The organism is uncultured Algibacter sp., from assembly GCF_947495925.1.
Lineage (GTDB): Bacteria > Bacteroidota > Bacteroidia > Flavobacteriales > Flavobacteriaceae > Algibacter_E.
On sequence record NZ_CANMAU010000001.1, the window covers coordinates 692,058 to 749,728 of the forward strand.

Below are 57,671 nucleotides of genomic sequence, written 5' to 3' on the forward strand. Positions count from 1 at the left end.
CAAAAGTTACTGAAGAGATTGATATTACACCATGGAAATATGCTAAAGTAGTAGGTATAGCTATTACTATTTTAGTTTTAAGCACCTATTTCATTTTCTAATTTGAAGATCATAAAATATGAGCAAAAAATATGTCATCGCATTCGATCAAGGTACTACAAGCACAAGAACTATTGTTTTTAATGAAAGAGGTACTATTATTTCTATTTCTCAAAAAGAATTAAATCAATACTATCCGCAATCAGGCTGGGTAGAACACGATGCGTTAGAAATATACAAAGATCAGTTAGAAACTTTTAACGACGCCATAACTAGCTCTGGAATTAAACCGGAAGATATAGCGGCAGTTGGCATAACTAATCAAAGAGAAACCACTGTTGTTTGGGATAAAGATACAGGAGAACCTATCTATAAAGCTATTGTTTGGCTAGATAAAAGAACCACTGGAATATGTAAAAACTTAGAAGAAAAAGGGCTTTCAAATTACATTAAAAAGAATACAGGATTAGTTATTGATTCCTATTTCTCGGGAACGAAACTAAAATGGCTTTTAGATAACGTTGAAGGTGCTCAGGAGAAAGCGAAAGCAGGTAAGCTCATGTTCGGCACCATTGATACCTGGTTGATTTATAAGTTCACAAACGGTAAAAAACACGTAACAGATCATACCAATGCCTCAAGAACGCTAATTTATAATATTAAAAGTCTTGAATGGGATAAGAGACTCCTCGAAGAATTAAACATTCCATCTTCCATATTACCATCTGTGCAAACATCTTCTTCAGATTTTGGTAGCATTGATTATAAGGGCATACAAATTCCTATTTACGGCGTAGCTGGAGATCAACAAGCATCTTTATTCGGCCAGGGTGGATTTACACCCGGCATTGCTAAAAGTACTTTTGGTACAGGCTGTTTCATTCTTTTAAATACAGGCAAGAAACAAGTAAAATCTAAAAAAGGGCTTCTTACTACTTTAACATGTAGTTTAGATTCAGAACCTATTAACTACGCATTAGAAGGTAGCATATTTGCAGGAGGCGCTTCTATTCAATGGTTAAGAGACCGTATGAAAATTATAAATAGTGCCAGTGAAACAGAAGCTATTTGCAACAATACTCCTCCTCTAAAAAATGTATACGTTGTACCTGCTTTTGCGGGACTTGGTGCACCTCACTGGGACGAAAAAGCTAAAGGTAGTGTGTATGGGATGACACTAGATACAGGAAGGGAAGAATTAATTAAAGCCACGGTTAACGCCCTAGCATACCAAACCAAAGATGTTATTGCTGCTATGGAAAAAGATAGTAATAAAGAAATTGTAACTTTAAAAGCAGATGGTGGTGCAAGTGCAAACAACTACCTCATGCAATTTCAATCGGACTTGCTAAACGTAGAAGTAGACAGACCAAAAATGATAGAAGTTACGGCTTTTGGCGCAGCACTCTTAGCTGGAATAAAAGCAGGAGTTTGGACAAAAAACGATATTGCTAAAATACGTAAAGTTGATACTATTTTTAGCCCTAAAATGGATAAAAGTACTAGAAAAAAGAACTATAAAGGCTGGAAAAAAGCTATTAAAAGAACAAAAAGAAAGTAAGATGTTGCTGATGGAAAATAGAGTAGAATTTTCAGTTTTAAATAGAACTGCACATATTGAAAAATTACAAACACAAAAGTTTGATTTGGCCATAATAGGAGGTGGTGTCACTGGAGCAGGAATTGCTTTAGATGCCGCTTCACGTGGTCTAAAAGTATGCCTCTTAGAAAAAAATGACTTTGCCTCTGGCACAAGTAATAAATCTACTAAACTAATTCATGGCGGACTGCGTTACCTTAAACAGTTTGAAATTGGTTTAGTAAGGGAATCAGGCTCTGAGCGCGCCATTGTTCATAAATTAGCCCCGCACTTAGTTATTCCAGAAAAAATGTTATTACCCTTAGTAGAAGGTGGTACTTATGGAAAAATGATGACTTCCATCGGGCTAAAAGTTTATGATTTTCTTGCTGATGTAAAAGGAGATGATAGACGCCTTATGCTAAACAAGGAAGAAACTCTTGAAAAAGAATCTTTACTTGATAAGAAAGTTATTTTAGGAAGCGGACTTTATGCTGAATACCGAACGGATGATGCAAGATTAACTATTGAAATTCTGAAAAAGGCCGTATCGTATGGAGCTACTGTTATAAATTATTGTGAAATGGAATCGTTTGATTATAATAAAGATTCTAAAATCAAAAATCTTAACTGTAAAGACAACAATACAGGAAATACCTTCAAAATTAAAGCCAGAAACTACGTTTCAGCAGCTGGTCCTTGGGTAGATAAACTGCGCATCAAAGACCACTCTATGAACAACAAGTATTTACATTTAACAAAAGGGGTTCATATTGTATTTCCATTTGAAAAACTACCGGTAAAGCAGCCACTTTATTTTGATGTACCAGATGGTAGAATGATTTTTGCAATCCCCAGAGGTCGAGCTACCTATGTTGGAACCACAGACACCAATTATTCAGGAAACTTAGAACGTGTCGTAGCTACTAAAGATGATGCAGAATACCTTTTGAATGCCATTAATAGTACATTTCCTGATGTTCATCTTAATATTAATGATATCGAATCCAATTGGGCAGGCTTACGACCTTTAATCCATGAGGAAGATAAAGACCCATCAGAATTATCTAGAAAAGACGAGCTTTTTGTATCTGAAAGCGGATTAATTTCAATAGCTGGCGGAAAATTAACGGGTTACCGCAGAATGGCACATCGTGTTATTGAAGCGGTTTTAAAAACCATGAAAACAAAACACACCAAAAATCTAAAAAAATCTAAAACCGAAAAAATTCATTTGGTGACACCTGCCCTTGAGAACTCTCACGACGTCACCTTATATCAAAAAGAATTAGAATTGAAACTATTAGAATGGGCTATTGATGATGGTTATTATGCTTGGTATTTATGCACAACCTATGGAAAACAAGCCGACATTATTATTGAAAAATCTAAATCTTTCGAAAACAAAAAGCACCCAGAACGACTTATTAGAGCCGAACTTTGGTTTTGCATCCATCATGAAATGACTAATAGTCTAACAGATTTCTTCGTGAGAAGAACAGGTCGGCTTTATTTCGATATTCCTAGTGTAAAAAAGTATATGCAAATCATTTCCATTGATTGTGCAAATTATTTAAATTGGGATACCAAACGTATGGATTCTGAAAAAGAAAAAATGGAATTACTTTTAGAAGACGCAAGTACTTATTACGAAAAAGAATTTGAGTAAAACATTGACTTAATCACATGAAAAATAGCCTATTAAAATTAGTCTCATATTTATGTTTAATGTTGCTCTTTTTCAGTTGTGACAAAAAAGAGGAAAAAGCTTCTACTTCAAAGACCCTATTTAAAACACTTAATTCAACTACTTCTGGTATTGACTTTTCGAATACACTTACAGAAAATGACAGCTTAAACTATTTTACCTATTCCTATTTGTATATGGGCGGCGGTATTTCAGTGGGTGATATTAATAATGATGGTTTGAAAGATGTATTTTTTACTGGAAATCAGGTTTCAAACAAACTATACCTTAATAAAGGCAACCTTCAATTTGAAGATATTACTAAAAAATCAGGTGTTTCGGGTGATGATCGCTGGTACACTGGTGTAACCATGGCAGATGTAAATGCCGATGGGTATTTAGATATTTACTGTTCTGTAGCAGGCAAATTTCAACCTAAAGAAAATCAATTATTCATAAATAATCAAGATGGCACTTTTACTGAAAAAGCCCAGGAATATGGTTTGGCCGATATTGGAAATAGTGTTCAAGCTACCTTTTTCGATTATGATAAAGATGGGGATTTAGATGTTTATGTAGCCAACTACCCTATTACTAAATTTAATGCTTCGGTTTATGTTTACGAACAAAAAATGAAAACGGTAACTGACGTTGAAAGCGATCATTTATACAAAAACGAAAACGGACAATTTGTAGATGTAACACGTGAAGCTGGGGTAACAAGTTTTGGATTAACACTAAGTGCCACTGTTGGGGATTTGAATAATGACACTTGGCCAGATATTTACATTTCAAACGACTTTGCTTCTCCAGATTATTTATACATGAATAATCAAGACGGCACCTTTCGAGAAGTAGTTAAACAAGCAACCTCGCATACCGCATTTTATGGTATGGGTGCAGATATTTCAGATTTCAATAACGATGGCAACCTAGATGTTTTTCAAGTCGATATGGATGCCAAAACTAATAAGCGCAAAAAGGCGAATATGGCAGGTATGAATCCTGATTTGTTTTGGGGTGTTGTAGATGCTGGTTTTCATTATCAATACATGCAAAACTGTTTACAAATGAATACAGGTGTTTTTAAAGATGGGAATCCATTTTTCTCAAATGTATCTCGTATTTCAGGTGTATCTTCTACAGATTGGAGTTGGGGCCCTCTTTTTGCAGATTTCGATAACGATGGTTTAAAGGATTTATTCGTTACCAACGGAACAAGACGGGAAGTAAACAACCGCGATTTTTTCAATCAAATTGATGATGCCTTTACTATTGAAAGTGATAAAACTCTTGAAATGAGCTTGAAGATTCCATCTGAAAGAATTGATAACTTCATCTATAAAAACAACGGAAACCTGAGCTTTAATCAAGCCAATAAAGACTGGGGCATTGAGTTTAAAGGCTTTTCAAATGGTGTGGCTTATGCCGATTTAGATAATGATGGCGACTTAGAAATTATTACTAATAATATTGACGATAAAGCATCCGTTTTTCAAAACAATAGTTCGGAAACCAACAATTATATTACTATTAATTTTCAAGGTACTGTAAACAACAAGTTTGGGTTAGGTAATCGTGTTTTTATAACGCTCGATGATGAAACTCAAATGCAAGAACTAACTCTTACACGGGGCTTTCAATCATCTGTCGCACCCGAATTGCATTTCGGATTGGGAAAAGCAGACAACATTGATGAGTTAAAAGTGATTTGGACCGATGGTACAACTGAAATTAAAAATAACGTATCTGTAAATCAAACACTTCGTTTTAAACATGAAAATGCATCGGTTATAACTGAAAACATTGAACAGAATACATCTCTTTTTAATTCAGATATCGCCGGAGTTTTTCCAGAACATAGGCATGACGAAAATAAATTTGACGATTTTAAATATCAAGTTTTGTTACCTCATAAAATGTCGAATTTTGGTCCCGCCTTAGCCGTAGGCGATTTAAATAATGATGGACTTGACGATTATTTTATTGGTGGGGCTTTTAATAGATTAGGAAGTTTATTTTTTCAAACCAAAAACGGATTTGAAAAGCAGAACGATTCCATTTTTGAAAAAGATAAACTAAGTGAAGATATAGGTGCATTGATTTTTGATGCAGATAATGATGGTGACAAGGATTTATACGTAGTAAGCGGCGGATATGAATTTTCATCAAAATCTAAAATGCTTCAAGATAGGCTTTATGTAAATAATGGCACTGGGGGTTTCTCCAAATCAGATGGACTACCTGAAATGATTACTAGCGGATCAAAAGCCTATAACCTTGATTTTAATAACGATGGAAAACAAGATTTACTAGTATTAGGGAGACAAATTCCCGGAAGCTATCCTGCCCCAGCCAATAGCTATTTATTAGAAAACAAAACCGAGAACGGTTTAATACAATTTAAAGATGTTACTCATACTAAAGCGAAAGCGTTTAAAAGTTTAGGAATGGCAACTTCAGCGGTTATAACAGATTTTAACAATGATAATTACGATGACATTATTATTGTTGGTGAATGGATGCCTATTCGTGTTTTTGAAAACACGAAAGGAACTTTCAAAGACGTTTCTGAAAGTTTAGGGTTAAATCGAGATACAACAGGATGGTGGTGGAGCATCAACCAAGGAGATTTTGATGGCGATGGCGATATGGATTATATCCTTGGAAACAATGGGCAAAACTATAAATACAAAGCAACTGAAAATGAAACCTTTGATATTTACGTTAACGATTTTGATCAGGATAGTAAGAACGATATTGTTTTAAGCTACTATAATGGTGGAAAACAATACCCAGTTAGGGGGCGTGAATGTTCGTCACAACAAATTCCAAAAATAAAAGACAAATTCAAAGATTACGAAACATTCTCTAATGCTACTCTGGTAGATGTTTATGAAGAAGACGCTTTAGAGTCTGCAACACATTACCAAGTTAAATCGTTCGCAAGTATTTATTTAGAAAACAAAAACGGAGAATTTATTATTCATAAACTTCCTGCGGAGGCGCAAACTTCAGGCATTAATAAAATATTGGTGAATGATTTTGATAGCGATGGAAACCTTGATGCTTTAATTTCGGGAAACTTATTTTCATCTGAAGTAGAAACTCCCAGAAATGACGCTGGTTATGGACTATTTCTAAAAGGAAGTAATGACGGTTCTTTTCAGCCAATACCGCCCTCGGAAAGTGGTTTTTTCACTGTTGGTGATGTAAAAGATATGAGTCCTATTACCGTTGGAAGAGAAGACTATTTAATAGCTGTAAAAAACAATGATTACTTACAATTTATAAAAATTAACAAATAATCTAAAAAAAGAAAGCAGCGTATAAACGCTGCCATCAATCAAAAATCAAACTTAATCATCGCTATTAACCTAGTTCCATTTTTATAAACAAACTTAACCATCAAACTTTAAAAACCTAATTATTAGCTTAGTCACTCTTAGGTTTTTACACCACAAATATACTCCCGTAATTCTTTTGTCTATGCGACATCTTGTGTCCTAAGTAAATTTTTTATCTATGAGCTTATGCAGTAATTTCGCTTCTTTATGTGTTAGCCTTTCTCCATTAATATCATTCAAAAGAAGAAGTGCTTTCTCATAGGAATGCTCGGGCATTTCTTCATCTTCAAGACTAACTTTAAGCAGCAATTTTTCAAGTTTTATTATAGTCTCTAACTGCTCTTCGTCCTTATGTGTACCTTTTCGTAACGTACTTTCCATAAGTTTTAATTTGAACAAAAGCATGGACACAATAAACTTTTTAAAGTGTCCAAATCTACTGACTATGAATCAATTTAAATATGACACGGCATGTCTGAAATAACTCATTTTAGTTATATTTACTTACTAAAAAGGTACTTTAATGAATCCATATAGTTCCATAGGAGCTCTTTTTATTGACTATCGAAACTTCAATAAACTTTCGCAATCTGATTTTGCCTATGCCATAGATGTGGATCTTAGAACGGTACAACGATGGGAGAAAAATTTGACTCTAATAAAATCTGAGAAAGAAGAAAGCATTGTACTAGCAACCCTCATGCCTTATCAACTTATACATAACTTAAATGCAGTAGTTCCGATACCAACTTTCTACAATTTTAAAACTCGTAAATATTCATTATCAAAACAAACTACTGATCTTCCTAAATTAAACTGGTTTAAGGATCAAATAGAAATTACCTCACCCAACTTAAGAACCATTGATTTTGATTTGGATTTTAAATATATAGCACAATTTATTGATTCTCAAAAGAGGGATAACAACTATGTAAATGCCGATCTCATAATAGAAGCCATACGATTACTTCCAGAATTAAATTTTGTACACACAGGAAAATCTGGGTATTATAATGGCCATTGTATTGTTTTACCAATTAATAAAAACACTTATCAAAAATTAAGAAATAAAGACATCACAAACAAAGATTTAAGAGCTTCAGATTTAGTTAACTACCATACCTTAGAGGAACCCATTTTTTATAGATATGATATTACTGGCGATTGCAACGACACTATTTTTTATGTCATGGCACATTTTTTTAGGTTTTTTAGAGACCTAAATAAGAGTAATTATATAATGTGTGGTTACACGGAGAGGGATGATAACTATCAAATAAACCTACAAATCGGGCTTAAGTTTGTATGGGAAGATAAGGTATTGCAGAAGACATTGGGCTTAGAGGCTCCTCCTAGGTTTTTTGAAGGTAATTTTAATCTGTTTTTGTCCGATTAAAAAGACATACATTCCTTGTTCTAAACTATATACTGTAACTTATTTTATAAAAGGGTTGGATGTTTGTACTCCAAGAGTTAAATAATCTTGAATATGCCTAAAAGAAGGTTTAACACCTATTTCATAAAGCATAGCATGCAAGGCAATAGCAAACCACCTTTTTTGATCAATAGACAGGTTATTAATCTCGGTATAGGTGTCATCTAAATTATTCAAACTATAGTTTTTCATATACTTAGATTTAACACCAAAACCTATACTTTCAAATTGCTCATAAATATAATTGTACATTTCAAGATTCAATGGAGGTCCGTCTGCTCTCATAATCTTTAAAAATGTATGAGCCATTGCTGCCTTTTGCTCTAGAGTCAAGCTCCTGCTAAAAGCCATAAGCCTCGGGTGTCTTGCAAAACCATATCTTCTTTTCTTTTTTTTGAATAAAGCGCTCACGATATCTTGATTTTAGTGTCAAACAAAATTACATTGAAGGAACAATATTACATGCGACATAAAATGTCCGAAACTTCATTAGCCGAAATTTATGTAAAATATACATCATTATTTCTTCGAGGTTTTTGAAACCAAAAATACCTGATAATTAAACCTTTGACGACATTAAATGTCGTACCCCGGACCATTTTAGATGTCTATTTTTGACCATAAATATGTAATATGAAACAGCTAATTTCCCTTTTTATAATCTCTTTAATAATATTTGGATGTAGTACTGACGATGATAACAACGACCATGCATACCACTTAGAGTATGTAAATGTTATAAGTGCTGAACTTCCAGATGAATTTGTTCATGGAAACACTTATAGAATTAACATAACTATAGAATTACCTAATAGTTGTTATTATTATTATAACCAATATGACTATTTCTATGAAGGAACATCGAGGATTATTTATCCTATAGGACATGTAGATGATAACGTTCCATGTACTTTAAACATTAGGGAAACAACTTTTTCGATCCCTGTACAAGCACTACAATCCGAACCTTATATTTTTAAGTTTTATCAAGGAGAAGATGCCGACGGACAAGATGTCTTCTTAACTATTGAAGTTCCTGTAATTTAAAAATCACAGTAGATATAAAATTAATAAAAAAGGTGTTCAAGACATTGAACACCTTTTACTGGTGGAGAAGATCGGATTCGAACCGACGACCTCTTGACTGCCAGTCAAGCGCTCTAGCCAACTGAGCTACATCCCCTTTCTCCTTATTTACAGTATTTACAAGCGTTTACAATACATATTATAGTATTTCAACTATGCTGCATTTACCTGCATTTGGATACAAATGTATGCATTTAAGCCTAAAAATTCGCAACTTGTATTCACCTCCAAAATGATTTTTAAATTAAAAACCTTTAACTCATCTATTCTAAAGAAGAAAAACAATTAATGCAGAAATATATGAATATTTGAATTAACAAATAAATCTTACCGAAATCTTAACATGAAAATACCTAACTTTATACTCAACAAAAGTCCAAAACTAAGGTAAGTAGTACCTAAAGATCCATTAAATATAATATTAAAGGCAGTAATAACTAAAACAGCATGAATAATGAGTACTAAAAATTATATAACAAAAGGTGAAGGACTTCCTAATTGGTCAAATCCTATTAGTCATGCAGTTGTTGTAAATAACATGTGTTTTGTGAGTGGTCAGTTATCTGTAAATACTGATGGAAAATATGTTTCTGGGACAATACTTGAAGAAGGAAATTTAGCATTTTCGAATTTTTTTTCAGCTATTAAAAATGCTGATTTTGAGAAAGAAGACATTGTTTTTATTGACATTGCATTTGACAATCTAAATGATTTACCCGAAATAAATAGACTGTTTATGGAATTATTCCCAGCTAATAAACGACCTGCCAGAACCATATATCAGGCTGAAGCTTTACCTTTTGGTGGAAAAATTAAAATTACTGGAACTGCAGTAAAAGAATTAATATGACAGGGAAACATTCCAAATCAAAAAATACGCAAATTTTGAAAGTGATGAACGAATTAAAACTAAACTAAGCAATAAACTATTTACCAAAATACTCTGTCGGCGTTTTTCCGGTTATATCACGAAAAGCTTTATAAAAAGTAGACTTAGAACCAAATCCTGATTCTTGAGCAACACCAAAAAGCGTTAAGTTTGAATTTAGTTTACTTTCAACACGCTCCATAAAATCTTTGACACGATAGTAATTTACCCATTCAAAAAAATTATAGCCAAAACCTTCATTAACTATTCGGGATACATCTGGCTCTGAAATTTGGGTCATATTAGCTATATCTTTTCGGGTTAGTTTACTATTTAAATATGGCCTTTGCTCTAACATGAGAAGTTCTAGTTGTTGCTTTAGCCTAGAGACATCTGATTTTTCGAGTTTTGAGGAGCTATATTTTTCCAATGTTTCCTCTAAATAAAACTGATTAGGGTTTTGTAATAGGCTATAGGCAATAAAACAAATAGTTAAAGATAGTACGCCCCAAAACATACCATAATCAAACAAAGATGGTGCGTTAAAAACAGTACTTTTTATAAAATAGAATATCCAAAAGGCATATCCTAAACCTAAAATTGCCAAAAACCTTATATAATATTTGCTCTCTACTTGAAAACTTAATCGATTGTTAATTTTACTAAAAAACTTTTTTGTAATAACTATTGAAGACACATAGTAAACTAAATGATACAGGATAATAATACCCATAAATATGTTGAAAAACCGTATGGTCTCTTCAGATTGAAAAGTCTCCTTAATATTCGGGTTAGGATTTAAAAGACCTAAAATAATGAATCCACTTTGAATCAGTGAAGGGATAAAATGTAACCACCCATATCTGCTAGGTTTTAATTTAAACTGATCTTTTAAATATAAAAAATAGCTAACTGGTAATGTATAAAGTACAATATCGGCTATTCCCATCCAAGTAGGATTTCCGCCATTTAAAAACTCAACATAGCTAAACCTTCCCGTTTGACCAATGGTAAGAAACACAATTAACAATACAAGAAAACGATTTTTTTTATTGCGAAGTTTTGGTGTACTTAATATTATGAGCAGTAAAAATATACCCTGCAGAATTCCAAAAATTATCAACCATTCAAAAGCCTTAGTCATGATTTAAGTTAATTTATTTCAAATTAAAGAATAATAATTGAGGCTAGCATACTTTTGCCCACCTCAATTAATTAAATCATTATTTATTAGCTGCTATAGCAACTTTACCAATAAAATCTTTAAACCCATATTCGGTAGCTCCACGAAACTGATCTTCAGTATACCTTGGGTTTTCAATAAAAGAGATGTAATTTGTGGACCAAACCACCTTAGATTTATTGGCCCCTAAATCAACAACTTTAAATGTGTTAACCATACCTTTTGCAGGAGCACCTTCAATAACGGCATAACTGTATGAACGCTCAGCATCGTTAAACTTTACAATTTTTTCTTTCACATAAAAACTGTTTTCATTGCCATAACATACCCGTTCACCTCCTACGCCATGTTTACCAGTCCAAACTACTTTATCAATTGCAGGAGAGTATTTATCAACATCATCCATTTGCTTCAGCACCTTCCATATTTTATCGGCTGAGACGTCTACCACCTCATTTACCGTTATTTTTGCGCCAGAATCCTGCGCATTAATTACGTTTGCTGAAAAAGTTAGGATTGAGGTTAATACCATTAAAATTACATTTTTTGTTTTCATTTTTAAAAGTTTAATATTTATAAAATTCTTACTGAAGAATTAACTTCGCCGCAAACCTATAACTGAAGAATAAAGCAACCAAAAAATCGAGTATGAGAGAGGTTCGACTTCTGAAATCGAACTATTTTAAACTAAAAATGGGATGTTTTAGAACATAAAACTATGGTTATGTAAAAATTAAAAGCATCCTTATAACTCAATAAACATATTGCTATTTACACTTCTTCAAGCAAAACTTGGAACATTTTCCATGGCTAATCTTTACTTACCAAAAGGATTCAAGATGTATAAAATTCTTCATATAAACCAAAAAACGTTCTACTTAGTTGATGAGTACTCTTATCAAAAGAAGATGGGGAAAAACGTAAATATTATGCGTCTTGGTCTAAAAAAATATATTGAAAAAGGAGAGACTAATAAACTTAATTCCAGAATTCAATTAGTATTTTAAATTGTTAAGTCTACTTTTGTTATTCCAATTTCATGCCCATGAAACTCATAGCAGATTTTATAATTATTACGGGAATCGTTTTAAATGTATTTGTTTTGTTAGGTCTTTTTAAAATAAAAACTAAGCAAACACCTCATAAGATTCTTATTATTCTTTGGGCTTTTGTGTTAGTTTCATTGGTGCATTTTTATGGAAGACTACATAGTATTGATTTACTTTATATTCTCACGTTTATTTTTGCTAATGGCGTTAGATTGTTTTTAGCTCCTTTAATTTATGTGTATATTAAATCTATTTTTCGCCCCTACAAATCGTTATTCAGAAAGAATCTGATTCATTTTGTACCATTTACACTCTATTTCATTGTTTATATTATTCCTTCGGTTGTAAATCACATTGGGGAAAGAAAATTTTTTACGCATTTATCCTTTATTGATAACGATTATACACAAGGGCTTTTTCAAGACACCATAAGTCTTTTTTACTTAGTATTATCACTACGCCTTTTTTATAGTGCCAAAAACAATATCAAACAACAGTATTCCAATATTAGCAATAAGGATTTTTTATGGATCAGAAATTTTGTGCTTTGCTTTTTAATCGTAATTCTGTTTGATGTATTACTCATTTTTTCTGCAATGCTTTTTAATTTAAATGCGGCTGAACTGGCATATGTTACCGTAGTTGTTTTGGTCATTTCAATGCTATATTTAGGATATTATGGCTTAACGCAATCCACCATTTTTCTGCCCAATTTTTTAACCGCTAATTTGAATAAACCTAAAAAGGGCGACACTCATGAGTTAAAAGCTCTCAAAGAAAAATTAGAACGCGCTTTACATACAGACAAGCATTTTTTAATTCCAGAACTAACCCTTAGTGAATTAGCCATACAAGTAAACATTCCTGAACGCAAATTATCTAATGTCATAAACGATACAATGCATACTACTTTTTACGATTTAATTAATTCACTTAGAGTTGAAGAAGCTAAATCAAAGCTAAAATCTGAAGCCGTTGATAAATACTCCATAACGGGTATTGCTAAAATTTGTGGCTTTAATTCAAAAAGTAGTTTCTATAGAATTTTTAAAAAAGAAACAGGATTAACACCAACTCAATTCAAAAATAATGTCAATAAAATGTCCTAATGCGTGTATTGGGACTTATTTTTCTGTTTTGATAATCTTAATTTTGTAATAAAGTTAAATTTTTGCTATAACTAATCATATAATGACAAACCAAAACTAAATGAGAGCCTTTTTTCAAATTCCTGTAATTATAATATTCCTTCTGTGTTTTTCTGTTTCAGAAGCCAAAAACCACCCACCAAAAGAATCTCCTCTAATCTCTGGTACTATTGACCTAAGTCAAGTTGTTGACGATATGGTACCTGTTACCATAAATGTTATTGGCTTGGAAAGCAAATCTATTATATACAGACTCCCAAAAGTGGTTCAAGGTACTTACGCCATCAGCGATTTTGGAAGATTCGTTCATCATTTTAAAGCATTTGATAAAAAAGGAAAAGAACTCAAGGTTTCTCGATCAGACACTAACTCTTGGGTAATAGATAAAGCAAAAAAATTATCTAAAATCACTTATTTCATTCAAGATACCTACGACCTAAAAGAAGGTGAGTTTGATAATATTCCTCAGTTTCCTGCTGGTACAAATATAGATCCAGATAATTATGTTTTAAATCTACATGGTTTCATTGGCTATTTCAATGGTTTAGAAAACAGCAACTACAATCTAAAAATTAGTGCTCCTGAAACCTATAAATATGCCACGGCATTACCATTAGAATCTAGCTCAAAAGATACTGAAAAACAAGTAGTTACAAATAATTTCTTTGCATTACGATATTTTGATTTAATAGATAACCCTATCATGTATGGTCATATTGATATTGAAACATTCAAAATTGATAATATTGAAATTGTAATAAGCACATACTCCCCAAACAATATTTATACATCCAAAGAGATAAAAGAAGTGGTCGAAAACACCATGAAATCTCAAATAAATTATTTAAAAAGTTTTGGGACTACCACATCAAGGTACGACATTCAAATTTATTTTTTTGATGGTGTAAAAATTTCACCTAAAGATTATGGCGCATTGGAGCATCATACATCTACGGTTATGGTAATGCCTGAAAACACAAATAAAGAAGAACTCTATGGTGACTTAAAATATTTTATATCTCATGAATTCTTTCACACAATAACGCCATTGAGCATACATTCTGAAGATATACATGATTTTAATTACCACAATCCCAGTTTTTCTAAACATTTGTGGATGTATGAAGGCGTAACAGAATACTTTTCTAAACTATTCCAAATAGATCAAGGACTTATAACAGAAGAACAATTCTACAACATTATTTCAAGTAAAATAAAGCGTTCAGAACGGTATAATGACGCCATGAGTTCAACTGAAATGAGCGAAAATATATTGCTCGAACCATACAGTAAAAATTACCCTAATGTGTATCAAAAAGGAGCTTTAATAGGCATGTGTTTAGATATTTTAATTCGAAAAGAAAGTGATGGCGAAAAAAGCTTGCTAACTTTAATGAAAACACTTTCAGAAAAATATGGAAAAAACACGCCTTTTGAAGATGACAATTTGTTAGATGAAATCACAAAACTAAGTTATCCATCAGTTGGCGTTTTCTTTAAAAACCATGTAGAAGGAAGCTCTCCGATAAACTATCGAACCTATTTTGATATGGTAGGTCTAAATTTGGTGGATAATAAAATATCAGTTAATAAAAACAGTACTGATACTCAATTAAAGATAAAGAAACACTGGTTAAACAGGCATACAAACACGGTTGTATTTGAACACGTAAATGTCATCCCAATGACAAAAAACGTGGTATTAAAAGACCAATGTGTTATAATAGTTGATGGAAAAATTACAAGTATAACTTCATCTAAAACAGCTCCAAAATACAATCCTGATACTGCAATAAATGCTACAGACAAATATCTAATTCCGGGCTTATCTGAAATGCATTATCATTGGAGAGACACTAAAAGTCCAATTGAAAACGAATTTAAATTACTAATTGCCAATGGAATTACTACTGCCAGAAACATGGCCGAATACGGAGGGCAAGATCATATAGCAATAAGAAAAAAAACGAAGAACGGAGATATTTTAGGGCCTAACTATTTTACAACAGGTCCGTATCTAGGTTATGAGCAATTAAAAACATTTGAGGATATAGAGCGTGTTGTTAAAACGCATAAGGAAAAAAAATATGACTTTTTAAAAATTGGTGATGGTGTGGATATTCCAAAAGATAATTACTTGAAATTACTTGATGAAGCTTATAAACATGGAATAACTGTAATTGGTCATGGTCAACATAATTTACCCTTGGAATATTCACTTAGAATGAAATCGATTGAGCATGTTGAAGAGTTCATTTATATATTTCAAGAAGAAAATGTATATGAAAAAGTAGATAATTTCGAAAACTCCAAAATCTTAGTCAACGATATAGAGTTCCTAAACAATGCAGCACGAGAAATAAAAGAAAGTGGTTTGTACGTTGTACCAACCTTAGTCATTTTTGAAATGATTTTACAATATTTTGATGAGCAGAAATTTGAAGCATTACAAAAGCATCCTGAATCCAATTATTTAACACGAGGTGAATACGAAAATTATTTAACTGAAAAAAACCATTATAGAGCAGAGCTTTTAGGTAAAAAAATAGTTGGAATTGATTCGGATGAGTTTTTTAAAAAGTTCTTTGTATGGATGAAAAAATTCACCAAAGTTTTAAACGATCACCAAGTACCTTTACTTACTGGCAGTGATACTTTTGGCATGGTAGTTCCAGGCTTTTCCATTCATAAAGAATTTGAGTTTTTACAAGAATCGGGTTTAAGACCTTATGAAATATTGAAGGCCAGTACGGTAAATGCCTCTAGATATTTAGGTAGTATTTCTATGGAAGGTACGATTACTGAAGGCAAAAATGCTAATCTAGTTTTATTAAACAAAAACCCACTAAAAGATATCAAGAATACAAAAAGTATAGAAGGTGTTATTTTAAAAGGGCAATGGTTAAATAGAGCCCAATTAGATTTGTTTTTAGAAGAAGTAGCTCATTATAATAGCGTAAAACACTAGTATTCAAAACAAACAAAACTATACCTATAGTTACATTATTTTAAACCACTCAACACCAAAACAGGTGTTTTAATAAAAAAGTCTTTTTTCAAAATGGTATTTTTTTCCCATTTCTTGGCGAAAAACCCGCGTTTGCGTCTAACAACACAGAGCATATCTGGATTATGTGATTGAAAATGTTCTAGCACACCTTGAAAAGTTGTGGCATTAACAGATTCAGTAGTATTTCTTAATATCGCATTTAGCTCTTCATTTACATCAAAATCGCCTTCTCTATGATATGGCGTTTTTACTAATAATAAGTCAACAGTAGTGTTAAAATTGTTCTGAATATCTTTAAGAGGCTGCAGCACGTTTTCTTTTTTAATAATAGCAGATTTAATAGCCATTAAAATATTTGTTGGTTTAGTAAACTTATAACCCTCAGGAACTATTAAAGCAGGCACGTCCATCTGTTTTACTATTTTTCCCGATGTTTTACCTAAATAAACTTCATCTTTAATAGAATTAGTTCGAGGTTCTACCAAAACCAAGTCAATATCTGCCGCTTTACATGCTAATTCTAAAGTATCAATAAGCTCCCCTTTTAATACTTTTACAGTAATGTCCACACCTCTAGTATCAATTTGCGAAACCAAATTATTTAAAAATTCAACACTTTCACGCTCTATAATCTTATCAACTTTCACCAAGGTCCCCGCTTTAGTATACACGTTGTAAACCTGAACTATAAAAAGCTTTGCGTCAAACGCATCTGCAAAATCAACAGCATACTGTAAATGGCTTAATGCATTTTTTGATGATCCTACTGGAACTAAAATATTCTTCATAATGGTAAAGTTTAAAGCTAAATTTACAATAAATTTGATGCAAAAGTAAATTATTTAAATGATTCGCAAGGCTGTACCAAGTGATATTCAAAATATTCTAGAAATTACAAAGGCTTGCGCTGCTGATATGATTACTAAAAACATCTTCCAATGGAATGCGTTTTACCCTAATAAAACACCTTTTATTAAGGATTTAGAAAGAGATGAATTATACGTTATACAAATTGCAAACAAAATTTTAGGATGCATTACCATTTCTACTGTGATGGATGAAGAATATATTCCTGTTTCGTGGCTTACAAGCAATGAAAACAATATTTACATTCACCGTTTAGCTGTACACCCAAAAAGTCAAAGTAAGGGTTATGCACAAAAGCTTATGGCTTTTGATGAAAATCAAGCCATAGAAAAAAACTGCAAATCCATAAGACTTGATACTTTTTCTCAAAACCAGAGAAACCAGAAGTTTTACACACAACGGGGCTATAAAAAATTAGGCTGTATTTATTTCCCAAAACAAAGTGAGCATCCTTTTTACTGTTATGAACTCGTCCTGTGAGCACCAATATAAGTTTAAAACATATAAACAAATTAGCCATTCCCGCATTAATCTCTGGGGTATCTGAACCTATATTATCTTTAACCGATGCCGCTATTGTTGGGAATATTTCAATCAACGCCACAGAATCTTTAGCAGCAATTGGCATTGTAACCACTTTTATATCCATGCTTATATGGGTATTGGGGCAAACCAGAAGTGCTATATCATCCATAGTTTCGCAATATGTAGGAGCAAACAAATTGGATAAAATAAAAAACCTACCTGCTCAAGCTATTTTTATTATTACTGCACTAAGTGTAGTGATCATTTTTAGTACCTACCCCTTCGCAAAACAAATTTTTAAACTCTATAATGCATCCAATATCATACTAGATTATAGTATTATTTACTATAAAATAAGAGTATTAGGCTTTCCGTTTACCCTATTCACAATTGCTATTTTTGGTGCTTTCAGAGGGCTACAAAACACCTATTACCCCATGATAATTGCCATGATTGGTGCTGCTTCAAATATTATTTTAGATGTTATTTTGGTTTATGGAATAAAAGATTTTATTACGCCTATGAATATTGAAGGGGCCGCCTATGCCAGTGTTATTGCACAAATACTAATGGCAGGGTTTTCGATTTATTTCCTATTAAAAAAGACTTCAATACCATTAAAGCCTAGTTTCCCTTTCAATCCAGAAATAAAGCGGTTTATTTTAATGATTCTAAATCTTTTTATTAGAACCATAGCCCTAAACGTCACCTTATATTTTGCAAGTGCCTTTGCTACAAGCTATGGGGCAGAATATATTGCAGCTTACACCATTGCCATAAATTTATGGTTTTTAGGTGCTTTTATAGTAGATGGTTACGCCAGTGCAGGTAATATTTTATCAGGGAAATTATTTGGAGCAAAAACATATGCAGACCTCATAACATTGAGCAATAAACTTATAAAATATGGTGTTATTATTGGTGTTATTTTGGGTTTATTAGGAGCTTTATTCTATTATCCTATTGGTCGAATATTTACCAAAGAGCCAGAAGTATTAAACGCTTTCTACAATATATTCTGGATTGTTTTGGTTATGCAACCCCTATGTACTTTGGCTTTTATTTTCGATGGGATTTTTAAGGGCTTGGGTAAAATGAAGTACTTAAGAAACGTCCTTTTATTTTCAACCTTCATCATATTCATACCCATCCTTTTTTTGTTAGATCATCTAGGTTATAAGCTACACGCCATATTTATTGCCATAACTTTTTGGATTATAGCAAGAGGTGTTCCTTTAATTATAAAATTTAGGCAACAATTTTTACCACTAGCCCAAAACACTTAACTTTGCTTCGTAGCATAAAACCAAAATGAATCTACTTATAACCTATCTTCAAGATATAAATATTGAAGAAAAAATTAAAAATGCACCGGATCAGAATTACGAAATTGGTGTGTTTATTGGGTCTATGATTCCTTTTGTTATCCTTGTTGCTCTTGCTTATTTAATGTACAGATATAATAAAAAAAGAAACCAATAAACAACCATTATGGACCTCATGTCTTTTGTTAGCGGAAACGGATTGTTTCTCCTTTTAGCCCTAGTTTTAATCATTGTATATTTTGTAAATAAAAGAAAAAGAAGATAATGGGAAACAACATTCGCATCACGAAACAATTCTCTTTCGAAACAGGTCACGCACTATATGGTTACGATGGAAAATGTAAAAATGTTCACGGTCATAGCTACAAGCTATCGGTAACCGTTATTGGTAAACCTATTACAGACAACACCCATGTAAAGTTTGGTATGGTTATAGATTTTGGCGATCTCAAAAAAATTGTAAAAGAAGAAATTGTAAATGTTTTTGATCACGCCACCGTATTCAATAAAAACACCCCGCATGTAGAGTTGGCAAAAGAATTATCAGACCGCGGACATAATGTGCTGCTCGTAGATTACCAACCTACAAGCGAAATGATGGTTTTAGATTTTGCCAAAAAAATTAACAAAAGGCTACCAATTCACATAAAACTACACTCCTTAAAACTTCAGGAAACCGACACTTCATTTGCAGAGTGGTTTGAGTATGACAATATTTAGGGCGTTACCCCAAGGGTCGGGCTTTCCGCTGTGTCTTTCTTGCCGAAAAGGCAAAAAAGGCTGCCGCTGCAATCCCTAACCTTGTTAGGTATCATAGCTTTTTTTACAGACAGAAGATATTTTGTTGCTTTTTAGAATGGTTCGTTTAACGTGTTTGTATACGGTTTGTTGCGTGGTTAAGTAACTTAGTTAACAAATAAAAACCGAATAAAAAATCCGTGAGGACTTTTGTAAATAGGCTAGAACTAGCAATAAATTATATACGGAGTTGGTAGTTTTTTTATTATAAAATACTTAGATAGCAGATTATGTTTTTGTCCATTAAATTCAACTTCGGGTTCAGTTTTCTCAATTTTTTCAATTATTTTAAAGGCTGTTTGTTGAATTAAAGATTCAAAATCTTCGGTTCGATATTCTTTAAATCCATATTTAGTAAAGTTGAGTGTTTGTCCTTCAATAAAAGGTCTAAACGAAACAATTAATATTCCATTTTTGTTTAATACTCTATAAACCTCTTCTAATGCCTTTACTGGATTTTTCCAAAAGTAAATGGTGTTAATTGTGCATATTTTATCAAACGTTTCATCCCAAACAGGTATTTTCTCAACATCTGCATCAAATAAATCTACATGTCCTGTTTCTATTAGAGAGCTATTATTTTTTTTAGCTTCAGTTATCATAGTCTCAGAAATATCAATCCCAGTAAAGGATATTCTTGAACCATAGTTAAGAATATCCTTTATAAAGTTGCCATTTCCCAACCCAATTTCTAAAACAGATTCATTGTCTTTTATTTTTAGCAATTCATATGTAGTTCTACTTATGAATTCATTCATGGTATTCATGCCTAAAGCAACATTAATTCCAAGTTTCCCAGAGGGATTGGCTAACTGTTTTGCAATTTTTTCAAAATTCATTTAGCAATTTATTCTGGAGTTTCAGAAAATGTTAAAACAAACCCATTTATATCCATTATAGCAAATTCATTGGTGCCGTAGAAAGTTTTGTTTATTGGCTTTATTACCGTAACCTTATCAGATATTTTACTATAATAATCATGTATGTTTTTTATCCGAATGTAAAAGGTTAACGCACCTCCAACTTGCATTGGTTCTATTTCTTTGTATTCATTTTTTAATGATTTTTCTTCCTGAAACATAAGGCCTACATTATCTAGCATTACATAACCCCATTCAAATTGACCTGATTCAGGATTTGTATCTATTAATTTAAAACCTAGACTGTCTATGTAATAATCTAAGGTTGCGCTTACGTCTTTTACCATTATGTTTGGTATAAGAGATTCTAATTTTGCCATATTGTTGTTTTTAGTTTGAGAATAAGATTTAATAGAGGAGCTAATAAGAACTGCCATCAAAAAATATTGCATAATTATTTTTATGACAAATGTAAAAGTTAAGAATGGGTTAAGTTTTGTAAAAAAACGACAACGTTATAATTCAGAAGGATTTAGGCCAGATAGCCTATTTGATTCTTTGGTAAGGTGAGAATGGTCAAAATAACCATTATCAAAAGCTATGCTTAATAAACTCAAGTTTGGATTTTCTATGATGCTATCTTTGGCTTTGTTAAAACGAATTATAGAATGATATTCTTTCATGGTAATTCCAACGATTGTTTTAAAACGTCTTTCCAATTGTCTCAAACTTATACAATGATCTTTAGCGATTAAACCCAAATCTAGTTCTCTATAATTAGCACGTATAGATTCACAAACCGAGCGCTCTAATTTGTTTACATTTTTAGCTGTCCAATTTATTTCGGCTGTTAAAAAACTATTAATTAATTGCATTTTTTCAAAATGACATTTTTTTTCAATAAGCTCTTCTAAAAATGAATTGTTAAGTTTAGGAAATAGGTTTGATGCATTTATAGCTGTGTCTTTTATTTCTGAAAGTGGAATACTCGAGATGGAATTAAACTGACCAGTTTTAAATCTAACCCCAAGAGTTTCTGAATTTTTCTTTGAAACTACTTTTTTGAATTTAGTCATCATTCCTGAAATCCGAATTTCATTTCCAGAGTTCAACTGCATTTGTTTACCGAGTTCAAAAATAATATCAACATATCCATCTGGTAAAATTCTAGACTCTCTTTCCTGTCCATTGTTTGTTGCTATCCAAATGGTATCAACAATTGAATTCAAATTTTTAGATGGTATGTATTCTTTATAGCTCAACACTTCAAAGTTATAACGAAAATATAAAAGCAACTTTAGTAACTTGTAAAAGTCACTTTTTTTTAAATGATTTATTTTCGAATAGGTATCATATTAGAAGTGTCTACAGGGAAACTATCATATTTATTATACAATTTTAAATATTTTTCAGGGTTAATAGGTACTTCATTTAAGGTTTCATGTAAGCCTTTAAAAAAACCTTCTCGTTTTTGAGATGGGTTAAAAATTAAGGTCAGTTTTACAGTTTTATCCGTGTCATTTTTAAATCCGTGAGGTGTAAATCTTGGAACGTAAGCAACAGTTCCAGGTTTGGCTTTGTACTCTTCTTTGCCAACTTGCATGGTTAACTCCCCTTCATTTACAATGAAAGTTTCATCCATAAATCTGTGGTAATGTAGTTTTGCACCAATTGCCATTGGCGGAAGCGTAATTTCATATACACCTAATTGGTCATTGGACATTTCACTAGTAACCTTAAATGTAATAGAGATACTACTTAATTCTAATTTCTCGCCTTCATTCGGTTGAATTATAGATGCATTACTCTCTAATTCATCTTCAAAATAATTTTCTTTAGTAAGATTCATAGTTTATTTTTTTAATGATTGATTTATGTCGTTTTGTAATACAAGTATATTTTGATTCATCATGTTATGTTCACTTGTTCCTTCTAGTGAAAATATGTTTTGCGTTTTTACACCCATATGCGCTAAAATTGCTTTTAGATAAGGTTCTTGAAAATCATATTGTTCCATTAACGTGCCTTTATAACTACCACCTTTTGCTGTTATGATAAATGCAATCTTATTTTCTAGTAATCCGTAATAACCATTCTCGTTAATATTAAAAGTGTGTCCAATTCTCACAATTTGGTCTAAATACGCTTTAAGGTTTGAAGGAATATTTAAATTGTATAATGGACTACTAATTAGGATTTCATTAGCTGATTTTAATTCTGTTATAAGCTCATCAGACAATGCAGTAGCTTTTTTACTTTCATTGGTCATAAATTCTTCAGAAGTATAAAAGCCTTCAATAGTATCATTTTTTATATGTGGAATGTTTTGTTTCGCTAAATCTCTGCGAATAACTATACCATCCGGATTTTCTATTATCCATTTTTTTTCAAAAAAATCTGCCAATTTTCTTGAGTGTGAGCCAACAATTCTAGAACTACAATCTATTCTTAATAATTTTTTCATCTATTGATATTTTATGTTCAATAGATTGACAAATTGGAAAGGAAAAATGTGACAGATTTTATATAGAAAGTGATTTTAGCTTATCTGGATCGACTATGGAATAAATGCCATTAATCTTTGTTTTATCAAATTCAAAAACTTGACAATTGTATAATACTCCATTTTTGTAAAATAAAATTGCAGGCTGATGATTTATGTAGCTATATTTAGTTTTTAATCCAGTTAAAAAAGCTCTATAAACATAAAGTAGTAGTTTAGAGGTACTTGTTATACCACTTGTTAATTCTCTAACTACTTTAATGTTTTTTCCTCCATCTGCAGCCAATAATATATCTTTAGATAATAATTTTTCTAAAGCAGACATGTTTCCATTTTGCATTGCTTCAATGTATAGCTTCAAATTATGGGTTTCATTTTTCTGAATAATATGGTTTTTTGTTTTGCTATTATTCAATTTAATTTTGGCTCTACTTAATAATTTTCTTGAATTTTCAATTGTAAAACCAATGGTTTCAGCAATTTCTTTATGAGAATAGTCAAAAGCCACTTTTAAAATAAAAACGGCTCGTTCTTTTGCCGTTAATTTTTCTAGAAGTGTTAACATTGAATAAGATAAAATCTCATTGTAATTGATGTTGTCATCTGCATTTTCGGTTGAAAGTGGTTCCGGAAGCCAAACATTAGTAGCTGTTGTTTTACTCTTTCTTTTTTTTACATTAATAGATTGATTGATGACAGACTTGATTAAATAACCAATTTCATTTTCAATATGCTTTTTGTCAATTATCAAATACTTTACAAGAATATCTTGAATAGTATCTTTCGCATCTTCAGAAGAACCAAGGATGTTATATGCAAATGGAAACAGTATGTCGTGATAATTTTTCAATTCTAAATTTTGTGTGTTAGAAACTAAGACAATTCAACTTATAAAAACGTGACAGATTAATTGTTAAAATAATATAGAAGATGTTTATTTTAGATAGAACAGTAATGAATCTATTCATCAAAAATATCGCTATATTCAGTTTCTATTTTTAATTTGTTCCATTTCTCTTTCCATCTCTTGTTTTTTATTCTAGCATTGTAAATAGCCAAATCAAATTTTGGTGTGGGTCTGACCAAAAGGTTAAATAAGTCTTCCAAACCATAAGGTGCTATATATTCAATTTGGTTTTCAAGATTCAGTCTTACAGCTATTGAAGTTGCAGTTTCAGGCCAAAAAGAAATAGCATGATTACAATTAGTATATTGTTGGTGTCCGTTTCTAATATGCATTATTGCCTGATTTTTAACAGACCATTTTAGATCCGAATTCAGTTTTCGTAACTTGTTTTCTATTTGCAAGTCATATTCTTTACTCAAGTTTGATGTATCAAAGTATATAATATCAATATCATTAAGTTCAGTTCTGTCTTTTTTATGTTTTTCATCCCAAACTTTGTTTCTTACAAAACCAGCTCCAATCCAACAATCATTCAAGTTTAAATCTCTAACAATTTTCAAAATGTTAGTCATCCAAATATCATTTTCAATGATTTCTATTAGTTTGTTTTCTAATTTTTGCATTTTTCTAATTACTGCCAATGCAAAAATAAAGTTCTGTTTCAATGAACTTTATCGATGGCTAAACGAATCTATCGTTTTTTTCTGACAAAGTCAAGCAGTAAAAGTCGTTTACGAATAATTATTCCAAAGGTACCTGCCTTCTCAAGAATTATTATATTTACACATGCAAATTCCTAAAGGAAAAAAAATATACTTCGCTTCAGATAACCATTTAGGAGCTCCAACAAAAGAAGCCTCTTTTCCTCGAGAAAAGAAATTTGTCGCCTGGTTAGATGAAGTCAAAGAAGATGCCGCAGCGATATTCCTTTTAGGGGATTTATTCGATTTCTGGATGGAGTTTAAAACCGTAGTCCCAAAAGGATTTACCAGAACCTTGGGTAAACTAGCAGAAATTAGTGATTCTGGAATCCCTATTTACTATTTTGTCGGTAATCATGACTTATGGATGAATGGTTATTTTGAAGAAGAACTCAATATTCCTGTTTACCATAAACCCAAAGAATTCACTTTTAATGATAAAACCTTTTTTATAGGTCACGGCGATGGTTTAGGCCCTGGCGACAAGGGCTATAAACGCATGAAAAAAGTATTTACAAACCCATTTTGTAAATGGTTATTTAGGTGGCTACATCCAGATTTAGGTGTACGAATGGCACAGCATTTATCTATTAAAAACAAACTCATATCAGGTGATGAGGATGCTAAATTTTTGGGGGAAGATAATGAGTGGCTCGTTCAATATTGCAAACGCAAATTAAAAGACAAACACCGCGATTACTTTGTATTTGGGCACAGACACCTACCTTTAAATATTGACCTTAATGAGACTTCTAAATATGTCAATTTAGGCGACTGGATTCAGTATTATACTTATGGTGTTTTTGACGGTAAGACCATGGAATTAAAAAAATATTAAACGACATCTAATGAAAACTACGATTCTCTTTTTTCTTTTATGCTTCGCAATAAATTTAACGTCAGCACAAGAAACTATAAGCGGCACAATGCAACATGACAATATAGAGCGTATTCATCAAATATATATTCCCAGTTCCTATTCTAAGCAAAATTCAGCACCATTATTATTACTTATTCATGGTTATAGTGAGCCTTCCAAATGGATTTTAAAATACACGCAATTTCAACCTCTAGCTGAAAAGTATGGTTTCATAATAGCATGTCCTGAAGGAAACATAAATGGAGCCAACGTACCTGCCTGGAATTTTTTTAATATTAATGAGAACGGACAAATAAAGGATGTAGATTATATAAATTCTTTTTTAGATAAACTAATAGACGATTATGCTATAGACGAAAAAAGAGTTTACATAACAGGGTTTTCTCAAGGTGGTCATATGAGTTTTATAGCAGGTTGTCTTTTAAATAGTAGGATTGCAGCAATTGCACCTGTTTCTGGCACATTGCCGGCTTCAAATTTATTTAAGTGCTCGCTGGCACATAATACGCCTGCCATAATAATTAATGGAGATAACGATAATGCCGTTCCATATTCGGGAAATCAGTATGGAATGTCTGTTAGTGAATCCATAAAAGTTTGGGTAGATTATAATAAATGTAATGAAACACCAGTAATTTCATCTGTGCCAGACGCTAATCTTAATGATGAACAAACCATTGAAAAACATGAATACCTCGATAATAAAGGTAATCCTAATGTTGTACATTATAAAGTTGTTGGAGGTACACATTTATGGCCAGGACGCGAAGGAAATACAAGTTTTGAAGCTACACCGGTAATTTGGAAATTCTTATCTCAATTTAGTCTAGAGTAAACCTATTGGTTTTGTATTTATTATTGTTACATAATTTAGGAACACAGGTTAGCAAACTAAATAAGTCACAGATATAAAGTCCTCGCCAATTTTTGCATGTAGGTGATTATTAAGACTAAAACATATGGTGTTGTGTCAAATGTTTTTTGGAGTTTTAATTAGACTTTCTTTCTAATTGAATAATTAAAACTCCAAAAATAATTTCAACAATTCCACCTATAATTGCACCCACATGAAAAGCTTGATACGAAATCAAGCAAAACATTCCAGATACCGTCAATAAAAGCCCTAAAATCCAATATATTTTCATGCCATAAATTGATTGGAATATTAAATACCTTGCTCCAATTATCATAAGCATAACCGGAAAAAACCACTTTTTTTCTATATGGAATATCGAATACGCCATAAAAAGTCCAATAAACAGAATTGCAGTACTTTCAAAAGCCAAAAAAGCGAGTGGATTATTTTTTTGGTGTTTCCCTATTCTATGAAATAGCTTTGCGGAAAATATTCCTAATGGGTAGATTAACATTCCTCCTATAAAAAAAGTTAAAACACTTATTTCCTCTGTTGAATAAGTTCCAACTATTCCAGAGACAAACCATATAATACTTGAAACTAAAACTCCTGTTCCGCCTCCCACGTAGGCAACACACATATCTTTTTGTAATTCTTTAAATTTCATTGCTAAATAACTTCTTTTAAAATCGCTTTTCAACGCATAATTCTCCCCTACTCAAGGCACGAAATATAGTTTATAAAACTAATAATCAACCTTTTCCAATAACATCTCCGTTTAAAACAAATTACCCTTCACTTTCAGGAGTAATTATATCTTCAGTTAAATCCAAATCCCTTAAAACAGGATTTTTGAACCCTATAGTCGTTACGGTAATTAACGTTACACATCCACCCAATATAACAGCTAACGGCGCGCCAAATATTTTTGCCGCAATACCACTTTCTAAAGCTCCAAGCTCATTTGAAGAACCAACAAACATAGAATTAACTGCACCAACTCGACCGCGCATGTCATCAGGCGTTTTTAATTGCAAAATAGTTTGTCGTATGACCATAGAAACTCCATCAAAAATACCCGCAACAAATAGCGCTACTACGCTCAACCAAAACAACTTTGAAGCTCCAAAAATAATCATAGCGATACCAAACCCAAATATGGAGATTAACAGTTTTTTGCCCGTGTTTTTAGTTATTGGCAGATAGGTAGTTGCCAACATCGTAAGAATACTTCCTAACGAAAGGGAGGCATTTAGTATTCCAAACCCTGTTGGTCCTGCGTCTAAAATATCTTTAGCGAATACCGCAAATATGGCTACGGCGCCTCCAAAAAGCACCGCAATCATATCTAAAGTTAAAGCGCCTAAGATAACCTTATCATTAAAAACAAATTCGAGACCAACTCTTAGACTTTCTTTTATTGACTCACCTGTTTTGGTGTTAAGTATGGGCTTATTTTTAATTAAAAACACTAAAACCAAAGCAATAATAACCAATGAAAAAATAACACCAAGGGTTTGGTGTACTCCAATCCAAGCAATTAAAAACCCTCCAATTAAAGCACCTGTTACAGACGCTCCTTTCCAGGTGCTACTACTCCATGTAGCTGCATTTGGATAGATATGTTTTGGAACCAATAAGGCTATTAACGAAAATATGGTCGGCCCAAAAAAGGCCCTCAAAATGCCTCCAAAAAACACAAGGCTATAAATACCGAGTACAATACTTTTTGTACTCCAAGACAATTCAATACTTTCAGAGGTTAACCAAAACAACCCAAAACTGATTAAAGAAAATAAAGCAATTATTATGGCAAACAGGTTGCGCTTTTCCTTTCTATCTACAATATGGCCTGCGAAAGGAGCCATAAAAAAGGCAGGAATAAATTCGCATGCACCAATAATACCTAAGCTTAGTTTATCATTTGTAAGGGAATAGACTTGCCATTCTATAACAACAAATTGCATGGACCATCCAAAAACTAAGGCAAATCGTAATAATAAAAAAATATTGAATTCTTTTATTCGCAACGCTGCGTATGGGTCGTTCTTCTGCATATCTATGCCTTAATATCTCTTAATTTTAGTTGAAGTGATATATGTCCTTTCCATTCATTTTCGTCAATAGCATAGACTGCTCTAAATGGCTTTCCTTCTGAAATTAAATCAATTTTATCCCCCATACTAAAACCTATACAAACAAATCTATCTGGCGAATTTGTTTGAGTAGCTGTTAACCTTAAATGAGTTTTATCGGCCCCAACACATTTACCATAACCTGTATCAACGAGGTTTTCAGACATAAAAACTGGCGTCATATTACTGGGTCCGTAAGGTGCAAATTGTTTTAAAATTCTATAAAACTTAGGCGTAATATTATTTAAATCAATTTCAGCGTCAATTTTAATTTCTGGGGTCAATAAATTTTTATCAATCGTTTTTGAAACCTCATCTTCAAAAGCTTGCTTAAAAGCTTCATAGTTTTCTTCTTCAAGTGTTAAGCCTGCTGCGTATTTATGCCCTCCAAACTGTTCGATGTGTTCCTTACAATTTTCTAAAGCATTGTAAATGTCAAAACCTCTAACCGAGCGTGCCGAAGCTGCCAATTTATTGCCGCTTTTAGTAAAAACTAGCGTAGGTCTATAATAGGTTTCTATTAGTCTAGAAGCCACAATACCAATAACACCTTTATGCCAATTTTCATGGTAAACAACAGTAGTAAGGCGTTCCTGTTCTTTTTGGTCTTCAATTTGTTGAAGTGCTTCCTCAGTAATGCGTTTATCTGTTTCACGTCTATCTAAATTATATTCATTTATTTCAGCTGCATAGTTAACTGCCATTTCTGGCTCCTCCTCGGTAAGTAAGGTTACCGCGTAATTTCCATGCTTCATACGTCCTGCCGCATTAATCCTTGGCGCGACGATAAACACCACATCGGTAATGGTTAACTCCGTTTTTTCAACTTGATCTAAAATAGCTTTAATTCCTGGTCTTGGGTTCGTATTAATAACCATCAATCCAAAATAAGCCAATACCCTATTTTCTCCATCTATGGGAACAATATCTGCCCCAACTGCTGTAGCCACCAAATCTAAATAATCCATTAGGTCTTCAGCTGTTTTGCCTTCTTTTAAAGCTAATGCCTGAATGAGTTTAAAGCCTACTCCACAGCCACATAATTCTTTATAAGGATACTCACAATCATCTTGTTTTGGATCTAATACAGCAGCTGCATCGGGTATATTACCCCCAGGTCTATGATGATCACAAATCACAAAATCAATACCCAAATTTTTTGCATAAGCTATTTTTTCAATAGCTTTTATACCGCAATCTAAGGCAATAATTAGTGAAAAATCATTCTCTAAGGCAAAGTTTATTCCTTTATAAGAAATACCATAACCCTCATCATATCTATTTGGTATATAAGTATAAACCAAAGCACCTTTAGTTTTTAAATATGATGACATAAGAGCTACAGACGTTGTCCCATCAACATCATAATCACCATAAACTAAAATATTCTCATTATTTGCAATAGCCTTTTCAATTCGTGCCACGGCCTTATCCATATCTTTCATTAAGAATGGATCATGTAAATCATCCAAACTAGGTCGAAAAAATTTTTTGGCATCTTCATAATCTTCGATACCCCTCTGTACTAACAAAGTAGCCAAAACAGGGTCCACCTGGAGTGCTTCCTGCAAAGTGTCAACTTTATCAGATTGAGGTTTAGGTTTTAAAGTCCAACGCATTGAGAGATAGCAATTGATTAAAAATTAATGGATTTTTATTGGGATTATTTCTTATGAAAATGGGTTTCGATTTTTAATTCTGAAAATTGACGAAACATTTCCATAACCCCACAATATTTTTCAATAGATAAATCTACCGCCCTTTGGAGTTTTTTTTCGTTCAATTCATTCCCATAAAAGTGAAAATGCAAAGCTACTTTATCATAAATTTTAGGATGCTCATCAGTAAGGTTCGCTTCTGCATCTATTTTAAAATCGTCAACTTTTAATTTCATTTTTTTAATTAATGACGCCACATCTAATCCGGAGCAGCCTGCTAAACCCGATAACATTAAAGCTTTAGGCCTATAACCCTCACTCTTGCCTCCATTTTCTTCTCCTGCATCAATAAATAAATTATGCCCAGACGGATTTGTGCTTTCAAACCGCATATCACCCAACCAAGTTGTAGTTACCTCAACTGCCATATGTCTTAATTATTTTTTGTTAATTGTAGAATCAAAAATACTACTAAAAAAATAAAACGATGCCCTTAGTAACACCATTATCTGCAAATCATGATTTAGAAACGAAAGAACTCGCTGAATTTTTTAATGAAACCCTAGGATTTTGTCCTAATTCGGTACTCACCATGCAACGCAGACCCGCGATTAGTAAAGCTTTTATTAATTTAAACAAAGCCGTTATGGCCAATGAGGGCAAAGTCACATCGGCTTTAAAACGTATGATTGCCTGGGTATCTAGCAATTCCACAGGCTGTAGGTATTGTCAAGCCCATGCTATTCGTGCTGCCGAGCGCTATGGAGCGGAACAAGAACAACTAGATAATATTTGGGAATACAGAACACACCCAGCTTTTAATGATGCCGAACGTGTGGCTTTAGATTTTAGTTTAGCCGCTTCGCAAGTACCTAATGCCGTAGATGAAAACATCAAAAAACGGTTATACGAACATTGGAATGAAGGCGAAATTGTTGAAATGCTTGGCGTTATTTCTTTATTTGGATATTTGAACAGGTGGAACGACTCCATGGGAACTTCTATAGAAGATGGTGCTGTTGAAAGTGGAGAACAGTATTTAGGAAAGCATGGCTGGGAGAAAGGGAAGCATCAATAAAATAATCAGACTAATTCTATCTATGAAAAAACTTCTTCAAACAAGCATTTTACTGGTCTTCATTCTTTGTTTTAATTGTAAAAAAACAGAAAGTTTAGATTTTAAATTAATTCCTCGAAATTTCTATGTAACAAACACTTATAATGGCAAAACCTTTTACCGCGAAAATGATGGGGGGGGGCAAGCTTTTAGATGGGTATTATGTTGTTGGAGATAAAGATGTAAAATGGGAAGAATTCAATATTAATAAAGGGTTGCTAAATGGAGAGTCTTTTGTTTATCATAATAACGGCAATATATTCTCAACCACCCAATATACCAATGGGCGCAAAAACGGAGAAGAAAAATTGTTTTCTCTATCTGGAAAACTAAAAACAATAAATACATACAAAAATGGTGTTATGTATGGGAAGAGTTTAAGCTACTTTGAAAGTGGTGAATTATTATCCGAATCTAAAATAAAAAACGAAATAGTAATAGAGTCTACAACTTATGATATACTTGGTGAAATTTCATCTCAAATGTTCATTGAAGATGGAAAAAAAATCACACAGAATATTATAAGTGGTAAAATCTTTTCAGAACATATTTCATCCACTTATGACGCTTTTGAAGCAACAAAATTCTACAACGAAGATGGAAGCCTTAAAGTCTTTTTGCAAATGAAAGACGACGACGACAATTTCTATATTATTGAGCGCAATGAGGAGGGGGACGAAATAAACCGAGTAAACGTTAAAACAAACCCAGAAGGGGTGTTAAAATATCAACAATATATGGAAGCTTTTTAAGTTGCTTTTTTAATACGATCTCTCAGCACCGGCAACACCTCAATCTCAAACCAAGGATTTTTAGTTAGCCAAAATCGATTTCTAGGTGAGGGATGTGGCAAGGGCAGATATTTAGGTAAATAGTCTTGAAAATTATCTACTGTTTCAGTTAATGTTCTCTTTGCATCTTTTCCCAAATAGTACTTTTGAGCATACATGCCAATTAAAATAACCAGTTCTACGTTATTCAATTCATCAAATAGTGGTTTATGCCATTGTGGGGCACATTCTGGTCGTGGTGGTAAATCGCCTGTTTTTCCTTTACCGGGATAGCAAAACCCCATAGGGATTATAGCAAATTTTTTCTCATCATAAAAAACTTCATCTGAAACATTTAGCCATTTTCGCAATTGCTTTCCGCTTGCATCATCCCACGGAATACCTGTCGCATGCACTTTTGTTCCTGGTGCTTGACCTATAATAACAATTTTAGAATCAGGGTGTGCTGAGACGACTGGTCGTGGACCCAGAACCAGATGCTCTTTGCAAATGGTACATTGCTTTATATTTTCGAGTAAATCTTGCATTCAATTAAATGTTTCCCAATACATAAAATGGGAACAATCCATCCAACAAAGGCTACTTTTCCTTTAAAGCCTGGCCTTCAAAACTTAAACCATCAAAACCTGTTTTCATAAAATTTCTAATATTTTGATGCCCATCTCCATTTGGGTATTGTAATACATCGTCAAAATAAAATTGCCCAAAACACGCTAAGGTTTCTTCTTTTGTAAGCCCTTGATGTTTTGCAAACGCAAATAATTTACATGAACCCGAATTTTGTCCTTCGGCATTTTCTAAAGCACCGTTTTTAAACGCTGTAGGGGTGAAACTAAAATTTGCCTCAATAACAGCCATAGTTTCTGCAAATGCAATTTGCTTTGGGTTTTTATTTAATTTATTCTTGAAAGATTCTATATTCATTTTAACGTTTTTATTTATTTTTTCCGCCAACAATAACAACAATCTCTCCTTTTGGAGGTTTGTTTGTATAATACTCTAAAACTTCTTTGGCGGTTCCTCTTTTGGTTTCCTCAAACAACTTGGTTAATTCCCTAGATACTGAAACAGGCCTGTTCTCACCAAAATATTCACAAAAATGTCCCAAGGTTTTCACCAATTTATGTGGGCTTTCATAAAAAATCATGGTTCTTGTTTCTTCTGCTAATAAAAGTAGTCGAGTTTGGCGTCCTTTTTTTACAGGCAAAAAACCCTCAAAAACAAACTTATCATTTGGGAAACCTGAATTTACTAATGCTGGCACAAAGGCGGTTGCCCCAGGCAAGCAATCCACTTCAATATTATTTTCGATGCAAGCACGCGACAACAAAAACCCTGGATCTGAAATGGCAGGCGTTCCTGCATCACTTATTAGTGCCACTTCAATTCCGCTTTTTAATTTTTGTATGATACTTTCAACCGTTTTATGCTCATTATGCATATGATGGGATTGCATATGTGTTGCAATTTCAAAGTGTTTTAATAATTTTCCAGAAGTACGCGTATCTTCAGCTAAAATTAAATCAACCGTTTTTAAAACTTCAATAGCTCTAAATGTAATATCTTTTAAATTCCCTATTGGAGTTGGTACTATATAAAGTTTACTCATGTGTTAGTGATTGGAAGCGGCATCCTTTTTAAACAAATTAAACTTAATTATTGCGAAGAACCAAAATATGGTAAATTGCATTGTCCTTTGTTCTAACAAAGACGTTTTAAAAAGATATAGCGGAAAGCACGACCATGCTTTTTTTCGTGGTAACACCCAAATTTTAATTAAACTTTGCTTCTAAAATTTCTAGGAAACGTGTTTCAAACTCTTCTTTTCCCTCCCAATTATTGTAGTCGGGTTTCACAACGTCTTGTATAAAGTTAAGCGCATTTTCATGCGTTATAAAAGTGTTTAACTGTGATAAAACTCTATCATAATCTTCACTCTTTCCTTCAAATAAATGTTTTATAAATGCAATTTTATCATTAAGCCCAATGTTTAAACCGCCTACTTTAAGTTTATCATTCAGCGATTTTTTGTCATTTGAAGCTCCATTTTGACCTACAACAACAGGCTCAAAAACAGGCATATTTTTAAATGCTGCTGTAATCTCGTCCAAATCTTGTTTTTTAGAAAAGGTATCTGGAATGGCTTCTTCAAAAACTGTATTAATTTCTTGAGGGCCTTCGGGCATATGCTGAAGCATATCTTTTATTTTAGACATTGCAGATGTGGTAATTTCATGACGCTCGGCATCTAAGTTAACGTAAATCTTATCTTCAACTTCAATATTATCGCTCACTTTATTATTAAAGGCCGCACCAAGCATTCCGAAAAAAGAAGAGTTGTTCCCTATAGTAGGGAAGTCATCTTCAAAGTTTTCATAAGCAAATTTTAGCACAGAAATCTTCTCGTATAATTGGGAAATCTCTGTATGCATTTTTAACACATCTTCCTTTCCTTCCAATTTAAGAATTCTATTTGCTATACTAACCAGCTCAGATTCTAACTTCTTCTTCATTGTTTATAATTTTTAAATTATTGCAGTATAAGATTTTTGTTTTTTAATAAATTTACGCCACCTTTATACGAACGAATAATTGCTTTGTTTTAGTGTTAAAATTACGAAATGTTTCTTGAAAATACAGTAAATCATAAAGAACAATTTGGATGGATTGAAGTTATATGCGGATCTATGTTTTCTGGAAAAACCGAAGAACTCATACGCAGACTAAAGCGCGCACAAATAGCAAGACAAAAAGTTGAGATTTTTAAACCTGCCGTTGATACCCGTTATAACGAAGAAATGGTAGTATCTCATGACGCCAATGAAATTCGATCTACCCCTGTTCCTGCCGCCGCAAACATACCTATTTTAGCTGACGGCTGCGATGTTGTTGGTATTGATGAAGCTCAGTTTTTTGATGATGAAATTGTGCGTATTTGCAATGATTTAGCGAACAAAGGGGTTAGGGTTATTGTAGCAGGTTTAGATATGGATTTTAAAGGTAATCCTTTTGGCCCCATGCCATACTTAATGGCAACAGCCGAATATGTAACCAAAGTACATGCCGTTTGCACAAGAACAGGAAATTTGGCACAGTATAGCTATAGAAAAAACAAAAGTGACAATATTGTTTTACTTGGTGAAGTAAATGAATACGAACCTTTAAGTAGAGCTGCTTATTACAAAGCTATGGCCCGCGATAAAGTAAGAAGTATGAAAGTTAATGACGCTGAAGAAATAAACTCTAAACCTAAAGATTCTAATGCCTAAAGCACAAGAAACCGTGCTTGAAATTGATTTAAAAGCACTTCAAGATAATTTTCAGCATCTAAAATCAAAATTAGAACCTCATACCAAATTTTTAGCAGTAGTAAAGGCCTTTGCTTATGGTAGCGACGCCAGTGAAGTTGCTAACTTTTTACAAGATTTAGACGTAGATTATTTTGCTGTAGCTTATATTAATGAAGGTATAGCTCTTCGAAATTCTGGTATTACTAAACCTATTTTAGTCTTGCATCCGCAAACGACAAATTTCGAATTATTAATTAAACATAACTTAGAACCAAGCCTTTACAACAAAAAAATACTTGTAGAATTTCTAAGTTTGATTTCTGATAAAAAATCTACTGATTATCCCGTTCATATTAAGTTTAACACAGGTTTAAATCGATTAGGGTTTGGACAAGATGATGTTAAATTTATAGTTGATGAAATCAATAAAAACAATACTGTAAATGTGAAATCCATATTTTCTCATTTGGCAGCTAGCGAAGATTTAAATGAGACATCATTCTCACTAAACCAGATCGAGACTTTTAAAAAAATAGCAACTCATTTTGAACATAAAATAGGATACAAACCTATGCTTCATATGTGTAATACTTCTGGGGTTTTAAACTATCCTGAAGCTCATTTCGACATGGTGAGATGTGGTATTGGTTTATATGGTTTTGGTAATTCTGAAAAAGAAAACCAATTCTTAAAACCTATAGCCACACTAAAAACGGTTATTTCTCAAATTCATCATATCGAAAAAGGGGCGTCTGTTGGTTATAATCGTGCCTTTAAAAGTGAAAAAACAGTTAAGACAGCAACACTACCTATTGGACATGCTGATGGTATTGGCAGACCGTATGGAAATGGTAAAGGTTTTGTAACCATTCGCGGTAAACAAGCACCAACAATTGGTAATGTTTGTATGGATATGATTATGGTTAATATTACCAATATTGATTGTGAAGAAGGTGATGAAGTCATTGTTTTTGGTAAAGCCCCATCTGCAGAAACGTTAGCCTCTAACGTAAATACAATTTCGTACGAGCTGATAACTTCTATCTCTCAACGAGTTAAGCGAACCTACCTAAAATAAAAGCATTAACAAATGTTAAAGTTTTTCGTTATTTTTGGAATTCACTAACTAATAAATTTACAATTATGTTAAAAGAATTTAAAGAGTTTGCCATGAAAGGCAACCTAGTAGACATTGCCGTTGGTTTTGTTATGGGTGCCGCATTCAAAGAAGTGGTTACAGCATTTACTGGAGGTATTGTATCTCCGCTAATAGGATTAATATTTGATGCAGATTTTAAAGACTTAAAACTGGTTGTAAAAGAAGGTGTTGTAAATGCAGAAGGTGTTATTGAAGGTGAAGTTTCGGTATTATGGGGTGCTTTCCTAACCAATGTAATAGACTTTATAATCGTTGCCTTTGTAATGTTCTTAATTGTAAAAGGCGTTAATAATATGAAGAAGAAGGAAGAGCCAGCTCCAGAAGCTCCAGCAGGTCCTACTCAAGAGGAATTACTAGGAGAGATTAGAGATTTATTAAAGAAATAACTATTTGTTAAATAAATAACACCGTGTTATTTGTTGTTAAAAAGCCCTTGTTTTAAGAAAATGAGGGCTTTTTTTAGATTTTAAACTGGAATTAATACTTAATTTTGTCCTCACAAAATAATTAAAAGATAGAAATATTTTCGGTGCAGAATTTCAAACCAGAAAAAATGTTCTCAAAACTATTTCCTCTTACAGATTACAGATTAATGCTAATAAATATTTAAAAATGAAAGTAGCTGTTGTTGGTGCCACTGGTATGGTAGGCGAAGTGATGTTAAAAGTTCTTGCAGAACGTAATTTTCCTGTAACTGAATTAATTCCAGTTGCTTCGGAAAGATCAGTTGGAAAAACATTAACCTACAAAGGAAACGATTACAAGGTTGTTGGATTAGAAACAGCAGTTTCTATGCGTCCAGATATCGCATTGTTTTCTGCAGGTGGAGATACTTCTTTAGAGTGGGCTCCTAAATTTGCTGAAGCCGGCACTACTGTTGTTGATAATTCTTCGGCTTGGAGAATGGATCCAACCAAGAAGTTAGTAGTTCCAGAAATAAATGCGAATGAGCTTACAAAAGCAGATAAAATTATAGCAAACCCTAATTGCTCCACCATTCAATTGGTTATGGCATTAGCACCACTTCATCAGGCCTATAATATGAAACGTGTTGTAGTTTCAACGTATCAATCGGTTTCTGGTACTGGTGTGAAAGCGGTTAGACAATTAGAGAATGAAATTGCTGGTGTTGAGGGAGAAATGGCTTACCCTTACCCAATTGGTAGGAACGCATTACCTCACTGTGATGTTTTTCAAGATAACGGGTACACTAAAGAGGAAATGAAATTAGCAAAAGAGCCTCAAAAAATATTGAATGACAGAACATTTTCAGTATCGGCCACAGCTGTTCGAATTCCTACTGCTGGTGGGCATTCAGAATCTGTAAATGTAGAATTTGAAAAGGATTTTGATTTATCTGATGTGCGTAAATTGTTAAGCCAAACTCCAGGAGTTGTTGTACAGGATAATACGGATACCAATACTTATCCTATGCCTATTTATGCGCATGACAAAGATGATGTTTTTGTTGGTAGAATAAGAAGAGATGAAACACAACCCAATACTTTAAACATGTGGATTGTTGCAGATAACTTGCGCAAAGGTGCTGCTACTAATACAATTCAAATTGCTGAATATTTAATTGAAAATGAATTAGTATAGACTATTAATTCTTAGCGTATTATATCCGAAACTCCTGTAAAACATACAGGAGTTTTTTGTTTATTTTTGCAGCATTATAAACTTCATCAATCATGACTAAATTAATAACCGATTTTTAACATCTTCTTTTAATCGCAGGAAGTAAAAACAACACTAACCAAACCAATACTATTACCGTGAATTACCCAGAAACTAAAACTGTTGACACCATAGATTCTTATTTTGGTGTTGAAGTAAAAGATCCATTCAGATGGCTTGAAGATGACAGAAGTGAAGACACAGAAAACTGGGTAAAAGCACAAAACAAAGTCACTTATAACTATCTTGATCATATTCCTTTTAGAGCAGATTTAAAAGAACGCCTTTCAAATTTATGGGATTTTGAAAAAATAGGAGCTCCTTTTAAAGAAGGTGATTATACATATTTTGCTAAAAATGATGGTCTCCAAAATCAAAGTGTTTATTACAGAAAAAAAGGGAATACTGACCCAGAACTATTTTTAGATCCAAATACGTTTTCCAAAGACGGCACAACTTCTCTAGGGCTATTAAAATTTTCAAAAAGTGGCAAAATATTAGCATATTCTATTTCTGAAGGCGGTAGCGATTGGCGTAAAATACTAGTTATGGATGTTGAATCTAAAACAATTATTGAAGACACTATAGTTGATGCTAAATTTGGAACCATTTCTTGGTATAAAGATGAAGGGTTTTATTATTCAAGTTATGATAAACCCAAAGGTAGTGAGCTCTCGGCAAAAACAGATCAACATAAAGTATATTATCACAAACTTGGAACTAGTCAAGACGAAGATCAATTAATTTTTGGCGGAAAACCAGAAGAGAAGCACCGTTATATTACGGCAACAGTCACCGAAGATGATAGGTACCTCGTATTAACACCTAAAATATCAACATCTAAAAACAAGCTATTTATAAAAGATTTAACCCAACCTGAAAGTCTATTTATACCCATTTTAAATCATACTAAAAGTGATACTTATTTACTCGACAATTCTGGTAGCAAATTATTTCTTGTAACTAACCTTAACGCTCCCAATAAAAAAGTTGTAACTGTCGATGCGTCAAATCCTACTTCAGAAAATTGGACAGATCTTATTCCAGAAACTGAACAGGTATTATCAGCTTCAACCGGGAGTGGCTATTTATATGCACATTACATGGTGGATGCTATTTCCAAAGTTATTCAATACAATTTTGATGGAACATTAGTAAGAGATATTAAACTACCAGGTTTAGGAACCGCTAGCGGATTTGGAACCAAGAAAGAAGAAAAAACAGATTATTTCTATTTCACAAATTACAATACACCATACAGTATTTTTAAATTCAATGCAGATTCAGGGCAAACCGATTTGTATTGGAAGCCGGAAATAGCCTTTGAGAGTAATGACTATGAAAGCAATCAAGTTTTCTATACCTCAGAAGATGGCACAAAAATTCCGATGATGATTACCCATAAGAAAGGTTTGAAACTCAATGGTAAAAACCCAACGATTCTTTATGGTTATGGTGGATTTAATATAAGCCTAACACCTGCATTCAGCGTAACCAATGCTGTTTGGATGGAACAAGGTGGTGTTTTTGCGGTCCCAAATTTACGTGGAGGCGGAGAGTATGGTAAACAATGGCATGATGCAGGAACTAAACTTAAAAAACAAAATGTATTTGATGACTTTATTGCGGCTGCAGAATATTTAATAAGTAATAATTATACATCTTCTGATTATTTGGCCCTTAGAGGAGGGTCTAACGGAGGCTTATTAGTTGGTGCTGTTATGACACAACGACCTCATTTAGCCAAGATCGCTTTACCCGCTGTAGGCGTTCTAGACATGTTACGTTATCACACCTTTACGGCAGGTGCTGGTTGGGCTTATGATTACGGGACTGCGGAAGAAGATAAAGCTATGTTTGAGTATCTTAAAGGTTATTCTCCTGTTCATAATGTGAAACCCAATATTGAATATCCTGCTACCTTAATTACGACTGGAGATCATGATGATAGAGTTGTGCCAGCACATAGTTTTAAATTTGCGGCTGAATTACAAAGTAAACAGTCGGGAACAAACCCTACCTTAATTCGTATCGAAACTGATGCAGGCCATGGAGCTGGAACACCAGTAAGTAAAACAATCGAGCAATATGCCGATATTTTCGGGTTTACACTTTATAATATGGGGTTTGAGGTTCTGCCCAGTACAGTTACTGAAAAAATAAAAGATTAGGATTCTATCTGATACATTTAAAAACACGCACGCATATAGCAGCGTGTTTTTTTATGCTATTTTTGCCACGCTATGTTAAACGTAAAAAACCTCACCTTTTCATATAATAAAATTCCTGTTTTAAGCAACGTTTCCTTTAAAGCAAAAAAAGGAGAAAACATTGCCATTATTGGAGAAAGCGGATCTGGAAAGAGCACCTTATTAAAGGTTATTTATGGAGAATACGACTTAGACAATGGTCAGATCTTTTGGAACGACAATCGTATTTTAGGTCCAAAATTCAATCTTGTGGTGGGTTATGATTTTATGAAATACGTCGCTCAGGAGTTTGAATTAATGCCTCCGCTTTCAGTGGAAGAAAACATAGGGAAGTTTCTCTCTAATTTTTATCCTGAAGAAAAAAAGAGACGTACTGCAGAACTTATTGAAGTTGTAGAATTAACCGCTTTTTCAAAAACTAAAGTAAAAACGCTTAGTGGCGGTCAAAAACAACGTGTTGCTCTGGCTAGAGCATTAGCCAAAGCACCTGAAATTATATTATTAGATGAACCTTTTAGTCATATTGATAATTTCAAAAAACAAAGCCTAAGACGAAGTGTTTTCAAATATCTAAAAGAAAAAAATATTACATGTATTGTTGCTACCCATGACAAAGAGGATGTTCTAGGATTGGCAGATAAAATGATTGTACTTCATGAACATAAAGTTCTTGCGCAAGATATGCCTCAGGTACTATTTAAAAACCCAAAAACTCCTTTAATCGCTTCTTTTTTTGGTGAGTTTAACATTATCAATAACGACATCGTTTATGCGCATCAATTACAAGTAGTACCTAAGTCAAACTTAAAAGCCATTATTATTAAATCTTATTACAAAGGCCATTATTATTTGATAGAGGCGAAAATCAATAACTCTAAAGTATTTTTTGAGCATCCAACAGAACTAAAAAAAGATGCACTTGTATTTGTTGAAATTTCGAAATAAGCTAATTGTCAAACTTCTTTAATAAAGCAGGCAAATAAAATATATCCGTAATTAACGCGATACTCACAGTTACCGCACAAAGTAATCCAAAATCTCTCACAGAGGGTACAGCACTCGAACTGATAATTAAGAACCCTGCGACCAGTGCTATAGTTGTTGAAAACAAGGCGGTTCCGGTATATGTCATAGCGCTATTAATCCGTTTTTCTGAAGTTCCACTCACTCCTTTTACACGCTTATATTTGTAAACAAGGTGAATCGTATCATCCATGGCAATTCCAAGCATTATAGGGGTAATCATAGCCGTTGTTACATCTAACGGAATATCAAGCAAGCTCATAAAAATAGCTAGAATCACCAACGGTAACACATTCGGAATCAAAACCAAAACAGTTGTTTTAAAATTTCTAATAAACACCCATAAACACAAAAACCCCACTAAAAAAGCTGCAAAAAAGGATTTAAACTGCGTTTCCAATATAAAATTATTGAGTTGCGCAAAAACTACCGCAAACCCATTAATTTTAAGATTATATTTTTTGGTGTCGAAAGTACTTTCAAAATCTCGCTTAATATCTGCTAACATTTGCTCTAACTGCGAAGTTTTCATTTCTTTAAAACTAACGGTAATCCCAGCCGATTTAAAATCATCTGAAAACAGTTTAAAAAAACTATTATCATCACGATCTACAGAAGCTAATGCACGTTCTATATCATCTTGAGAAACACTAGATTGAATAAGGATAGGATTCCGTTTTTCTAAAAAAGACTTAATATCAATTATTGAAACAGGGGTTGCTATAAGCACATTTTTTTCTAGTTTTTTCTGAAATGTTTCTAAACGGGCCATCGCCTCTTTATTTAACATGGGCTTCCCTGAAACAGCGGAAATATCCAATTGAAGTCTAGAACTCGATTGAAGTTTAAGCTCCACATGTCTTAAATCCTGTTTAGCCTTTCCTTCAGCTAAAAGGTCTAACGAATTTGTGTCAATTTTCACTTGAAAAACAGCAAATACACCATAAAGCAAGACCAATGTAAACCCAAGTATAATGGTATTTTTATATCTTGAAGTTAATTGGTTTAACCAATTAACAAATTGAGTTTGACTAATAACTTTAGAAGAAAATACAGGTTTCGATGTTTCAAAATTTTGAGGCATAAAACTAAAACCAATTATGGTAATCACATAAACTAAAAAGAAACTTAAGACTAAACCAATACAAGTAAAAACACCCATGTTTTTAAAAGCAGGTAAGGGCGATAAATACAAAGCAAAATAACCTACAAATGTAGTAAGAGTAGTATAAAAACAAGGTGTAAGGCTTTTTCGTATCACCAAAGTAATTAACCTAATTTTACTTATGTTATGTCCTTTTAACCCTTCTCTGTGGTATATATTTATAATATGTACCGCATCGCTTACGCTATACACCATAAGTATGGTAGGAATAAGCATTGATATCATATTCAAGGCAAAGCCCAAAGACGTAATTATGCCAAACAACAGTGTTATGGGAATAGCCACTGATAATAAGGACACCAGTAAATAGCCTTTACTTGGCAGTAAGAATAGCAGCATTAATGTAATAACAAGAACGGTTAATACACCAAATAACATACTCTCTTTATATATGCCTAAACTATAAGCTTCGTTTAAAACAGGAGGTCCTGTTAAATAATAATTTGAGTATGATTTTTCAATAATCGCTCTAATTTCACCAGCAATAATCTCCCGTTTAGATTCTATTAATGGTGTTGGATTAAGTTGAATATAAAAGAATTGGTTTTTTAAATCTCTGGTTACAAGTTGATATGCAACACCTGGTAACTTGGCATAGAGACTTTTTAATGCTTTTTCACTTCTATTAGGATTGTATAACTCATTAAAAACAATTTTACCATTGGAGTAAATCGGATACCTTGCTTTGGCTAAACTAAATGATGCTTTGACATAAGAAAGTGAATCTATGGCTTTATGGAGATCTAGTAACTGTTTTTTTTCAGCAGTACCAATAGCATTACCAACAGGAAACATGGCAACAAAAATTTCGTCAGACCCAAATTCTTCTTGAAAATCTATATATGCTTTATAACTAGGATCATCTTCTAAAAACCAAATGGACAAAGAGTTATCAACACTAAGTTTTTTAATAGTTTGCACACCTGAAATACCAAATAAAACAATCAATAATGAGATTATTAAAAGGCGATATTTAATGGTCGCCGTTATAATATATTCTAACTGTTTCATCAATACAATTTGTGCAACAATTTAACTAATCCTTACCATATTTTAGTTATTGTAAAAGTACTATTTCTAAATTGAACATGATTACCTACTGTTTTAGATAGTAATAATTTAGCTATAGGTGTTGATGCCGAAACAGCGTAAAATTTTACGCCTTTAACCATAATTTCTCCAGCACTTATGGCAATGAAATAATTTAAATTTGAAGTAAATACCACAGAACCAAGACCTACCTTCTCTAAAGATTTATCGATATCAATTTTAGAAAGTGTCTCTTTTACTTTTTGAATTTCTACCAATTGATTACCAGCCTTTTCTCGTTCAAGATGTAGCATGGCTCTACCCGTTTCATACTTGTCTCCTGCACTACTTTTAGTTTCAGTGGTTAAGGATATTTGGATATCTTTAATTGTCGATTTTATAGTTTCCAATCTACCTTCAACAAAAGCAGAACAAAAACGGTATAAGTCCTTTTTAGTATTTAAGTTTTCATTCATTAGTGTTTAGTAAAGTCTAAAGGACCAAAATAACCCATTTGCCTTACAATCCATACTTTTCTAGACTCAATGTAAGTTGTAGCTGGATTTGCCTTATATTTTCGCGGACTGGGCAAAATAGCAGCAATGGCAGCTGCTTCGTATTTTGTTAATTTTATGGCCTTTTTTTTAAACCAATTTTGAGATGCTAACTCTGCTCCATAAATACCATTTCCCATTTCAATACTATTCAAATAAACCTCAATGATTCGTTCTTTTGACCAAAATAACTCAATGAGAAATGTAAAATATATTTCAAAACCTTTCCTCAACCAGCTCCGATGTGGCCATAAAAAAACATTTTTAGCTGTTTGCTGACTTATAGTACTTGCCCCTTTTAATCGTTTTCCTTTTTTATTGTTATCAATAGCCTTTTTAATAGCCCCGTAATCAAACCCATTATGATTTAAAAAATTTTGATCCTCACTACAAATAACAGCAAGTTGTAGGTCTTTAGAAATCTCACTTATGGAAACCCATTCATGTTTAATTATTTTAGGACTATCAGGCTCAAAATACCGAATTACCATTAACGGTGTAAGTGGTACAGGAACCCATCTAAATACAAGTACCAAGCCCACTGATAAAATTATAAACCAAAGAACTAGTTTGAACAAGAACTTAAAAAATCGTTTCAACATTTATTCAATTAAGTTTGATAATTCCTGACCAATACTACTGCCAATTGCTACACCCATACCCCCAAGGCGCACGCCGCAATATACATTATTACTAAGCTGTTGTACAATTGCTTTTTTTTGATTTCCAATTCCCATAATTCCACTCCATCGATGCTCTACTTCAAATGTTGTATTGGGTAAAAGCGTTGTTCTTAATATCGTATCCAATCTATCTTGAATTAGCTTTGTCTGATTTAAAACAGTAGTTTCTTCTCCTTTAAAATCGAGGTTTCTGCCCCCTCCTAATAAAATACGATTATCAATATTTCTAAAGTAATAATAGCCTCTATCTAAATGAAACGTTCCTTTTATATGAAGATTTTCTATGGGTTTAGTTATTAAAACTTGAGCTCTAGCTGGCTTAACCGATTTATTTATTAATTGCGATGCAAACCCATTAGTTGCAATAATTAATTTTGAAGTAGATATCTGAAATACATTGGTTTCTACTTTCACGGATTGAGACAATTCTAAAAAGCTTTTAACTTCAATAGCATTTAAAATTTTAATACCATTTGATTGTGTCTTCTGTAATAAAGCTTCCATCATGTAACCCGTATCAATCTGACCCTCAAATTGATTAAATATATATTGTGGTTTTATGTGTTTGAAATTAAAAATGTTGTCTTTTAAGCTAAATAGTGAATCTCTAAATATAGGCTTGAGTAGTTTATTAATTCGCTCTTTATTTGACAAACAATCCTCAAACAAATCATTATCACCCTTTGAAAACAACTCATACCCCCCTAACTGTTGATAATTTAAAGTTTTATCTCCCAAGGTTTGTCTTAATAATTTCAGTCCGTCTGAGCGTTTTTTAACTAATTGAAAAACCTCTTCTTCAGAATGCGTTTTTAAATCATCTAGCAATTCGCTTAAGCTACCAAAACATGCGAACCCTGCATTTTTGGTACTTGCCCCTTGTGGCAATAGGCCTTTTTCAAGTATTAAAATTTTTGACTTTGGGAAACGCTTTTTTAAGTCTAAGGCACAACTTAAGCCCACAATACCACTACCAACAATGCAGAAGTCAACATGAGATAACCATGATTTTATTTCCCAATAGGATAAATTCATAAAGCTAAGTTAGAATTTTAAATTGAAATTTTTACCGCGTTAGGGATTGAACGGCATGTTTGAAATCCCCGACGAAGAAGGGATTGCGTAGTGAAAGCCCGATCCTTTGGGTAATGCCAAAAAAAACTCCGAAAAATTAATTTCGGAGTCTTTATTATTTATTAATCAACTTGCTTTTCGATTACAAAGTCTTCCATGAATTTTGTGGTATAATTACCAGCTAAATAATCTGGATGCTCCATAAGCTGCCTGTGGAATGGAATAGTAGTTTTAATACCTTCTATTACGAACTCATCTAAAGCACGTTTCATTTTATTAATGGCTTCTTCTCTAGTTTGTGCCGTTGTAATTAACTTGGCAATCATAGAATCATAGTTTGGAGGAATAGAGTACCCTGCATAAACATGGGTGTCTAAGCGCACACCATGACCCCCTGGGGCATGTAATGTTGTAATCATACCTGGGGATGGTCTAAAATCATTAAACGGGTCTTCCGCATTGATTCTACATTCTATAGAATGTAACTTAGGTGCATAATTTTTACCAGAAATTGGCACACCTGCAGCCACCAAAATTTGTTCTCGAATTAAATCGAAATCTATCACTTGTTCTGTGATAGGGTGCTCCACTTGAATACGCGTATTCATTTCCATGAAGTAGAAATTTCTATGCTTATCTACTAAGAACTCAATAGTTCCAGCTCCCTCATATTTTATATATTCTGATGCTCTAACCGCAGCTTCACCCATTTTTTTACGAAGTGCCGTAGTCATAAACGGAGAAGGGACCTCCTCTGTTAATTTTTGATGACGACGTTGAATAGAACAGTCTCTTTCTGATAAATGACAAGCTTTACCACTTGAATCTCCAACAACTTGAATTTCAATATGTCTTGGCTCTTCAATAAGTTTCTCCATATACATATCGTCATTTCCAAAAGCCGCTTTTGATTCTTGTCTTGCAGAATCCCAAGCATCCTTCAAATCTTCTGGTTTAAACACCCCTCGCATACCTTTACCTCCACCTCCGGCAGAAGCTTTTAGCATTACGGGATACCCTGTTTCTACAGCAAGTTTTTCACATTCAGCAAAATCTTTGATAACACCATCACTACCTGGCACACATGGTACGCCAGCAGCTTTCATGGTTTCCTTTGCATTGGCTTTATCTCCCATTCTATCAATCATCTCTGGTGAAGCGCCGATAAATTTTATACCGTGTTCTTCACATATTTTTGAAAACTTAGCGTTTTCCGATAGAAACCCATATCCTGGGTGAATAGCATCTGCATTAGTAATTTCGGCAGCAGATATGATATTAGACATTTTCAAATAAGACTCTGTACTAGATGGTGGTCCAATACAAACAGCTTCGTCCGCAAACTTTACATGCAGACTTTCTTCATCGGCAGTGGAGTAAACGGCAACTGTTTTAATGCCCATTTCCTTACAGGTTCTAATAACACGAAGTGCTATTTCCCCTCTATTGGCTATTAATATTTTTTTAAACATAACATTTTGAATTAAAAATTTCAAATTCCAATAGCCAAACTCCAAATATTGGATTTTGAGCTTTGTATATTGGAATTTTTAATTGGTTATGATGGGTCTACCAAAAATAATGGTTGGTCAAATTCTACAGGAGAAGAATCATCAACTAATATTTTAACAATCTTACCCGAAACTTCAGATTCAATCTCATTAAAAAGTTTCATAGCTTCGATAATACATAACACATCTCCTTCAGCAATAGTTTGACCTACTTCTACAAATAATGGTTTATCTGGTGATGGTTTTCTATAGAATGTACCAATAATAGGTGATTTAATCGTAATATATTTTGAATCTTCATCAGCCGCCGGAGCTGCTGCTGCTGGTGCAGGTGCTGCTGGAGCAGGTGCTTCAACCGCAGGAACTGCCTGTATAGGTTGTGGTATATGAGCTGCAGGCATTTGATGCACAATAGTTGTGTCTGAATCAGAGCCTGTTCTAATAGTGATTTTTACATCATCCATTTCCAATTTAACCTCACTTGCTCCCGATTTGGCAACAAATTTGATTAAGTTTTGAATCTCTTTTAAATCCATAATTTTTGCTAATTAGTTAGTGGTTAGTCTTTTGAATTATAGGCCCATTTTAAATAGATGGCACCCCAATTAAATCCGCCTCCAAAAGCAGCGAATATTACATTATCACCCTTTTTAAGTTGCGATTCATAATCATTAATAAGAAGTGGTAAAGTGGCCGATGTTGTATTCCCATATTTGTGAATATTCATCATTACTTTGTCTTCTTCTAAATCTATTCGTTGTGCGGTAGCATCAATTATACGCTTGTTTGCTTGATGAGCAGCAAGCCAATCTACGCTATCCTTTGTAAGATTATTTCGCTCTAATATCTTAACAGTGGCATCTGCCATATTGAACACAGCATTTTTGAATACTGTTCTTCCTTCTTGAAAAGCATATTGACCACCTTGTTCTAATATTTCAGCAGTTAACTTATGCGATGATCCTCCGTAAGTAGCCTGCAAAAATTCACGTCCAGAACCATCACTCCTTAAGTATTCATCTTGTAATCCTAAATGCTCTTCATTAGGTTCAAACAAAACAGCTCCGGCTCCATCACCAAAAATAATACAAGTGGCTCTATCTTTATAATTTATTATAGAAGACATCTTATCTGCCCCTATAAGTAATACATTTTTATATCGTCCCGATTCTATATAACTTGCCGCAACTGACATACCGTATAAAAAACTAGAACATGCTGCATCCATATCGAATGAAAACGCATTTGTTGCTCCAATTTCTGAAGCCGTAAAAGAGGCAGTAGATGCTGCCTTCATATCTGGTGTGGCCGTGGCAACAATTACCAGTTCTATATCTTTTGGATCAATACCCTTTTTATTAATTAAATCTTGAGCTGCTTTTATGGCTAAGTAAGACGTTCCCTTACCATCATCTTTAAGAATTCGTCGTTCTTTTATACCTGTTCTTGAGGTTATCCATTCATCATTTGTATCAACCATAGTCTCAAGAATTTGATTGGTTAATACGTATTCTGGCACATATGCGCCTACAGCTGTAATTGCCGCAGAGATTCTACTCATAACTTTATAGTTAATTTGACCAAAAAATCATTAAAATTGGACAAAAACATTCAATAATTGGTGAAAACTACTAAATTTCGACCAATTAAACTGCAAATTAAAGGTTTTTGTCCTTTAGAAAAAGTATTTCATAAAAAAAAACGCTCATAAATGAGCGTTTTATATTATGCTTGCATAACTAACTACGCAACGTTTTCTATTTCTTCAGAGTTATCAATTAATACCTGACCTCTGTAGTATAATTTTCCTTCGTGCCAGTGAGCTCTGTGGTATAAGTGAGCTTCACCAGTTGTTGGACATGTAGCAATCTGTGGCGCAGTTGCTTTGTAATGCGTTCTTCTTTTATCTCTTCTAGTTTTCGAGATTTTTCTTTTAGGATGTGCCATTTTATATGTTTATTTATCCGTTAATAATTTTTTCAATGTATTCCAACGAGGATCAATATCCTCCTCTTCTTCTTTATTCTCTTTAAGCTTTGGACTTAACTCTTCTAACTTTTTAAGTATTTCCGAATCTAATGTACCGTCTTCAACGCCAGGGTGCACCCTTTTAATTGGGACCGCAAGTATTGCTAATTCATAAATATACTGCTGTATATTTATTTCGTAAGTTCCATGTGGGATAATTAAAATATCAATATGCTCATCATTATAATCATCACCAAATTTAACTACCAAATCAAATTCATTTTCAATAGTTTGATTATAAGGCTCGTTGGTTAGATCACAATTTACATTAACCCAACCTGAAATTTCAAAATGCAATTCTAGCAACGTTGTCTTTTTTTCTAAAACAACATTTACATTAATGGCTGCATCATTAAAATCTTCATACTCAAAATGTTCAAAGAACGTTTGCTCTACTTTATACTCAAAATGATGCTTTCCAATTTTTAACCCTACAAACGGAATTGTAAACTCCTTCAATGCCTTCATTATCACATCTATTTTGAGCCTGCAAATATATAAATTTTTATTTACGCAACATGACTTATAAACATTTTTTTGTTTATATCTTCAAGAAGGCAAAAAATCAATCCTTTGAATTAACACTCAGAGCATTAACGACGGTCTTTACGTGGCGCTTTTTTTAACGGATTTGCAGTAAGTTTGTGATAAGAATTTCTATTTTTAAAAATTTGGATCGCACTAAAAACGGCTTCCTTGAAAGAGTTCTCATCTGCTTCACCCTTCCCTGCAATTTCAAAAGCAGTTCCATGATCTGGAGAAGTCCTAACTTTATTTAGTCCAGCTGTAAAATTAACGCCTTGACCAAAAGATAATGTTTTAAATGGTATTAGTCCTTGATCGTGATAAGATGCAATAATGGCGTCAAAATTCTTAAAATTACTCGAACCAAAAAAACTGTCGGCAGCATAAGGTCCAAATACTAATTTACCACCTTCCTTAATTTTTTTAAGAGTAGGCCTTAAAACCTCATCGTCTTCATTACCAATAACACCATTATCTCCCGTATGTGGGTTTATTCCCAAAACAGCAATTTTTGGTTTTTGAATTTTAAAATCCTTTTTAAGGGTGTTATATACGGTATTGATTTTTTGCTCTATTAATTCTGGAGTTATGTGATTCGCAACATCTTTAACAGGCACATGATCAGTAAGTAAACCTACCCTTAAAGTATCTGTTATCATGAACATAAGACTTTCTCCTTCCAACTCCTGAGCCAAATAATCGGTATGTCCTGGAAAATTAAAATTTTCAGACTGAATACTACTCTTATTAATTGGAGCGGTAACTAAAACATGTACCTCCCCTTCTTTTAAAGATTTAGTTGCTGCTTCTAGAGATTTGATAGCATAAGCACCTATACCTGTATCTTCTTGCCCAAACTCAATTTTAACGGGTTCATTCCAACTATTAAATACATTAACTTTTCCATGAACAAGTTGATTCAAATTATTTATACTATTAAAAGATATTTGAGATTTAAAATGAGTTTTGTAAAACGTCATAACCTTGGTTGAGGCAAAAACGACTGGTGTACAAAAATCTAACATTCTAGGATCTTCAAATGTTCTTAAAACAATTTCTCCTCCTATGCCGTTTAAATCTCCTATCGATATTCCTACTATTATATTTTCTTCTTGCTTCATTAAAAAAGACAACTTTTGTTTGTAATTTTGATTCTGCAAATTTAACTAAATAAACAGGAATTACTATGTTTACTGGAATTATTGAAGATATTGGAATTATTACTGATTTAAAACCGGAGCTTGACAATCTTCACATCTCTGTTAGAAGTAAAATCACCTCCGAATTAAAAATTGATCAAAGTGTTGCTCACAATGGGGTTTGTCTTACGGTAGTTTCAATTAACGATGATGAGTATACGGTAACTGCCATAAAAGAAACTTTAGACAAGACAAGTCTTACTCATTTAAAAACCAATGATAAGGTGAATTTAGAACGAGCCATGAAACTAGGTGATAGACTTGATGGGCATATTGTGCAAGGACATATTGATCAAATTGCAACTTGCACAGAAGTTACAGAAGAAAATGGTAGCTGGGTATTTACTTTTAATTATGATTCTTCTCTTAATAATATAACGATTGAAAAAGGTTCTATAACTGTAAATGGAACCAGCTTAACCGTAGTTAATTCTAAAAAGAACAGTTTTAGCGTTGCGATAATCCCATTCACCTATGAGCATACTAATTTTAGCACCTTTAAAATTGGAACAGTAGTGAATTTAGAATTTGATGTGCTAGGAAAATATGTATCCAGACTAATGGAATTACATAAATAACTACTTACTCTTAGGAAAAACCATTCGTTTAATTCCGTAAAATAAACCAGCTATAAGCCCCAAAAGAACACCTCCATCTATAGGGAAAGGCGGCGGTGGTGGTCCCGAAGGGGCACCAGGGGCAGGTGGAGTAGGATCTTCAAAACCCAAAGCCATACAACCAAAACTTATTAATACAAATAAGATTGAGGCAATTATTCTTTTATTTTGTATTGTCATGAGGCACAAATGTATAAAAAAAAGCGAGTTCTTAAAATTTTCCTACGTTATTTAAATTAAATATATCTATAAAACGCTATTAATATCCGATAAAAAGCAAGTTTATTGGCTTTTTGTAAAAATATCCGACAACTTCTTTTTATTAAAAAAGGATATTATGGTAATAAAATTCCCCGATTTTAATATCATCACAAATATATATATTTCACTTTAAAACAAAAATAAAATAACCTACTTAATTTATTTAGCCTAAATAAGGCAGTTAACTGAATTTCAATCAACTATTAAAAACCAAAAAAGCCTCTCTAAAATAGAAAGGCTTTTCAATTTCTAAAAGTGGTCCCACATGGGCTCGAACCATGGACTTTCTGATTATGAGTCAGATACTCTAACCAACTGAGTTATAGGACCGAAATTGGAGTGCAATATTACTACTTATTTTATTTCTTACCAAGAAAAATTATTCCTTTATCTCCTGACATAATTCAATTAAAACACCATTTGAAGATTTTGGGTGTAAAAATGCAACCAACTTATTATCTGCTCCCTTTTTAGGTATTTCATTTAATACTTTAAACCCTTCCTTTTTAAGTCGCTCAATTTCAGATAAAATATCATCAACATCAAAAGCAATATGGTGAATTCCCTCACCTTTTTTTTCAATAAATTTAGCGATAGGGCTATCTTTTTCTGAAGCCTCTAACAATTCAATTTTATTGTTGCCTACCTTAAAAAAAGAAGTATTAACCCCCTCCGTTCTAACTTCTTCAACCTTATAGTTAGGTTCTCCAAAAAGCTTAGAGAATAAATCATTGGAATTTTCTAAACTTTTTACGGCAATTCCTATATGCTCAATTTTATTCATAAAAATATATTTTTCAGTTCCATGCAAATGGTAATCTTTCAAATTCCATATCAAAATACGAAAATAGCAAGCGAAAAGTAAGATAATCTTTAAATATCCGCTATTTTTGCATTCTGAACCTTTAAGAGGTATTAATAATGAGTGATTTAGAGGAAAGTCAAAGACAAAAGAAAATAGGATCAGTTTTACAGCATGATTTGGTAGATGTACTTCAAAGCGCAGCCACCCAAGGTGGCTTGAGAGGTGTTTTAATTTCTGTAACGAAAGTAAAAGTTACCGTAGATTTATCAGTAGCTAAGGTATATCTGAGTATTTTTCCAAATGATAAAGGCAAAGAACTTTTGCAAGGCATAAAATCGAACACCTCGTTAATTCGTCATGAATTAGCACAACGCACCAAAAATCAATTAAGGCGAATGCCTCATCTGGAATTCTTTATTGATGATTCTCTAGAGTATATTGATCAAATCGAAAAGTCTTTAAAAGGTGAAGAAAACCCAATTAAAGACCCAAGTATTCTGGACAAAAGAAAAAAATCTTAATTCTATAATTGAGTTTTTCCTTATACATAGCAAAACGTTATTTACGCTCAAAGAGCACAAACAATGCTATTAATTTTATAACCTATATTGCCATTATAGGTGTTATACTGGGCTCTGCCTCTTTATTTATTGTGCTTTCAGGCTTTGCTGGATTAAAAGATTTCACCTTACAATTTTCAAGCGAAATAGATCCTGATTTAAAAGCAGAAGCAGCTTTAGGAAAATCTTTTGTTTTAAGTGATGCCGATATTACTAAACTAAATAACCTTGACGATATTGCTAATTTTTCAAGAGTCATTGAAGAACGTGTTTTTATAGCATCTGAAAACAAAAACACCTTAGCTGTCATTAAAGGAGTTGATGAAAAATTTCAAAGCATTGTTAGTATTGACTCTGTTATTGAATATGGAGGTTGGTTAGATCAGAAATCCAATCAAATAGTTGTTGGTTGGGGTATTTCAAATAGCTTATCGCTCGGTATTTTAGATTATACTAAGTCTATAAATATCTATGTCCCGAAACCAGGTAAAGGCCAAATAACTTCTACTAAAAATGCCTTTAACACAGTAAAAGCTTTAAACGTTGGTATCTTTTTTATTAATGAAAGTTTAAACGACAAGTATATTTTTGCTCCTATTGAATTGGCTAAAAACTTATTGAACTACGAGTCAAGTCAAATCTCTTCCATTGAAATCAAACTTAAAGATGGTATTGACGAAACTCAGGCAAAAGCCAATATTCAAGCTATTTTAGGAGACAAAGTTATTATTAAAAATAGAACACAGCTCAACGATGCGCTTTATAAAATGTTGAATACCGAAAATCTAGCCGTTTACCTCATTTTTACTCTGGTACTTATTATAGCTTTTTTTAATGTTATTGGATCTCTAATTATGATGATGCTAGATAAAAAACAAAGTTTAAATACACTATTTAATATAGGAGCCACAGTAAAAGACATTCGAAAAATCTTCTTTTACCAGGGAAGCCTAATGAGTATTATTGGTGGATTTATTGGTTTAGGTGTTGCGTTTATTATCACCATGCTTCAAAAAACATTTAACCTAGTTATGATTACACCATCATTGGCTTACCCTGTGGTTATTAAGACTGAAAACTTTTTTATTGTCTTTTTTACCATTTCTGTTTTGGGGATTATCGCTTCAAGAATTGCGTCTGCTAGAATCACAAAGTCTTTAGTTAAGAATATTTAAATTATTTAGCAAGAAAGCTATTTAATAACAACTAACTCATACTTGCAAAAGCAATAGGAATGGATCTTACTTTATACTTAATTAGAGCTTACTTTGAAGACAAAATTATTAACTATTTATAGAAATACTGAAACAAATTCGGTAATGAAAATATAGTGGATAGCTCGTTGGTTAGCCATTTACCAAAAACAAAAATCTACTCCGTAAACTGGTAGCCTGAAAATTTTTCTAAAACCTCATCAAAAGCAGCAAAAACATCTTCGGAATGATCTGAAGTCACCATTTTCATGCGGTACTCCTTAAAATGAGGAATCCCTTTAAAGTAGTTCGTATAATGACGTCGTGTTTCAAAAACACCAAGAATTTCACCCTTCCAATCAATAGACATTTGCAAATGTCTGCGAGCTGCCTCAACACGCTCTTCCAATGAAATGGGTGCTAGGTGTTCTCCCGTTTCAAAAAAATGCTTGACTTGCTTGAAAAACCACGGGTTTCCGATTGAAGCACGACCAATCATGGCACCGTCTAATCCATAATCATCGCGCATTTCCATAGCACGTTCAGGACTCGTTATATCACCATTTCCAAACACCGGAATATGCATTCTTGGATTATTTTTTACTTGAGCAATAGGCTTCCAATCGGCATCCCCTTTATACATCTGTGCTCTAGTACGCCCGTGAATAGCAATAGCTTTACAGCCTACATCTTGTAAACGTTCGGCCACCTCAACAATTCTTATAGAATCATGATCCCAACCCAATCGGGTTTTAACCGTAATAGGGATGTGGGTACGCTTTACCATTTCGGCAGTGAGTTTTTCCATCAAGCAAACATCCTTCAAAATACCCGCACCAGCGCCTTTACTCACTACTTTTTTAACAGGACAACCAAAATTAATATCAATAATATCAGGCTTTGAAGCCGAAACAATATCAATAGTTTGCAACATGCTATCTAGATTAGCCCCAAATATTTGAATACCAACTGGTCGCTCTTTTTCATAAATATCCAATTTCATAACGCTTTTAGCGGCGTTACGAATTAAACCTTCACTAGATACAAACTCGGTATAAACCACATCTGCTCCTTGCTCTTTACATAATGCACGAAATGGCGGATCACTAACATCCTCCATTGGTGCTAAAAGTAATGGGAAATCTGGAAGTTCTATGTTGTCTATTTTTACCAAGCTATTTATTTTGGCGCAAAATTACATCTTTTATCTATATTTATAAAAATTTCAGTCATTGCAAATACCTTTTGAGTTAAAGCTATTCGGTTATTATATAAATATTCATCTTGTTTTAGAATATCTCGCTTTCTTTTTAGCTTTTAGGTATTATGTTTATTTAAGGCGAAAAAGCACAGACTCTATTTCCTCAAATAATAGATTATCCATTATTCTTGGTGCTGCATTGGGCGCTTTAATTGGTTCACGACTTATTGGTTTTCTGGAAAACCCATGGGTTGAATTCTCACAACAGCATATCATTCAATTACTAAACACCAAAACCATAATGGGCGGATTATTTGGTGGATTACTGGGGGTCGAGTTTGCAAAAAAACGTATTGGAGAAACTCAATCTTCTGGCGATTTATTTGTTTTCCCTATCATTCTAGGCATTTTTATTGGAAGGATTGGTTGCTTCCTGTCTGGTATCGATGAATTTACATATGGAAATGAAACTAAGTCTGTTTTAGGTATGGATCTAGGCGATGGTTTGCTTAGACATCCAACTTCTTTATATGAATTGATGTTTTTAGTCGTATTGTTTGTTGGCTTGAAGAAAATTCAAAAGAATATGATTTTAAAACCTGGGGAACTATTTAAAATATTTATGCTGCTATACTTTGGTTTCAGGTTTTTTATAGAATTTTTAAAACCAAATGTATTTTATTTATTAGGAATAAGTACTATTCAAATTTTATGCATAGTTTGTTTCGTTTATTATTGTAAATTCATTTTTCAAATCTTTAAAAATGCCTGTTAGAAAATACACTTATTACGATTTTACTCTAAGCCTTTGTCCGGATTGCCTAAAGCGTGTTGATGCCAAAATCGTTTTTGAAAACGGAAATGTTTATATGTTAAAACGCTGTAATGAGCATGGTAATTCTAAGGTCCTAATTGCTGATGATATTGAATATTATAAAAACATTAGAAACTACAACAAGCCCGGTGAAATACCTTATAAATTTAACACCCAAACGCATTATGGTTGTCCTTACGATTGTGGTTTATGTCCAGATCACGAGCAGCACTCATGCCTAACAGTTGTTGAAGTTACCGATAGATGTAATTTAACTTGCCCAACTTGTTATGCAGGGTCATCCCCAACTTACGGCAGGCATCGCACTTTGGATGAGGTAAAAACGATGCTGGATACCATTGTTAAAAACGAAAAAAAGCCTGATGTTGTACAAATTTCGGGAGGCGAACCTACTATCCATCCACAGTTTTGGGAAATTTTAGATTATGCTAAAACGTTACCCATAAGACACTTAATGTTGAATACTAATGGAATTAAAATTGCAAAGGATATCGCTTTCGCGGAAAGACTAAAAACCTACGCACCAGATTTTGAAATTTATTTGCAGTTTGATTCTTTTGAAAACAGTGTATTACAAGAATTACGTGGTGCTGACTTGAATGATATTAGGATAAAGGCTATTGAAAATTTAAATGCTATTAATTTATCAACAACTTTGGTAGTAACGCTTCAAAAAGGATTGAATGATGGTGAAATAGGGAAAATTATTAATTAT

62 protein-coding genes and 2 tRNA genes (2 of these 64 cut by a window edge) are annotated in these 57,671 nt (G+C 33.0%); 29 read left to right on the forward strand and 35 right to left on the reverse strand.

Translation table 11 applies throughout. From position 1 onward, the window contains the following. The 4 genes in view from Q0857_RS02980 to Q0857_RS02995 are tightly spaced (at most 17 nt apart) and all read left to right on the forward strand, a layout consistent with a single transcriptional unit that may run on beyond the window. A protein-coding gene (locus Q0857_RS02980; protein WP_298531897.1) for a solute:sodium symporter family transporter crosses the window boundary here: on the forward strand, positions 1-101 show its end. 1,555 nt of this gene lie to the left of the window's left edge; only the last 101 of its 1,656 coding nucleotides appear in the window; its start codon lies off the left edge, out of view; it ends in the stop codon at positions 99-101. Positions 102-118: 17 nt separating this feature from the next. Continuing rightward, positions 119-1,600 (forward strand): glycerol kinase GlpK, encoded by a 1,482-nt coding sequence (gene glpK / locus Q0857_RS02985; RefSeq protein WP_298531900.1) that lies wholly within the window; start codon positions 119-121, stop codon positions 1,598-1,600. 10 nt (positions 1,601-1,610) lie between these two features. Then, positions 1,611-3,287, forward strand: coding sequence for a glycerol-3-phosphate dehydrogenase/oxidase (locus Q0857_RS02990; protein ID WP_298531903.1), 1,677 nt, complete (start codon positions 1,611-1,613; stop codon positions 3,285-3,287). 17 nt (positions 3,288-3,304) lie between these two features. After that, positions 3,305-6,613, forward strand: coding sequence for a VCBS repeat-containing protein (locus tag Q0857_RS02995; protein ID WP_298531906.1), 3,309 nt, complete (start codon positions 3,305-3,307; stop codon positions 6,611-6,613). A 198-nt stretch (positions 6,614-6,811) separates the two neighbouring features. Here the strand turns inward: Q0857_RS02995 and Q0857_RS03000 are convergent, their stop codons facing one another. Next, complete coding sequence (locus Q0857_RS03000; protein ID WP_298531909.1) at positions 6,812-7,033, reverse strand: hypothetical protein; 222 nt, start codon at positions 7,031-7,033, stop codon at positions 6,812-6,814. Between the two features lie 142 nt (positions 7,034-7,175). Between Q0857_RS03000 and Q0857_RS03005 the strand changes: the two genes are divergently transcribed. Further along, positions 7,176-8,048, forward strand: a complete 873-nt coding sequence (locus Q0857_RS03005) for a hypothetical protein (RefSeq protein ID WP_298531911.1) — start codon at positions 7,176-7,178, stop codon at positions 8,046-8,048. 39 nt (positions 8,049-8,087) lie between these two features. Here the strand turns inward: Q0857_RS03005 and Q0857_RS03010 are convergent, their stop codons facing one another. Continuing rightward, the gene (locus Q0857_RS03010) at positions 8,088-8,498 is read right to left on the reverse strand and encodes a hypothetical protein (protein ID WP_298531913.1); all 411 of its coding nucleotides are present in this window, start codon (positions 8,496-8,498) and stop codon (positions 8,088-8,090) included. Between the two features lie 222 nt (positions 8,499-8,720). Between Q0857_RS03010 and Q0857_RS03015 the strand changes: the two genes are divergently transcribed. Continuing rightward, positions 8,721-9,134, forward strand: a complete 414-nt coding sequence (locus Q0857_RS03015; RefSeq protein ID WP_298531916.1) for a hypothetical protein — start codon at positions 8,721-8,723, stop codon at positions 9,132-9,134. Positions 9,135-9,193: 59 nt separating this feature from the next. Here the strand turns inward: Q0857_RS03015 and Q0857_RS03020 are convergent. Further along, a tRNA-Ala gene (locus Q0857_RS03020) sits at positions 9,194-9,270 on the reverse strand. Between the two features lie 357 nt (positions 9,271-9,627). Here Q0857_RS03020 and Q0857_RS03025 point away from each other — a divergent pair. After that, positions 9,628-10,023, forward strand: a complete 396-nt coding sequence (locus Q0857_RS03025) for a RidA family protein (protein ID WP_298531919.1) — start codon at positions 9,628-9,630, stop codon at positions 10,021-10,023. Positions 10,024-10,099: 76 nt separating this feature from the next. Here Q0857_RS03025 and Q0857_RS03030 read toward each other — a convergent pair whose 3' ends face one another. Both Q0857_RS03030 and Q0857_RS03035 read right to left on the reverse strand, forming a co-directional pair. Then, the gene (locus tag Q0857_RS03030; RefSeq protein WP_298531922.1) at positions 10,100-11,185 is read right to left on the reverse strand and encodes an AraC family transcriptional regulator; all 1,086 of its coding nucleotides are present in this window, start codon (positions 11,183-11,185) and stop codon (positions 10,100-10,102) included. 79 nt (positions 11,186-11,264) lie between these two features. Then, positions 11,265-11,780: an SRPBCC family protein gene (locus Q0857_RS03035; RefSeq protein ID WP_298531925.1), complete on the reverse strand. Its 516-nt coding sequence runs from the start codon at positions 11,778-11,780 to the stop codon at positions 11,265-11,267. Between the two features lie 250 nt (positions 11,781-12,030). Between Q0857_RS03035 and Q0857_RS03040 the strand changes: the two genes are divergently transcribed. From Q0857_RS03040 to Q0857_RS03050, 3 genes are all read left to right on the forward strand, one after another. Further along, on the forward strand, positions 12,031-12,231 hold the full coding sequence (locus Q0857_RS03040; RefSeq protein WP_298531928.1) for a hypothetical protein: 201 nt from the start codon (positions 12,031-12,033) through the stop codon (positions 12,229-12,231). Positions 12,232-12,269: 38 nt separating this feature from the next. Continuing rightward, positions 12,270-13,382, forward strand: a complete 1,113-nt coding sequence (locus Q0857_RS03045; protein ID WP_298531930.1) for an AraC family transcriptional regulator — start codon at positions 12,270-12,272, stop codon at positions 13,380-13,382. Positions 13,383-13,482: 100 nt separating this feature from the next. Beyond that, positions 13,483-16,389, forward strand: a complete 2,907-nt coding sequence (locus Q0857_RS03050; protein ID WP_298531932.1) for an amidohydrolase family protein — start codon at positions 13,483-13,485, stop codon at positions 16,387-16,389. A 35-nt stretch (positions 16,390-16,424) separates the two neighbouring features. Here Q0857_RS03050 and Q0857_RS03055 read toward each other — a convergent pair whose 3' ends face one another. After that, entirely contained in the window at positions 16,425-17,219 is a 795-nt protein-coding gene (locus Q0857_RS03055; protein WP_298531933.1) for a universal stress protein, read from the reverse strand. A gap of 58 nt (positions 17,220-17,277) precedes the next feature. Here Q0857_RS03055 and Q0857_RS03060 point away from each other — a divergent pair, with 58 nt between their 5' ends. From Q0857_RS03060 to Q0857_RS03075, 4 genes are all read left to right on the forward strand, one after another. Next, a complete protein-coding gene (locus tag Q0857_RS03060) occupies positions 17,278-17,778 on the forward strand; it encodes a GNAT family N-acetyltransferase (protein ID WP_298531936.1) in 501 nt (166 codons plus the stop codon). Further along, complete coding sequence (locus Q0857_RS03065; protein ID WP_298531940.1) at positions 17,775-19,109, forward strand: MATE family efflux transporter; 1,335 nt, start codon at positions 17,775-17,777, stop codon at positions 19,107-19,109. Before Q0857_RS03060 ends, Q0857_RS03065 begins: the two co-directional genes overlap by 4 nt. 25 nt (positions 19,110-19,134) lie before the next feature. Then, complete coding sequence (locus Q0857_RS03070; RefSeq protein WP_298531943.1) at positions 19,135-19,305, forward strand: hypothetical protein; 171 nt, start codon at positions 19,135-19,137, stop codon at positions 19,303-19,305. A gap of 107 nt (positions 19,306-19,412) precedes the next feature. Further along, a complete protein-coding gene (locus Q0857_RS03075; protein ID WP_298531946.1) occupies positions 19,413-19,868 on the forward strand; it encodes a 6-carboxytetrahydropterin synthase in 456 nt (151 codons plus the stop codon). A 245-nt stretch (positions 19,869-20,113) separates the two neighbouring features. On the opposite strand, the gene Q0857_RS03080 is transcribed toward Q0857_RS03075, so the two are convergent. The 7 genes from Q0857_RS03080 to Q0857_RS03110 form a co-directional block, all read right to left on the reverse strand. Further along, complete coding sequence (locus Q0857_RS03080; protein ID WP_298531949.1) at positions 20,114-20,785, reverse strand: class I SAM-dependent methyltransferase; 672 nt, start codon at positions 20,783-20,785, stop codon at positions 20,114-20,116. An 8-nt stretch (positions 20,786-20,793) separates the two neighbouring features. After that, positions 20,794-21,186: a VOC family protein gene (locus Q0857_RS03085; RefSeq protein ID WP_298531952.1), complete on the reverse strand. Its 393-nt coding sequence runs from the start codon at positions 21,184-21,186 to the stop codon at positions 20,794-20,796. A 135-nt stretch (positions 21,187-21,321) separates the two neighbouring features. Next, positions 21,322-22,071 carry a DUF6597 domain-containing transcriptional factor gene (locus Q0857_RS03090; protein ID WP_367278060.1) on the reverse strand — a complete coding sequence of 250 codons (750 nt, stop codon included), beginning with the start codon at positions 22,069-22,071 and terminating at the stop codon, positions 21,322-21,324. Positions 22,072-22,139: 68 nt separating this feature from the next. Beyond that, positions 22,140-22,655 (reverse strand): cupin domain-containing protein, encoded by a 516-nt coding sequence (locus Q0857_RS03095; protein WP_298531958.1) that lies wholly within the window; start codon positions 22,653-22,655, stop codon positions 22,140-22,142. Between the two features lie 3 nt (positions 22,656-22,658). Next, entirely contained in the window at positions 22,659-23,270 is a 612-nt protein-coding gene (locus Q0857_RS03100) for an NAD(P)H-dependent oxidoreductase (protein ID WP_298531961.1), read from the reverse strand. 58 nt (positions 23,271-23,328) lie between these two features. After that, positions 23,329-24,159 carry a sigma-70 family RNA polymerase sigma factor gene (locus Q0857_RS03105; RefSeq protein ID WP_298531964.1) on the reverse strand — a complete coding sequence of 277 codons (831 nt, stop codon included), beginning with the start codon at positions 24,157-24,159 and terminating at the stop codon, positions 23,329-23,331. Positions 24,160-24,269: 110 nt separating this feature from the next. Further along, a complete protein-coding gene (locus Q0857_RS03110; RefSeq protein WP_298531967.1) occupies positions 24,270-24,839 on the reverse strand; it encodes a nucleotidyltransferase family protein in 570 nt (189 codons plus the stop codon). A 163-nt stretch (positions 24,840-25,002) separates the two neighbouring features. Between Q0857_RS03110 and Q0857_RS03115 the strand changes: the two genes are divergently transcribed. Next, on the forward strand, positions 25,003-25,755 hold the full coding sequence (locus Q0857_RS03115) for a UDP-2,3-diacylglucosamine diphosphatase (RefSeq protein ID WP_298531969.1): 753 nt from the start codon (positions 25,003-25,005) through the stop codon (positions 25,753-25,755). A gap of 10 nt (positions 25,756-25,765) precedes the next feature. Next, entirely contained in the window at positions 25,766-26,632 is an 867-nt protein-coding gene (locus tag Q0857_RS03120; RefSeq protein ID WP_298531971.1) for a PHB depolymerase family esterase, read from the forward strand. A gap of 154 nt (positions 26,633-26,786) precedes the next feature. Here Q0857_RS03120 and Q0857_RS03125 read toward each other — a convergent pair whose 3' ends face one another. The 4 genes from Q0857_RS03125 to Q0857_RS03140 form a co-directional block, all read right to left on the reverse strand. Further along, complete coding sequence (locus tag Q0857_RS03125) at positions 26,787-27,320, reverse strand: hypothetical protein (protein ID WP_298531974.1); 534 nt, start codon at positions 27,318-27,320, stop codon at positions 26,787-26,789. 121 nt (positions 27,321-27,441) lie between these two features. Next, on the reverse strand, positions 27,442-28,710 hold the full coding sequence (locus Q0857_RS03130; protein WP_298531975.1) for an MFS transporter: 1,269 nt from the start codon (positions 28,708-28,710) through the stop codon (positions 27,442-27,444). Positions 28,711-28,712: 2 nt separating this feature from the next. Continuing rightward, a complete protein-coding gene (gene recJ / locus Q0857_RS03135) occupies positions 28,713-30,407 on the reverse strand; it encodes a single-stranded-DNA-specific exonuclease RecJ (RefSeq protein WP_298531977.1) in 1,695 nt (564 codons plus the stop codon). Positions 30,408-30,451: 44 nt separating this feature from the next. After that, positions 30,452-30,874 (reverse strand): OsmC family protein, encoded by a 423-nt coding sequence (locus Q0857_RS03140; RefSeq protein ID WP_298531980.1) that lies wholly within the window; start codon positions 30,872-30,874, stop codon positions 30,452-30,454. A 59-nt stretch (positions 30,875-30,933) separates the two neighbouring features. Between Q0857_RS03140 and Q0857_RS03145 the strand changes: the two genes are divergently transcribed. Continuing rightward, entirely contained in the window at positions 30,934-31,524 is a 591-nt protein-coding gene (locus Q0857_RS03145; protein WP_298531982.1) for a carboxymuconolactone decarboxylase family protein, read from the forward strand. A 143-nt stretch (positions 31,525-31,667) separates the two neighbouring features. Then, complete coding sequence (locus tag Q0857_RS03150; RefSeq protein ID WP_298531985.1) at positions 31,668-32,315, forward strand: hypothetical protein; 648 nt, start codon at positions 31,668-31,670, stop codon at positions 32,313-32,315. On the opposite strand, the gene Q0857_RS03155 is transcribed toward Q0857_RS03150, so the two are convergent. The 4 genes from Q0857_RS03155 to Q0857_RS03170 form a co-directional block, all read right to left on the reverse strand. Beyond that, a complete protein-coding gene (locus Q0857_RS03155) occupies positions 32,312-32,881 on the reverse strand; it encodes a uracil-DNA glycosylase family protein (RefSeq protein ID WP_298531988.1) in 570 nt (189 codons plus the stop codon). The two genes, Q0857_RS03150 and Q0857_RS03155, sit on opposite strands and share 4 nt — an antisense overlap. A 52-nt stretch (positions 32,882-32,933) precedes the next feature. Beyond that, complete coding sequence (locus Q0857_RS03160; RefSeq protein WP_298532034.1) at positions 32,934-33,278, reverse strand: HopJ type III effector protein; 345 nt, start codon at positions 33,276-33,278, stop codon at positions 32,934-32,936. A 10-nt stretch (positions 33,279-33,288) separates the two neighbouring features. Continuing rightward, positions 33,289-33,963, reverse strand: coding sequence for a 16S rRNA (cytidine(1402)-2'-O)-methyltransferase (gene rsmI, locus Q0857_RS03165; RefSeq protein WP_298532037.1), 675 nt, complete (start codon positions 33,961-33,963; stop codon positions 33,289-33,291). 163 nt (positions 33,964-34,126) lie between these two features. Beyond that, on the reverse strand, positions 34,127-34,867 hold the full coding sequence (locus Q0857_RS03170) for a hypothetical protein (RefSeq protein WP_298532040.1): 741 nt from the start codon (positions 34,865-34,867) through the stop codon (positions 34,127-34,129). A 108-nt stretch (positions 34,868-34,975) separates the two neighbouring features. On the opposite strand from Q0857_RS03170, the gene Q0857_RS03175 reads away from it, so the two are divergent. The 6 genes from Q0857_RS03175 (at position 34,976) to Q0857_RS03200 (ending at position 41,638) form a co-directional block, all read left to right on the forward strand. Further along, positions 34,976-35,623, forward strand: coding sequence for a thymidine kinase (locus Q0857_RS03175; RefSeq protein WP_298532043.1), 648 nt, complete (start codon positions 34,976-34,978; stop codon positions 35,621-35,623). After that, positions 35,616-36,722, forward strand: a complete 1,107-nt coding sequence (gene alr, locus Q0857_RS03180; protein ID WP_298532045.1) for an alanine racemase — start codon at positions 35,616-35,618, stop codon at positions 36,720-36,722. The genes Q0857_RS03175 and alr overlap by 8 nt, the downstream gene beginning before the upstream one ends. Before the next feature lie 65 nt (positions 36,723-36,787). After that, positions 36,788-37,189: a large conductance mechanosensitive channel protein MscL gene (mscL, locus tag Q0857_RS03185; protein WP_298532047.1), complete on the forward strand. Its 402-nt coding sequence runs from the start codon at positions 36,788-36,790 to the stop codon at positions 37,187-37,189. A gap of 226 nt (positions 37,190-37,415) precedes the next feature. Next, entirely contained in the window at positions 37,416-38,405 is a 990-nt protein-coding gene (locus Q0857_RS03190) for an aspartate-semialdehyde dehydrogenase (protein ID WP_298532050.1), read from the forward strand. A 176-nt stretch (positions 38,406-38,581) separates the two neighbouring features. Continuing rightward, complete coding sequence (locus Q0857_RS03195) at positions 38,582-40,654, forward strand: prolyl oligopeptidase family serine peptidase (RefSeq protein ID WP_298532053.1); 2,073 nt, start codon at positions 38,582-38,584, stop codon at positions 40,652-40,654. A gap of 72 nt (positions 40,655-40,726) precedes the next feature. Next, a complete protein-coding gene (locus Q0857_RS03200) occupies positions 40,727-41,638 on the forward strand; it encodes an ABC transporter ATP-binding protein (protein ID WP_298532056.1) in 912 nt (303 codons plus the stop codon). A 1-nt stretch (position 41,639) separates the two neighbouring features. On the opposite strand, the gene Q0857_RS03205 is transcribed toward Q0857_RS03200, so the two are convergent. From Q0857_RS03205 to pdxA, 10 genes are all read right to left on the reverse strand, one after another. After that, positions 41,640-43,892 carry an MMPL family transporter gene (locus tag Q0857_RS03205; protein ID WP_298532058.1) on the reverse strand — a complete coding sequence of 751 codons (2,253 nt, stop codon included), beginning with the start codon at positions 43,890-43,892 and terminating at the stop codon, positions 41,640-41,642. Between the two features lie 32 nt (positions 43,893-43,924). Beyond that, positions 43,925-44,386, reverse strand: a complete 462-nt coding sequence (locus tag Q0857_RS03210) for a 3-oxoacyl-ACP synthase (protein WP_298532059.1) — start codon at positions 44,384-44,386, stop codon at positions 43,925-43,927. Then, positions 44,386-45,066, reverse strand: coding sequence for a monofunctional biosynthetic peptidoglycan transglycosylase (mtgA, locus tag Q0857_RS03215; protein WP_298532062.1), 681 nt, complete (start codon positions 45,064-45,066; stop codon positions 44,386-44,388). Before mtgA ends, Q0857_RS03210 begins: the two co-directional genes overlap by 1 nt. Beyond that, positions 45,067-46,182, reverse strand: coding sequence for an FAD-binding oxidoreductase (locus Q0857_RS03220; RefSeq protein WP_298532064.1), 1,116 nt, complete (start codon positions 46,180-46,182; stop codon positions 45,067-45,069). It abuts the gene before it with no gap. A gap of 161 nt (positions 46,183-46,343) precedes the next feature. Further along, entirely contained in the window at positions 46,344-47,693 is a 1,350-nt protein-coding gene (gene accC, locus Q0857_RS03225; protein WP_298532065.1) for an acetyl-CoA carboxylase biotin carboxylase subunit, read from the reverse strand. 86 nt (positions 47,694-47,779) lie between these two features. Then, positions 47,780-48,268, reverse strand: coding sequence for an acetyl-CoA carboxylase biotin carboxyl carrier protein (gene accB / locus Q0857_RS03230; protein ID WP_298532068.1), 489 nt, complete (start codon positions 48,266-48,268; stop codon positions 47,780-47,782). Between the two features lie 23 nt (positions 48,269-48,291). Continuing rightward, a complete protein-coding gene (locus Q0857_RS03235; protein ID WP_298532070.1) occupies positions 48,292-49,293 on the reverse strand; it encodes a beta-ketoacyl-ACP synthase III in 1,002 nt (333 codons plus the stop codon). A gap of 182 nt (positions 49,294-49,475) precedes the next feature. Further along, positions 49,476-49,679, reverse strand: coding sequence for a 50S ribosomal protein L32 (rpmF, locus tag Q0857_RS03240; RefSeq protein WP_109352001.1), 204 nt, complete (start codon positions 49,677-49,679; stop codon positions 49,476-49,478). A gap of 9 nt (positions 49,680-49,688) precedes the next feature. Further along, positions 49,689-50,228 (reverse strand): DUF177 domain-containing protein, encoded by a 540-nt coding sequence (locus tag Q0857_RS03245; protein ID WP_298532073.1) that lies wholly within the window; start codon positions 50,226-50,228, stop codon positions 49,689-49,691. Positions 50,229-50,353: 125 nt separating this feature from the next. Then, complete coding sequence (pdxA, locus tag Q0857_RS03250; protein WP_298532075.1) at positions 50,354-51,406, reverse strand: 4-hydroxythreonine-4-phosphate dehydrogenase PdxA; 1,053 nt, start codon at positions 51,404-51,406, stop codon at positions 50,354-50,356. Between the two features lie 65 nt (positions 51,407-51,471). On the opposite strand from pdxA, the gene Q0857_RS03255 reads away from it, so the two are divergent. Continuing rightward, on the forward strand, positions 51,472-52,062 hold the full coding sequence (locus Q0857_RS03255) for a riboflavin synthase (RefSeq protein ID WP_298532078.1): 591 nt from the start codon (positions 51,472-51,474) through the stop codon (positions 52,060-52,062). Here the strand turns inward: Q0857_RS03255 and Q0857_RS03260 are convergent, their stop codons facing one another. The 3 genes from Q0857_RS03260 to mce form a co-directional block, all read right to left on the reverse strand. Further along, complete coding sequence (locus Q0857_RS03260) at positions 52,063-52,281, reverse strand: PID-CTERM protein-sorting domain-containing protein (protein ID WP_298532081.1); 219 nt, start codon at positions 52,279-52,281, stop codon at positions 52,063-52,065. 337 nt (positions 52,282-52,618) lie between these two features. Beyond that, positions 52,619-52,692, reverse strand: a tRNA-Ile gene (locus Q0857_RS03265). A gap of 49 nt (positions 52,693-52,741) precedes the next feature. After that, on the reverse strand, positions 52,742-53,146 hold the full coding sequence (gene mce, locus Q0857_RS03270) for a methylmalonyl-CoA epimerase (protein WP_298532083.1): 405 nt from the start codon (positions 53,144-53,146) through the stop codon (positions 52,742-52,744). Between the two features lie 137 nt (positions 53,147-53,283). Between mce and rbfA the strand changes: the two genes are divergently transcribed. After that, a complete protein-coding gene (gene rbfA, locus Q0857_RS03275; RefSeq protein ID WP_298532086.1) occupies positions 53,284-53,688 on the forward strand; it encodes a 30S ribosome-binding factor RbfA in 405 nt (134 codons plus the stop codon). Positions 53,689-53,696: 8 nt separating this feature from the next. After that, complete coding sequence (locus Q0857_RS03280; RefSeq protein ID WP_298532089.1) at positions 53,697-54,902, forward strand: FtsX-like permease family protein; 1,206 nt, start codon at positions 53,697-53,699, stop codon at positions 54,900-54,902. 196 nt (positions 54,903-55,098) lie between these two features. On the opposite strand, the gene dusB is transcribed toward Q0857_RS03280, so the two are convergent. Further along, the gene (gene dusB, locus Q0857_RS03285; RefSeq protein ID WP_298532092.1) at positions 55,099-56,094 is read right to left on the reverse strand and encodes a tRNA dihydrouridine synthase DusB; all 996 of its coding nucleotides are present in this window, start codon (positions 56,092-56,094) and stop codon (positions 55,099-55,101) included. A 58-nt stretch (positions 56,095-56,152) separates the two neighbouring features. Between dusB and Q0857_RS03290 the strand changes: the two genes are divergently transcribed. Both Q0857_RS03290 and Q0857_RS03295 read left to right on the forward strand, forming a co-directional pair. Continuing rightward, positions 56,153-56,896, forward strand: coding sequence for a prolipoprotein diacylglyceryl transferase (locus tag Q0857_RS03290; protein WP_298532096.1), 744 nt, complete (start codon positions 56,153-56,155; stop codon positions 56,894-56,896). Then, a protein-coding gene (locus Q0857_RS03295; RefSeq protein WP_298532101.1) for a radical SAM protein crosses the window boundary here: on the forward strand, positions 56,886-57,671 show its 5' portion. 609 nt of this gene lie beyond the right edge of the window; the window shows 786 of its 1,395 coding nt (coding positions 1-786); its start codon is at positions 56,886-56,888; the stop codon falls past the right edge of the window. The genes Q0857_RS03290 and Q0857_RS03295 overlap by 11 nt, the downstream gene beginning before the upstream one ends.

Bases quoted from the DNA above. Each gene is read 5' to 3' on its own strand.
- Q0857_RS03100 (WP_298531961.1), bottom strand. From the start codon at position 23,270: ATGAAAAAATTATTAAGAATAGATTGTAGTTCTAGAATTGTTGGCTCA.
- Q0857_RS03150 (WP_298531985.1), top strand. From the start codon at position 31,668: ATGGCAAAACCTTTTACCGCGAAAATGATGGGGGGGGGCAAGCTTTTA.
- Q0857_RS03205 (WP_298532058.1), bottom strand. From the start codon at position 43,892: ATGAAACAGTTAGAATATATTATAACGGCGACCATTAAATATCGCCTT.
- accC (WP_298532065.1), bottom strand. From the start codon at position 47,693: ATGTTTAAAAAAATATTAATAGCCAATAGAGGGGAAATAGCACTTCGT.
- pdxA (WP_298532075.1), bottom strand. From the start codon at position 51,406: ATGAAGCAAGAAGAAAATATAATAGTAGGAATATCGATAGGAGATTTA.
- Q0857_RS03060 (WP_298531936.1), top strand. From the start codon at position 17,278: ATGATTCGCAAGGCTGTACCAAGTGATATTCAAAATATTCTAGAAATT.
- Q0857_RS03045 (WP_298531930.1), top strand. From the start codon at position 12,270: ATGAAACTCATAGCAGATTTTATAATTATTACGGGAATCGTTTTAAAT.
- Q0857_RS03115 (WP_298531969.1), top strand. From the start codon at position 25,003: ATGCAAATTCCTAAAGGAAAAAAAATATACTTCGCTTCAGATAACCAT.
- Q0857_RS03245 (WP_298532073.1), bottom strand. From the start codon at position 50,228: ATGAAGGCATTGAAGGAGTTTACAATTCCGTTTGTAGGGTTAAAAATT.
- Q0857_RS03200 (WP_298532056.1), top strand. From the start codon at position 40,727: ATGTTAAACGTAAAAAACCTCACCTTTTCATATAATAAAATTCCTGTT.
- Q0857_RS03170 (WP_298532040.1), bottom strand. From the start codon at position 34,867: ATGAAGAAGAAGTTAGAATCTGAGCTGGTTAGTATAGCAAATAGAATT.
- Q0857_RS03235 (WP_298532070.1), bottom strand. From the start codon at position 49,293: ATGAGTAGAATCTCTGCGGCAATTACAGCTGTAGGCGCATATGTGCCA.
- Q0857_RS03210 (WP_298532059.1), bottom strand. From the start codon at position 44,386: ATGAATGAAAACTTAAATACTAAAAAGGACTTATACCGTTTTTGTTCT.
- Q0857_RS03070 (WP_298531943.1), top strand. From the start codon at position 19,135: ATGAATCTACTTATAACCTATCTTCAAGATATAAATATTGAAGAAAAA.
- mscL (WP_298532047.1), top strand. From the start codon at position 36,788: ATGTTAAAAGAATTTAAAGAGTTTGCCATGAAAGGCAACCTAGTAGAC.
- Q0857_RS03050 (WP_298531932.1), top strand. From the start codon at position 13,483: ATGAGAGCCTTTTTTCAAATTCCTGTAATTATAATATTCCTTCTGTGT.
- Q0857_RS03095 (WP_298531958.1), bottom strand. From the start codon at position 22,655: ATGAATCTTACTAAAGAAAATTATTTTGAAGATGAATTAGAGAGTAAT.
- Q0857_RS03120 (WP_298531971.1), top strand. From the start codon at position 25,766: ATGAAAACTACGATTCTCTTTTTTCTTTTATGCTTCGCAATAAATTTA.
- Q0857_RS03085 (WP_298531952.1), bottom strand. From the start codon at position 21,186: ATGGCAAAATTAGAATCTCTTATACCAAACATAATGGTAAAAGACGTA.
- Q0857_RS03055 (WP_298531933.1), bottom strand. From the start codon at position 17,219: ATGAAGAATATTTTAGTTCCAGTAGGATCATCAAAAAATGCATTAAGC.
- Q0857_RS03155 (WP_298531988.1), bottom strand. From the start codon at position 32,881: ATGCAAGATTTACTCGAAAATATAAAGCAATGTACCATTTGCAAAGAG.
- Q0857_RS03140 (WP_298531980.1), bottom strand. From the start codon at position 30,874: ATGGCAGTTGAGGTAACTACAACTTGGTTGGGTGATATGCGGTTTGAA.
- Q0857_RS03035 (WP_298531925.1), bottom strand. From the start codon at position 11,780: ATGAAAACAAAAAATGTAATTTTAATGGTATTAACCTCAATCCTAACT.
- Q0857_RS03075 (WP_298531946.1), top strand. From the start codon at position 19,413: ATGGGAAACAACATTCGCATCACGAAACAATTCTCTTTCGAAACAGGT.
- Q0857_RS03260 (WP_298532081.1), bottom strand. From the start codon at position 52,281: ATGACAATACAAAATAAAAGAATAATTGCCTCAATCTTATTTGTATTA.
- Q0857_RS03175 (WP_298532043.1), top strand. From the start codon at position 34,976: ATGTTTCTTGAAAATACAGTAAATCATAAAGAACAATTTGGATGGATT.
- Q0857_RS02990 (WP_298531903.1), top strand. From the start codon at position 1,611: ATGGAAAATAGAGTAGAATTTTCAGTTTTAAATAGAACTGCACATATT.
- alr (WP_298532045.1), top strand. From the start codon at position 35,616: ATGCCTAAAGCACAAGAAACCGTGCTTGAAATTGATTTAAAAGCACTT.
- Q0857_RS03255 (WP_298532078.1), top strand. From the start codon at position 51,472: ATGTTTACTGGAATTATTGAAGATATTGGAATTATTACTGATTTAAAA.
- mtgA (WP_298532062.1), bottom strand. From the start codon at position 45,066: ATGTTGAAACGATTTTTTAAGTTCTTGTTCAAACTAGTTCTTTGGTTT.
- Q0857_RS03015 (WP_298531916.1), top strand. From the start codon at position 8,721: ATGAAACAGCTAATTTCCCTTTTTATAATCTCTTTAATAATATTTGGA.
- Q0857_RS03040 (WP_298531928.1), top strand. From the start codon at position 12,031: ATGGCTAATCTTTACTTACCAAAAGGATTCAAGATGTATAAAATTCTT.
- accB (WP_298532068.1), bottom strand. From the start codon at position 48,268: ATGGATTTAAAAGAGATTCAAAACTTAATCAAATTTGTTGCCAAATCG.
- recJ (WP_298531977.1), bottom strand. From the start codon at position 30,407: ATGCGTTGGACTTTAAAACCTAAACCTCAATCTGATAAAGTTGACACT.
- Q0857_RS03160 (WP_298532034.1), bottom strand. From the start codon at position 33,278: ATGAATATAGAATCTTTCAAGAATAAATTAAATAAAAACCCAAAGCAA.
- rsmI (WP_298532037.1), bottom strand. From the start codon at position 33,963: ATGAGTAAACTTTATATAGTACCAACTCCAATAGGGAATTTAAAAGAT.
- Q0857_RS03025 (WP_298531919.1), top strand. From the start codon at position 9,628: ATGAGTACTAAAAATTATATAACAAAAGGTGAAGGACTTCCTAATTGG.
- Q0857_RS03030 (WP_298531922.1), bottom strand. From the start codon at position 11,185: ATGACTAAGGCTTTTGAATGGTTGATAATTTTTGGAATTCTGCAGGGT.
- Q0857_RS03145 (WP_298531982.1), top strand. From the start codon at position 30,934: ATGCCCTTAGTAACACCATTATCTGCAAATCATGATTTAGAAACGAAA.
- rbfA (WP_298532086.1), top strand. From the start codon at position 53,284: ATGAGTGATTTAGAGGAAAGTCAAAGACAAAAGAAAATAGGATCAGTT.
- Q0857_RS03000 (WP_298531909.1), bottom strand. From the start codon at position 7,033: ATGGAAAGTACGTTACGAAAAGGTACACATAAGGACGAAGAGCAGTTA.
- Q0857_RS03110 (WP_298531967.1), bottom strand. From the start codon at position 24,839: ATGCAAAAATTAGAAAACAAACTAATAGAAATCATTGAAAATGATATT.
- Q0857_RS02995 (WP_298531906.1), top strand. From the start codon at position 3,305: ATGAAAAATAGCCTATTAAAATTAGTCTCATATTTATGTTTAATGTTG.
- glpK (WP_298531900.1), top strand. From the start codon at position 119: ATGAGCAAAAAATATGTCATCGCATTCGATCAAGGTACTACAAGCACA.
- Q0857_RS03125 (WP_298531974.1), bottom strand. From the start codon at position 27,320: ATGAAATTTAAAGAATTACAAAAAGATATGTGTGTTGCCTACGTGGGA.
- Q0857_RS03220 (WP_298532064.1), bottom strand. From the start codon at position 46,182: ATGAATTTATCCTATTGGGAAATAAAATCATGGTTATCTCATGTTGAC.
- mce (WP_298532083.1), bottom strand. From the start codon at position 53,146: ATGAATAAAATTGAGCATATAGGAATTGCCGTAAAAAGTTTAGAAAAT.
- Q0857_RS03190 (WP_298532050.1), top strand. From the start codon at position 37,416: ATGAAAGTAGCTGTTGTTGGTGCCACTGGTATGGTAGGCGAAGTGATG.
- Q0857_RS03080 (WP_298531949.1), bottom strand. From the start codon at position 20,785: ATGAATTTTGAAAAAATTGCAAAACAGTTAGCCAATCCCTCTGGGAAA.
- rpmF (WP_109352001.1), bottom strand. From the start codon at position 49,679: ATGGCACATCCTAAAAGAAAAATCTCGAAAACTAGAAGAGATAAAAGA.
- Q0857_RS03005 (WP_298531911.1), top strand. From the start codon at position 7,176: ATGAATCCATATAGTTCCATAGGAGCTCTTTTTATTGACTATCGAAAC.
- Q0857_RS03130 (WP_298531975.1), bottom strand. From the start codon at position 28,710: ATGCAGAAGAACGACCCATACGCAGCGTTGCGAATAAAAGAATTCAAT.